General features: G+C 43.9%; 52 protein-coding genes (1 of these 52 running past the window's edge). 36 read left to right on the forward strand and 16 right to left on the reverse strand.

The annotated features are described in order from the left end of the window. Window positions 1–217: 217 nt before the first annotated feature. Window positions 218–1,030, reverse strand: coding sequence for a LuxR C-terminal-related transcriptional regulator (locus tag M1L62_RS21475; protein ID WP_254561686.1), 813 nt, complete (start codon window positions 1,028–1,030; stop codon window positions 218–220). Window positions 1,031–1,152: 122 nt separating this feature from the next. On the opposite strand from M1L62_RS21475, the gene M1L62_RS21480 reads away from it, so the two are divergent. Then, the gene (locus tag M1L62_RS21480) at window positions 1,153–1,794 is read left to right on the forward strand and encodes an SDR family oxidoreductase (RefSeq protein WP_254561687.1); all 642 of its coding nucleotides are present in this window, start codon (window positions 1,153–1,155) and stop codon (window positions 1,792–1,794) included. A 16-nt stretch (window positions 1,795–1,810) separates the two neighbouring features. Here M1L62_RS21480 and M1L62_RS21485 read toward each other — a convergent pair whose 3' ends face one another. The 6 genes from M1L62_RS21485 to M1L62_RS21510 all read right to left on the reverse strand — a co-directional run bounded on the left by M1L62_RS21485 (window position 1,811) and on the right by M1L62_RS21510 (window position 10,556). Next, a complete protein-coding gene (locus M1L62_RS21485) occupies window positions 1,811–2,233 on the reverse strand; it encodes a secondary thiamine-phosphate synthase enzyme YjbQ (RefSeq protein ID WP_254561688.1) in 423 nt (140 codons plus the stop codon). Window positions 2,234–2,283: 50 nt separating this feature from the next. Next, window positions 2,284–3,708: an amidohydrolase family protein gene (locus tag M1L62_RS21490; protein WP_254561689.1), complete on the reverse strand. Its 1,425-nt coding sequence runs from the start codon at window positions 3,706–3,708 to the stop codon at window positions 2,284–2,286. Window positions 3,709–3,738: 30 nt separating this feature from the next. Next, on the reverse strand, window positions 3,739–4,434 hold the full coding sequence (locus M1L62_RS21495) for an ankyrin repeat domain-containing protein (protein WP_254561690.1): 696 nt from the start codon (window positions 4,432–4,434) through the stop codon (window positions 3,739–3,741). A gap of 85 nt (window positions 4,435–4,519) precedes the next feature. Further along, entirely contained in the window at window positions 4,520–5,356 is an 837-nt protein-coding gene (locus tag M1L62_RS21500; RefSeq protein WP_254561691.1) for a helix-turn-helix domain-containing protein, read from the reverse strand. Window positions 5,357–5,455: 99 nt separating this feature from the next. Continuing rightward, window positions 5,456–10,024 carry a carbohydrate-binding protein gene (locus tag M1L62_RS21505; RefSeq protein ID WP_254561692.1) on the reverse strand — a complete coding sequence of 1,523 codons (4,569 nt, stop codon included), beginning with the start codon at window positions 10,022–10,024 and terminating at the stop codon, window positions 5,456–5,458. A 190-nt stretch (window positions 10,025–10,214) separates the two neighbouring features. Further along, window positions 10,215–10,556: a four-helix bundle copper-binding protein gene (locus tag M1L62_RS21510; RefSeq protein ID WP_310589995.1), complete on the reverse strand. Its 342-nt coding sequence runs from the start codon at window positions 10,554–10,556 to the stop codon at window positions 10,215–10,217. A gap of 158 nt (window positions 10,557–10,714) precedes the next feature. Between M1L62_RS21510 and M1L62_RS21515 the strand changes: the two genes are divergently transcribed. From M1L62_RS21515 to M1L62_RS21540, 6 genes are all read left to right on the forward strand, one after another. Further along, the gene (locus M1L62_RS21515) at window positions 10,715–11,296 is read left to right on the forward strand and encodes an ASCH domain-containing protein (protein ID WP_254561693.1); all 582 of its coding nucleotides are present in this window, start codon (window positions 10,715–10,717) and stop codon (window positions 11,294–11,296) included. Window positions 11,297–11,448: 152 nt separating this feature from the next. Continuing rightward, on the forward strand, window positions 11,449–11,868 hold the full coding sequence (locus tag M1L62_RS21520; RefSeq protein ID WP_254561694.1) for a response regulator: 420 nt from the start codon (window positions 11,449–11,451) through the stop codon (window positions 11,866–11,868). Window positions 11,869–11,885: 17 nt separating this feature from the next. Next, window positions 11,886–12,431 carry an O-acetyl-ADP-ribose deacetylase gene (locus M1L62_RS21525; RefSeq protein WP_254561695.1) on the forward strand — a complete coding sequence of 182 codons (546 nt, stop codon included), beginning with the start codon at window positions 11,886–11,888 and terminating at the stop codon, window positions 12,429–12,431. 189 nt (window positions 12,432–12,620) lie between these two features. Continuing rightward, window positions 12,621–13,868, forward strand: a complete 1,248-nt coding sequence (locus M1L62_RS21530) for an MFS transporter (protein WP_254561696.1) — start codon at window positions 12,621–12,623, stop codon at window positions 13,866–13,868. A gap of 134 nt (window positions 13,869–14,002) precedes the next feature. Continuing rightward, a complete protein-coding gene (locus M1L62_RS21535) occupies window positions 14,003–15,115 on the forward strand; it encodes an acyltransferase family protein (RefSeq protein ID WP_254561697.1) in 1,113 nt (370 codons plus the stop codon). Between the two features lie 94 nt (window positions 15,116–15,209). After that, window positions 15,210–16,133 (forward strand): alpha/beta fold hydrolase, encoded by a 924-nt coding sequence (locus M1L62_RS21540; RefSeq protein ID WP_254561698.1) that lies wholly within the window; start codon window positions 15,210–15,212, stop codon window positions 16,131–16,133. A gap of 87 nt (window positions 16,134–16,220) precedes the next feature. Here M1L62_RS21540 and M1L62_RS21545 read toward each other — a convergent pair whose 3' ends face one another. Beyond that, window positions 16,221–17,033: an alpha/beta hydrolase gene (locus M1L62_RS21545; protein WP_254561699.1), complete on the reverse strand. Its 813-nt coding sequence runs from the start codon at window positions 17,031–17,033 to the stop codon at window positions 16,221–16,223. 163 nt (window positions 17,034–17,196) lie between these two features. Between M1L62_RS21545 and M1L62_RS21550 the strand changes: the two genes are divergently transcribed. The 3 genes from M1L62_RS21550 (at window position 17,197) to M1L62_RS21560 (ending at window position 20,088) form a co-directional block, all read left to right on the forward strand. Next, window positions 17,197–18,156 (forward strand): YjgN family protein, encoded by a 960-nt coding sequence (locus M1L62_RS21550; RefSeq protein ID WP_254561700.1) that lies wholly within the window; start codon window positions 17,197–17,199, stop codon window positions 18,154–18,156. Window positions 18,157–18,168: 12 nt separating this feature from the next. Further along, window positions 18,169–19,254 carry a M48 family metallopeptidase gene (locus tag M1L62_RS21555; RefSeq protein ID WP_254561701.1) on the forward strand — a complete coding sequence of 362 codons (1,086 nt, stop codon included), beginning with the start codon at window positions 18,169–18,171 and terminating at the stop codon, window positions 19,252–19,254. A gap of 78 nt (window positions 19,255–19,332) precedes the next feature. Next, on the forward strand, window positions 19,333–20,088 hold the full coding sequence (locus M1L62_RS21560) for an SHOCT domain-containing protein (protein WP_254561702.1): 756 nt from the start codon (window positions 19,333–19,335) through the stop codon (window positions 20,086–20,088). Between the two features lie 94 nt (window positions 20,089–20,182). Here M1L62_RS21560 and M1L62_RS21565 read toward each other — a convergent pair whose 3' ends face one another. The 4 genes from M1L62_RS21565 to M1L62_RS21580 all read right to left on the reverse strand — a co-directional run bounded on the left by M1L62_RS21565 (window position 20,183) and on the right by M1L62_RS21580 (window position 23,594). Further along, the gene (locus M1L62_RS21565; protein ID WP_254561703.1) at window positions 20,183–20,656 is read right to left on the reverse strand and encodes a ferritin-like domain-containing protein; all 474 of its coding nucleotides are present in this window, start codon (window positions 20,654–20,656) and stop codon (window positions 20,183–20,185) included. Window positions 20,657–20,832: 176 nt separating this feature from the next. Continuing rightward, complete coding sequence (locus M1L62_RS21570) at window positions 20,833–21,798, reverse strand: lipid A deacylase LpxR family protein (RefSeq protein ID WP_254561704.1); 966 nt, start codon at window positions 21,796–21,798, stop codon at window positions 20,833–20,835. Window positions 21,799–21,855: 57 nt separating this feature from the next. Next, window positions 21,856–22,956: a DNA topoisomerase IB gene (locus tag M1L62_RS21575; RefSeq protein ID WP_254561705.1), complete on the reverse strand. Its 1,101-nt coding sequence runs from the start codon at window positions 22,954–22,956 to the stop codon at window positions 21,856–21,858. Between the two features lie 191 nt (window positions 22,957–23,147). Next, window positions 23,148–23,594, reverse strand: a complete 447-nt coding sequence (locus M1L62_RS21580; protein WP_254561706.1) for a response regulator — start codon at window positions 23,592–23,594, stop codon at window positions 23,148–23,150. Window positions 23,595–23,917: 323 nt separating this feature from the next. On the opposite strand from M1L62_RS21580, the gene M1L62_RS21585 reads away from it, so the two are divergent. The 23 genes from M1L62_RS21585 (at window position 23,918) to M1L62_RS21695 (ending at window position 47,343) form a co-directional block, all read left to right on the forward strand. Then, window positions 23,918–24,481 carry a DUF4142 domain-containing protein gene (locus M1L62_RS21585; RefSeq protein WP_254561707.1) on the forward strand — a complete coding sequence of 188 codons (564 nt, stop codon included), beginning with the start codon at window positions 23,918–23,920 and terminating at the stop codon, window positions 24,479–24,481. Between the two features lie 189 nt (window positions 24,482–24,670). Next, entirely contained in the window at window positions 24,671–26,110 is a 1,440-nt protein-coding gene (locus M1L62_RS21590; protein WP_254561708.1) for a phytoene desaturase family protein, read from the forward strand. 51 nt (window positions 26,111–26,161) lie between these two features. After that, window positions 26,162–27,241 carry a formylglycine-generating enzyme family protein gene (locus M1L62_RS21595; RefSeq protein WP_374760315.1) on the forward strand — a complete coding sequence of 360 codons (1,080 nt, stop codon included), beginning with the start codon at window positions 26,162–26,164 and terminating at the stop codon, window positions 27,239–27,241. Window positions 27,242–27,460: 219 nt separating this feature from the next. Then, window positions 27,461–28,018: an RBBP9/YdeN family alpha/beta hydrolase gene (locus M1L62_RS21600; RefSeq protein WP_254561709.1), complete on the forward strand. Its 558-nt coding sequence runs from the start codon at window positions 27,461–27,463 to the stop codon at window positions 28,016–28,018. 146 nt (window positions 28,019–28,164) lie between these two features. After that, on the forward strand, window positions 28,165–28,776 hold the full coding sequence (locus M1L62_RS21605) for a YceI family protein (RefSeq protein ID WP_254561710.1): 612 nt from the start codon (window positions 28,165–28,167) through the stop codon (window positions 28,774–28,776). A 223-nt stretch (window positions 28,777–28,999) separates the two neighbouring features. Next, entirely contained in the window at window positions 29,000–30,151 is a 1,152-nt protein-coding gene (locus M1L62_RS21610) for a beta-1,2-mannosidase (protein WP_254561711.1), read from the forward strand. A gap of 143 nt (window positions 30,152–30,294) precedes the next feature. Then, on the forward strand, window positions 30,295–30,855 hold the full coding sequence (locus tag M1L62_RS21615) for a fasciclin domain-containing protein (protein WP_254561712.1): 561 nt from the start codon (window positions 30,295–30,297) through the stop codon (window positions 30,853–30,855). Between the two features lie 747 nt (window positions 30,856–31,602). After that, a complete protein-coding gene (locus M1L62_RS21620) occupies window positions 31,603–32,367 on the forward strand; it encodes a 3-keto-disaccharide hydrolase (protein ID WP_254561713.1) in 765 nt (254 codons plus the stop codon). Between the two features lie 68 nt (window positions 32,368–32,435). Further along, the gene (locus M1L62_RS21625) at window positions 32,436–33,287 is read left to right on the forward strand and encodes a sugar phosphate isomerase/epimerase family protein (protein WP_254562011.1); all 852 of its coding nucleotides are present in this window, start codon (window positions 32,436–32,438) and stop codon (window positions 33,285–33,287) included. Window positions 33,288–33,416: 129 nt separating this feature from the next. Continuing rightward, complete coding sequence (locus M1L62_RS21630; protein ID WP_254561714.1) at window positions 33,417–34,244, forward strand: sugar phosphate isomerase/epimerase family protein; 828 nt, start codon at window positions 33,417–33,419, stop codon at window positions 34,242–34,244. Window positions 34,245–34,404: 160 nt separating this feature from the next. After that, entirely contained in the window at window positions 34,405–35,223 is an 819-nt protein-coding gene (locus M1L62_RS21635; protein WP_254561715.1) for an alpha/beta fold hydrolase, read from the forward strand. A gap of 84 nt (window positions 35,224–35,307) precedes the next feature. Further along, window positions 35,308–36,399: an aldose 1-epimerase family protein gene (locus M1L62_RS21640; protein ID WP_254561716.1), complete on the forward strand. Its 1,092-nt coding sequence runs from the start codon at window positions 35,308–35,310 to the stop codon at window positions 36,397–36,399. A 22-nt stretch (window positions 36,400–36,421) separates the two neighbouring features. After that, window positions 36,422–37,639, forward strand: a complete 1,218-nt coding sequence (locus tag M1L62_RS21645) for a hypothetical protein (RefSeq protein WP_254561717.1) — start codon at window positions 36,422–36,424, stop codon at window positions 37,637–37,639. Window positions 37,640–37,781: 142 nt separating this feature from the next. Beyond that, window positions 37,782–38,816 carry a sugar phosphate isomerase/epimerase family protein gene (locus tag M1L62_RS21650; protein WP_254561718.1) on the forward strand — a complete coding sequence of 345 codons (1,035 nt, stop codon included), beginning with the start codon at window positions 37,782–37,784 and terminating at the stop codon, window positions 38,814–38,816. Window positions 38,817–38,888: 72 nt separating this feature from the next. Beyond that, window positions 38,889–40,052 carry a Gfo/Idh/MocA family protein gene (locus tag M1L62_RS21655; protein ID WP_254561719.1) on the forward strand — a complete coding sequence of 388 codons (1,164 nt, stop codon included), beginning with the start codon at window positions 38,889–38,891 and terminating at the stop codon, window positions 40,050–40,052. A 218-nt stretch (window positions 40,053–40,270) separates the two neighbouring features. Further along, entirely contained in the window at window positions 40,271–40,723 is a 453-nt protein-coding gene (gene tnpA / locus M1L62_RS21660; RefSeq protein WP_254561720.1) for an IS200/IS605 family transposase, read from the forward strand. An 81-nt stretch (window positions 40,724–40,804) separates the two neighbouring features. After that, window positions 40,805–42,331, forward strand: coding sequence for a sugar ABC transporter ATP-binding protein (locus M1L62_RS21665; RefSeq protein ID WP_374760316.1), 1,527 nt, complete (start codon window positions 40,805–40,807; stop codon window positions 42,329–42,331). 38 nt (window positions 42,332–42,369) lie between these two features. Beyond that, the gene (locus M1L62_RS21670) at window positions 42,370–43,323 is read left to right on the forward strand and encodes an ABC transporter permease (RefSeq protein ID WP_254561721.1); all 954 of its coding nucleotides are present in this window, start codon (window positions 42,370–42,372) and stop codon (window positions 43,321–43,323) included. Window positions 43,324–43,383: 60 nt separating this feature from the next. Beyond that, window positions 43,384–44,328 (forward strand): sugar ABC transporter substrate-binding protein, encoded by a 945-nt coding sequence (locus M1L62_RS21675; protein WP_254561722.1) that lies wholly within the window; start codon window positions 43,384–43,386, stop codon window positions 44,326–44,328. Between the two features lie 95 nt (window positions 44,329–44,423). Next, window positions 44,424–44,978, forward strand: coding sequence for a hypothetical protein (locus M1L62_RS21680; RefSeq protein WP_254561723.1), 555 nt, complete (start codon window positions 44,424–44,426; stop codon window positions 44,976–44,978). Between the two features lie 62 nt (window positions 44,979–45,040). Continuing rightward, window positions 45,041–45,685, forward strand: coding sequence for a hypothetical protein (locus M1L62_RS21685; protein ID WP_254561724.1), 645 nt, complete (start codon window positions 45,041–45,043; stop codon window positions 45,683–45,685). 22 nt (window positions 45,686–45,707) lie between these two features. After that, window positions 45,708–46,640: a glycoside hydrolase family 43 protein gene (locus M1L62_RS21690; protein WP_254561725.1), complete on the forward strand. Its 933-nt coding sequence runs from the start codon at window positions 45,708–45,710 to the stop codon at window positions 46,638–46,640. A gap of 130 nt (window positions 46,641–46,770) precedes the next feature. After that, the gene (locus tag M1L62_RS21695; protein ID WP_254561726.1) at window positions 46,771–47,343 is read left to right on the forward strand and encodes a DUF4136 domain-containing protein; all 573 of its coding nucleotides are present in this window, start codon (window positions 46,771–46,773) and stop codon (window positions 47,341–47,343) included. A gap of 72 nt (window positions 47,344–47,415) precedes the next feature. Here M1L62_RS21695 and M1L62_RS21705 read toward each other — a convergent pair whose 3' ends face one another. After that, window positions 47,416–51,807 carry an efflux RND transporter permease subunit gene (locus M1L62_RS21705; protein ID WP_310589996.1) on the reverse strand — a complete coding sequence of 1,464 codons (4,392 nt, stop codon included), beginning with the start codon at window positions 51,805–51,807 and terminating at the stop codon, window positions 47,416–47,418. A gap of 28 nt (window positions 51,808–51,835) precedes the next feature. Next, a complete protein-coding gene (locus M1L62_RS21710; RefSeq protein ID WP_254561727.1) occupies window positions 51,836–53,227 on the reverse strand; it encodes a TolC family protein in 1,392 nt (463 codons plus the stop codon). A 237-nt stretch (window positions 53,228–53,464) separates the two neighbouring features. Between M1L62_RS21710 and M1L62_RS21715 the strand changes: the two genes are divergently transcribed. Together M1L62_RS21715 and M1L62_RS21720 are read left to right on the forward strand one after the other, a co-directional pair. Beyond that, window positions 53,465–54,142 (forward strand): response regulator transcription factor, encoded by a 678-nt coding sequence (locus tag M1L62_RS21715; RefSeq protein WP_254561728.1) that lies wholly within the window; start codon window positions 53,465–53,467, stop codon window positions 54,140–54,142. Further along, window positions 54,139–55,419 carry a sensor histidine kinase gene (locus M1L62_RS21720; protein ID WP_254561729.1) on the forward strand — a complete coding sequence of 427 codons (1,281 nt, stop codon included), beginning with the start codon at window positions 54,139–54,141 and terminating at the stop codon, window positions 55,417–55,419. Before M1L62_RS21715 ends, M1L62_RS21720 begins: the two co-directional genes overlap by 4 nt. 27 nt (window positions 55,420–55,446) lie before the next feature. Here the strand turns inward: M1L62_RS21720 and M1L62_RS21725 are convergent, their stop codons facing one another. Both M1L62_RS21725 and M1L62_RS21730 read right to left on the reverse strand, forming a co-directional pair. Then, window positions 55,447–55,662, reverse strand: coding sequence for a hypothetical protein (locus M1L62_RS21725; RefSeq protein WP_254561730.1), 216 nt, complete (start codon window positions 55,660–55,662; stop codon window positions 55,447–55,449). Window positions 55,663–55,685: 23 nt separating this feature from the next. Next, entirely contained in the window at window positions 55,686–57,146 is a 1,461-nt protein-coding gene (locus M1L62_RS21730) for a TlpA family protein disulfide reductase (RefSeq protein ID WP_254561731.1), read from the reverse strand. A 240-nt stretch (window positions 57,147–57,386) separates the two neighbouring features. Between M1L62_RS21730 and M1L62_RS21735 the strand changes: the two genes are divergently transcribed. After that, on the forward strand, window positions 57,387–57,671 hold the start of the coding sequence (locus tag M1L62_RS21735; RefSeq protein WP_254562014.1) for an FAD-binding and (Fe-S)-binding domain-containing protein. 2,667 nt of this gene lie beyond the right edge of the window; the window shows 285 of its 2,952 coding nt (coding positions 1–285); it begins with the start codon at window positions 57,387–57,389; its stop codon lies beyond the right edge, outside the window.

The raw sequence follows: 57,671 nt of genomic DNA on the forward strand, positions 1-57,671 counted from the left end.
TTAAGCCCGGAACCGCCGATGATACTTGGGTCAAACCTGGTAAAGTAGGTAGCCGCCACAATACTATTATACAATCCCATCTTTAAATAAGATGGGATTTTTTTGTTTGGGGGATGTTCTTTTTACGTCGATTAGGACGATTCATCCACGTTTGCTAAGTCTGACCACACATTTTATTACAAATTTCCATATCATTCTCCGCATAAGGTTTTAAATATCATCCTATTAATCCTTGCCGTCTGGCGCTGTAAATGGCTTCGATGGAGTTATTCACATCCAGTTTTTCCAAAATACGCTGTCTGTGTGTATTCACCGTGTGAACGCTGATTGAGAGTAGCCATGAAATCTCCTTGCTTAACTTACCATCGCTGATCATTTTGAGAATTTCTCTTTCCCTTACGGTGAGTGGCGTTGTTTCCGGTTCGTTTGGATCCACGGGATTAATAAACTCGCCGGTCCGGAAATTATGAATCTGAAATTTTACACCTTCCGACGCATGTTGGTTAGGTGAGATGTCAATAACTCCAAGAGATAGCCAGATATTCCCCTGAGCATCCTGTTCGAGCACCTGATGCTGTTCCATAACCTGTATGTAAACTTCATCCTTTGATAAAATTCTGTATTCATTAACCATTTTGTAAAACATCCGCTGCTCTGGTGGAAGTGACATGAGATATTTCATCGCTGTATATCCATTTTTTGCCAGCGCTTTAAGGTCCTCCGGATGGATCCTTCTGTCAAATACTTCATTTTCGACCTCGGTCTGATTTTCTGATATACCATAACCAAAAAGCTGATAGAAATTTCGGGAGGTGTACACATGTACTTTTTTATGCAAATCGTAAACAGTGACACCGCTGCTGCTGAGCTGTGCCATCGCTTTGATCAATGAAAGCTGTTTTTTCATGCGGCTGGAATCTGTACTGTCGATGTGCAGCGACGATGCTTCGGCTACCGGCAAGGATTGTTCCTGAAGATAAAACTCCTGTTTTGGTACACCGCGTAATGATAAATCAGTATTTCTTCTCATTTGAAAGTCGCCTTAATTTGTAAACGATTTGGCGGTCGATACTGCCGCGTCTACTAAGGACAACTCAGGAGGGGTTTACCTTTACCTGACCGCTAATATTTATTCAAAATCAATCAATAGCCATGAATTTTTCAGTGATCAGAAATGCGGATACAGAGTTTGGAAAGGTCATTGCCATAGCACTGGCCGGTCTTGGAAGGCATTTAATTTTATTGGGTAGAGATTTAGTCATGCTTGAAAGCATCGGAAGAAATCTGAGGACTCATTATCAGGTTAAAGTTTTCTTCTTTTTAGCGGAAGATCATTCAACCCAGGGTATTTTAAATGTCTGTGAAGTGATCAATAATGATTTTGAGGTTGATCTGTTTGTCAATTATACAGACATTGATTTTTACGGAAAGTTTATCGATCGCTCCATTCATAAACTGGATAGGGATCTGCGAACAAATTACCTATCAGGGCCGATTTACACGCATCAGTTGCTCCCAAATCTTATGCTGCATGCCAATGCCTATGTGCTCAATCTTTACCTCAGTTATGTCAGTAAGCCTTCACAGTGGACAACAATCCTGAAAGCTCAGAATATTAACTTTTCGAATTACCTTGGCGAGGATATGGAAGACTCAGGCGTAATTGTAAAGGCTTGTAATATCGAGATCAATGATATGAATAGGAGCACGAATGATTCTGACGAGTATTTAGCCCTTGCAAGGGCGTTACTGAATGACTTATTCCATCATCAGAACATGAATGTTTCAATTTAACATGTGAGATAACGGCTCATTCTCCCCAGACGGTCGCAATGAAGTGCCTGGAACCTCCATAGTCACGGTGTTCGCATAAATAGATGCCCTGCCAGGTTCCGAGGGCCAGTTTTCCATTTCGGATGGGGATCATGACAGAACTGCCAAGAATGGAAGCTTTCAAATGTGCAGGCATGTCGTCGGACCCTTCGTAGTCGTGCTGATAATCCGGGTCATTTTCACGAACCGTTTTATTGAAAAACATTTCAAAGTCCTTCCTGACAGTAGGATCGGCGTTCTCGTTGATGGTTAAAGAAGCGGAAGTATGCTGAATAAAAACCTGGCACATGCCTGTTTTAAACTCAGCAATTTGGGGTAAAGCGTAGAGGACCTCATTGGTGATGATATGAAATCCTCTACGTTTTTCTTTCAGCGCAAAGGCCTGCTGGTATATTTTCATGAATTATTCCTGATGTCTTTCACAAGAATAAGTAAATTTCAGGAAACCCCTTACAAACCTTTCGCCGTTTTTGTTTTTACTTCATCCAAAGCTGTCGCGATATCATTTTTGTCCATCACCTGCCCTTTTACAATCACGGCGTTGATTTTTTCAGTCGCGGCGATATTCAGAAGCGGATTTTCGTCCAGCAAAAGAATATCGGCTTTTTTGCCTGCTGACAAACTTCCATATTCCGTTTTATTCAGGAAAAGGGGAGAATTGATCACCGATGCCTGCAAAGCCTGAAGAGGTGTTAAGCCTCCTTTTACCATAAGCTGTAATTCTTTGTGCAGGCCAATGCCCGGATACACGTACGAGTTAAGATAACCTCCGTCTGTTCCGGCCATAATTTTCACACCGGCTTTTTGAAGTAAAGGCAATAATGCATTCGACTTTTCATTGTACATTTTTCGGTATGCAATGGCGTCTTTATCATCCTTCATCGCACGTTCCACACGCCCAACGTAGGTTTTTTGAAGCCCGGCTCCGATGTATTGCAAATAAGTATCCTTGCTGTGATCATCTTCGTCGATATGCGCGAGAAGATAAGGCAAGGATAGCGTAGGTGTTACAAAAACATGGTTTTTCGCCATTTTCTTATAAGTAGCCAAAGCTGCATTTTCATCAAAATCGGCGAGTATTTTGTTGCTTAGATCGCGCCCTTTCAGTTTACCGGAAGCAGAAAGCTCAGCTATTTCTTTCTCATTTTTTGTAGCGGCTCTTAGAATATACGACATATGTTCAATCGAACTGATTCCTGCGGTCATCACATCCTGCATGGTCAGTACCGATGGGATGTGGCCGGAAACCTGATAACCTCTTTTGCGCGCCTGACGAATACTTTCAAGAAACAAATCAGGTTTCATCGTATTGTCGGTGATTTTTACAAAATCTACTTTCAGGCCATCCAGAGAATCGAGGCCTTTTTTCAACTCTTCTGTGTTTGAAATTTCTATGTCGCCAAGCCATACAGACTTATAACCTTCCAGTTTGGGGCCGGATGTGAAAATGGTAGGACCGGCAAGTTTTCCCTTTTTGATCTCTTCACGCCATTCCAAAACGCTGTTGCTGATGTCGGCGGAGCAGTCGCGGACGGTTGTTACGCCATGGGCAAGGTAAAGCGGGAGCAGGTTTTTGTTTTCATGAACCAATGCTTCGCCACCGCCGAAATGAACGTGCATATCCCACAATCCGGGTATTGCGTATTTCCCTTTGGCAGAAAGTGTTTTGGCGGTTTCAAAACGGCGTGTTTTACTTTCGCTAAAAACACCCAGAATGGTATCGTTTCTTACGACAATAAACTGATTTGGGCTGATTTTTCCGGTTTTGACGTCAATCACATTGACGTCAGCGATGATGAGATCCGCCTTTGTTTTTTGTCCGAACGTTATTGTGGAAAGTAAAAGGAGCAGTAGGAACGGGAGTGATTTTTTCATTTAATTTTGAGTGGTAAGTATGAATTGATATTAACGTGCACCTGCTTTTTCGAGCATGGCAACAATTTCCTTGTATCCGTTCCGCCGGGCATGAACCAGTGAAGTGACACCGTCTTTATCCGGAATGTTGACATCGCAGCCCGCTTCGATCAGTAATTTCGTTATCCGGGTTTGTGTTTCAAGGCCACCCTTGCCGATGACCATAACTTCCAGCAACGCCGTCCAGCCCAGGTTATTGATGTGGTTGATCGGGAAACTTTTATCTTTCAGCAATTCTATAACCGTTTCGGTATGGCCTTTTTCACAGGCGGGGATTAGTGCGCTGCCGCCATATCGGTTGTAAACCTTGTAATCGGCGCCATTTTTAACACAAAGCTTTACGATTTCGGTAAAACCGGAAGCACCGGCGTACAGGAAGGGACTGTTTAGCATTTTATCCTGTGCGTTAACGTTCGCGCCGGCCTCGATCAGCAGTTTGGCAACGGGGATATCGTTACGATAAGTTGCTGCCATTAAAGGCGTCTCATTTTTACTGTTCCTGATTTCGAGATCTTTTTTCTGTTCAACGTATTTCTTTATTTCCCCGATATTGTTTTGCTCAATACACTGGAAAATATCCTGAGAAGTATTATTCATGGGTTTGATTTTTTGCGACTGACAATTTGAGCCTGAAAGCGGCATCAGCAGGGTTAGGGTCGTCAGTAAACGGGTGAGTGAAAGAATCATATGCGGTATATGTTCGGGTTATCTCACAAAATTAAGTGCTTAAAATCGGATAAAATGGCACAGATTATCACATTGACAGTACAGACTATATTCTTTTACGAAACGCGAGCGGGGTCTGACCGGTATATTTTCTGAAAAACCTGGAAAAATAGGAGGTATCATTAAAGCCAAGCTCGTATGCAATTTCTTTGATATCAGCCTGGGTGAGTGTCAGCATGCGTTTTGCTTCAAGCAAAATACGATCTCGGATCTGCTCACCGGCAGTTTGACCCGATTGTTTTTTACATACTGCATTAAGGTAGCTTGCGGTTACATGAAGGGTTTTTGCATAAAACGCCACATCGCTGTGCTGCCGGTACTGTTTTTCCAGCATGGTTAAAAAACTTTGAATCAGCCGGCTGTTTTTTTCGATAACACTGTGCTGGTGATTGGTTTCGTAAAACCGTTTCAGCAGCGATAAAACAATAAGCAGGCGGTTTTGTACGATACTTTTTGAATAGGCCAGATTTTGACTTACCTCTTTTTCGATGCCTGCCAGTTCGTTTTCAAGCTCCTGAAATTCGGGATGGGTGATCTTTAAAAACGGGATTGATTTGGGTTTGAAAAAAGGAGTGTCCGGATTCCCCGATACCAGAAATTCAGGTGCGTACAGGAGCTGATAACCACTGGTATCCGGCGACAGGTCCCATTGGTGTGCCTGGCCAGGTGCCAGAAAAAATACGGAATAATCCGTTACAGCATAATTTTCGAAATCAATGGAATGAATTCCCGAGCCATGTTGTACGATGAGCAACATAAAGAAATCATGTTTATGCGCTTCGGTAATCAGTGGCATATTGATGGGCGCATGATGCATGATTTTAAAGGATTCATCGGACGATGGAACCTTCATGATCTTATCAATTCCCAGAGTAGGTAGCATGGAGGTAAAAATAACCGAACTTTTCGTATAACACAAAACCAGCGCCTGTTGGATATTCGATCCGGGCGCTGGTTTCGATCAGGCTGCGTTGAGAAAAGGTTACATGCCCTTGATCACTTTTCGGAATGCACGTTCATTTCCCTGCTTGATTTCAAGAATATAAATGCCCGTTGGTAACGTTGAAATATCAATTTTTTTCTTTTCCGACGCATGTCCCTTTTCAATCTTCACCTGCCTGTGAAGGTGTCCGGCGCCCGCATCAAACAGATTGATTTCAATCGCTGCGTTGCTTTTGTTTTTCATGTCAATCGTGATATCGCTGACCGAAGGATTGGGGTACACCATCACCTCGTTATGAAGGTTCATACTTTCCAGCGGAGTCGCGAGTGGATTGATCAAAATCGCTGAATCGCTGAACGCCTGCCGGGCATTACTGGCGGTGGACGTAATGATAAAAGTGGGTGTTTCAGTAGCAGTAACGGTCAAATTTCCTGCTACCAGCGCTACTTCTTCCATGTCCATATTATCACTTCCGGCTTTGGGACGATAAATTTTTGCGCCCGTAAAATTGCCTAGATTAAGGGTATGACTGGCAGTTCTGCCTTTTTCATCCGGCACGGTGAGGATATAAAGTGATTTACCGTCCAGCTCGTATCTGTCGACAATCGGATCCTGATTTGTCGTTTCTTTATAGGCATATTCTCCAAAAAGTTTGTTCACCTGATAAAAATAATCAGCTGCCGGTCTGCGCGACATATCGGAATTGACCAGACCGGACGTTCCAAACATCCCACCAGAGTTGTTATCATCGTACATCTGGTAAAAGAATACCTTAGAAATACCATGACGTGCCGAGAATAAGGACGTTCTCAAAATCCAGTCTCCCTGTGTCTCCAAAGCGGTTTTACTGCCGATTGGAATCGCTTTCAACGGACTTTCCTGGTGCACATCATAACCTGCTTCGGTGATCCAGACAGGCATATCCTGCGAAAGATCGTGGGATACATTTACAAAACCATCCAGAATGGTGTTCGCAATAGTAACTTCGGGTGCCGCGCCGCGGGTAGAGGTTCCGCTTTGGGAAGAAGAACCGTTGTCGGTATACAAATGGAAATTGACGATATCCCAGCACAAGTTCACCGAACCGTCGGCCTTATAACCGCGGAATTCTTTACACCAGTCAACCATTCCCTTTACATAATCCGAACCGGTCACCAGTCCGGCAATAACTACTTTCATATTAGGGTCGGCGTTTTTTACACCGATTGCCGGTCCCATGGTGTTTTTATGCCCGTCATAAAAAGCCGACAGGTTGGCGGCATACTCACGGGCTGTCTGATAGCCCTTACGTCCTTTCCACCATTTGTCACGCTCGTTATCGCACTCAATGTACTTGATCAGGTTCAAACCGATTTTTACGGTATTCGGGGTGTCGTTATTCCATCTCGGAATGGTGTAAACACTCAGCAGAGCCGGGTCAACGGCGGTATTGCTTCCATAACGGGCAGCATACTGGAACGCTATCTTCGCTTGCTCGATGTACGACAAAGGGTCTGCGAAATCTTTTCCATAACGTACCGGAACATTTTCTCCGTCCCGCTGATCTTCCGGATAAGTACTTTGCATCCATCCGGGAATGGTTTTTAAATCGGCCAGTACTTCAATATTCGCTGCTTTGCACCGTTCGTAAATGGCATCATAGTTCCAACCGCCGCTCAGTGTCGGGTTAAAAGAATATACTCCTTCGGACGATTCCAGTTTTTCCCAGTCCATATAGTGACGGATTCCGGTAAAACTTTTGGCAACGTTCATGCGATTTTCGTTGATTTCCCAGGGCGTGTTTCCATCTTCAAAATTCCATTCATAGGCATTGACACCGAAGAGATCTCTCAGTTTGATGGTTTTTGCCGGAATTGGTGTTACTGGTTTTGTCCCGCCGCTATGGGTTCCGTACAATTCCATTTCCGTCGGAAGGCCGCTTTTTATGTTCAATACCAGATACCGGATATTGGTTACCGGTGCATCCAGTTTGAATTTGGCATTGCCGGAAAGCTGTCTGTCAGGATAGGGACCCACCCAGCCGTTGTATTCCTGTCCGGTAAATGTGGCTACCGGAATTCGTTCCCACTGATCGGTGATGACGGATAAGGTCATTGGATTGGCAGAAAAATTACCGGTGAAGTCAAAGAATTTAATACTTTCCAAAGACATCTGCTCGCCGTCGAGCAACGGATAATAGGCATCCCAGGAACTCAGAGCAAGTCCCCAGCCCAGTTGCACATCTGTTTGCGTATCGCCGTCGAAAAGACCGCCGAGGCCGTTTGCCGTATTATTCAACTGATACCAGCGTTTCGGGTCCAGTGTAATCTTAACGGCATTGGAAGGTTCTTCGGGAGTAGTTCCCGCTTGTATCACCTGTGTTCTGGTAACATTTTCCGCCGCTAAAAAACCTGCGCTTTCAGCTTGTGAGGCAGTAATGACAGCACTTCCCTCAGCAACGATCGCGGCTTTCCAGATCCCCGAAACATTGGCTACTGAAACAACTGCCGGATTGGAGGACGAGAAAGTAACGGGTACCTCTGTGTTGGTGCTGCTCGCGGACAGATCGAATGTACCGGAACCTGCAATACGTGCCGTAAGTTCGGCAAACGTGATCACTGCCGGTACTTTTTCGGGCACTGTAAGGTCTTTGACGGCCTCAAACCAGTTGAAATTAAAAGCGCCTTTTTTTGCATAAATTCTTAAAATCTGGCTTCCCGCCTGCAATGTGGCCGTTGTATTAATGGTGGTATAGGTTTGCCAGCCTCCTGTTTTGGGAACATCCACCTGCCCTAACACGGTACCGGCTGCATTTTTAATTTCAATGACACCACCGCCATAACTATTGGAAACACGGAAACTAAACGCATATACGCCCGCAGAAGCGACCTTAACGTTGTAGTCTATGAAGTCCTCGTCATCGATGTAGCTGACATTTTTATCACCGTTGACATCACCCGTATCTTCCGTTCTTATATCACTGGAAATATCATAGTTTTCGGCCTCGATTTTACCGGGCAACGACTTGGAGCCGACGGCTTCAAACCAGTTCAAGCTGAACACACCCTTTTTCGCAAAAACTCGTAAAACCTGATCGCCTGCCGGTAATGATGCAACAAGATTGGTTGTTCCCCAGCCCTGCATACCACCTGTACGCGGAAGGTTATTGATTTGTCCGAGGACGGTTCCGTTGGCTGACCTCAGTTCGAGCGAAGCGTCGTCGCTAAATCCATTGGCTACCCTGAAATGAAAAGTGTAAAGACCGGCCGCGTTTACTTTCACCTGATAATCCAGCCAGGCATTATCGCCTATCCATCCAACGTCCAGTCCACCGCCTGTGTCGGCCGTATTTTCGGTGGCAAGACCATTCACGGCAGAAAAATCCTCTGCTTCAATCTTACCGGGAATAATATTGGTTTTGGTTACTTCAAACCAGTTGAAATTGAAGGAACCTCTATTGGCATAAATTCTGATCACCTGACTTCCTGCGGTGAGAGAAGCAACGGCGCTCACCGTTGTGTAGGTTTGCCAGCCACCGGTTTGCGGCACGTTGACATTGCCAAGCACAGCTCCCGCAGCATTTTTTATTTCGATATTGCCGTTGCCATAACTATTGGACACCCGAAAATTGAAAACATAATTGCCCGCCGAGGATACGTTTACATTATAATCCAGATAGTCGCCATCGTCGATATAACTTACATTTTTAACACCATTGACGTCGCCGGTGTCTTCTGTTCTTACATCGCTGGAAAGATCGTAATTTTCAGCCTCGATTTTACCCGGTAATGTTTTTGAGCCCGTCGCTTCAAACCAGTTCAGGCTGAAAACACCTTTTTTTGCAAAAACACGCAAGGTTTGTTTTCCTGCCGGCAGATAGGTGATGAGGCTTGCATTGCCCCAGCCCTGCATGCCGCCGGTGCGTGGAAGATTATTAATTTCTCCCAAAACAGTTCCGTCAGCAGCTTTCAAAGAAAGCGAAGCATCATCACTGAATCCGTTTGCGACCCGAAATTTGAAAGTATATATACCCGCCGTCAGTACGGTCACTTCATAGTCCATCCAGCTGTCGTCACCGATCCATCCAATATCAAGGCCTCCGCCGACATCCTGTGTTGTTTCAGTGCCGGCAGTGTGTATGGCTGAATAAAACTCTGCCTCGATCTTTCCGGGAATCAGATTTTCCTGAACAGCTTCAAACCAGTTCAGGTTAAACAAACCGCTTTTTGCGAAAATTCTTATCGTTTGTGTGCCGGCCGGAATCACCGCCTGAGCGCTGACCGTCGTGTAGTTTTGCCATCCGCCGGTTTGTGGAATATTTACCTGGCCGAGCACAGCATTATCGGAATTGCGAATTTCCAGAATACCATTTCCATAACTATTGGCGACGCGAAAATTAAAAGTGTATGCGCCTGCTGCCGTAGCGTTGACCTGGTAATCCATCCAGTCGTTATCATCAATGTAGCCAACATTTTGTCCGCCGCCGGTATCGCCCGTAGTTTCTATGACTACGCCGTTCATTTGAACAAAATTTTCTGCTTCCAGTTTGCCCGGAAGAGCCGGGATAGTCTGGGAAAAACTCAAAAACACATTGCAAAGTAAGATTATGCAGAGGAGAAGTTTTTTCATATATTGATCTGTTTCATAATGTGTTGCAAAGATACAATTTGTTCGTGTCTTTGTAGATTGTTTTAAATTTTTTGTAGAAACACTTCGTACTGATATAGAAAATGATAGCCTGGTAAAATGCACCGACGCGTCATGTTATAAAAAACACAACGCGTCGGTTCAACAGAGCATTATTAGGCTGATTTTTTCTTTAATGATTTATCATTTCCTCACAAGCCTTCGCGCATTTTCGGCAAGCGTCGGCGCAGATTTCACAATGTTTCATTCCCATCTTCGCGTGTTTCTCGCATTCATCGGCACAGGCGTTGCAGACAGTGGCGCACACGGCACAAAGATCATTGGAAAATTCGCTGTCGAGTACCAGCAGCTGTGCTGTTGCGTAACATAAAGCAGCGCATTGCAAATCGAGATTAATACACTTTGCCTGCATGTTTACATCTTTTTCTTTCAGACAGGCACTCGCACAATAGTTGCAGGCGGCGGCACAGGCGTTACACAGGTCAATGCAATTTTGAAGTATCGGGCTGGTCATAATTCGTGAAGTAAGTGATTGATGAATTTAGTCGGGTGATTTACTAAAATCCTGCCAGCGGGTTATGAACCGGAGATGTTGCGATATCGCCACGGTGCACCACAGGACTTTTTGCCGGAGAAAGGTTATCTTTATGAAAATTTTGAAATTGATTGACTATGCTATTCAAACAAAAACACCTCGAAGGGATCAAGGCGGGAAACATTTCACTGGCTTTTCGTAAATGGAAAAGGCTATCGGTAAATGCGGGCAGCCTGATAAAAACCAGCGTAGGTGTGATAAAAATTATTTCAACAAAGGAAATTTCTCTTGGCGAAATAACTGACCCGGATGCTGCAAAAGCAGGATTTGCCAGTGCCCAGGCGCTGGTGCAGTTGCTGGAAAGCCAGAAAGAGGGGCTTATTTATAAAATTGAGCTAAGTTTTGATTCTGAGGACCCGCGTATTGAATTACGTGAAAAGGTAAGTCTGGAAGAGGAGGAATTTGAAACGCTGAAGGCGGCCCTTGATAATCTCGACAAGTTTAGCAAGGTGGGGAAATGGACGACGAAAACATTGCAGGCGATTCAGGAAAATCCTAAAATGAAAGCGGCTGATCTGGCTGTAAAAGCGAAAAAGGAGAAAGAATGGCTGAAATTAAATGTTCGTAAACTCAAAGGACTTGGGCTTACGATCAGCCATGAACCCGGCTATACTTTGTCGCCGAGAGGGGAAGAATATTTGAGGCTGATCACGAAATAAATGATTGCATGAAACCCGGTTCAGCCGGGTTTTTTTATTGCAAAATTCCTGACTAAGGGATCGTTTCTGTCTGGTAATTTGAGTAAATTGGGAATGGTTCTTTTAATATTTGAATATGTCTGATTGTGGTTACTAAATAAACATGTCTGCATATGAATAATGACGGACCGATAATAGTCATTGAGGATGATCTGGAAGACCAGTTTTTGATAGGGGAGACATTTAAAAATCTTGCTTACAGTAATCCGGTGGTGTTTTTTGAAGATGGTTACAGCGCGTTGGAGTATTTAAGAGAAACGCAGGAAAAGCCGTTGCTGATCCTATCGGATATTAACATGCCGAAAATTAACGGAAAGGAAGTGCGGGATTATATCCTCAACAGTGAGGAAATAAGTATAAAATGTATTCCTTATTTGTTCTTTACGACGGCGACCAGTCAAAAATTTATCACGGATGCGTATTGCACCTCAGTTCAGGGATTTTTTCAGAAACCTGCCTCTTTTCAGGATTTTGAAAAAACGATAAAGACGATCGTGGATTACTGGAAGATCAGTATCAGGCCGGAATCTTAATTGTTAAAATAATCATCATGATCACACTAACTTCCAGAATAGAATTAATCAGGGGTGATATAACAAAACTCCACGTGGATGCCATTGCAAACGCCGCGAATTCTTCCCTGCTTGGCGGTGGAGGAGTGGATGGAGCAATTCACCGGGTTGGCGGTCCCGCGATTTTGGAAGATTGTCGAAAAATTATTGCACGGCAGGGTGGCTGTAAAACAGGAGAGGCCGTGATTACGACGGCGGGCCGGTTGCCGGCTCAGTTTGTAATTCATACCGTCGGGCCGGTTTGGAATGGAGGAGAAAAGGGCGAGCCTGAAAAGCTGGCATCCTGTTATATCAATTCTTTGCAGCTGGCAGCGATTAACGGATGTAAATCTGTTGCTTTCCCTAACATCAGCACCGGTATTTATGGTTATCCCAAGTTTGAAGCTGCGCAAATTGCTGTTAAAACGGTTTCCGGTTTTTTGTTGAAAAATGATAAAATTGAGAAAGTGATCTTTGTTTGTTTCGACGAGGAGAATTATCTTTTTGTGCAGAAGCAATTGAATTTGCTGGGAATAACATTCTGAAAGAGATATTGGTAAATAGTACTATTCTGATGAAGTTTTAAATAATAAAAATATAATTATTTAAATAAGTCGCCTGCGAAAAAACATTATCAAAACGAAGAACTCAGGCCGGTAAATATTGTTCTCTAAACAGGGCTAATCCATTTATGATCAGGGTTGGTTTATTTTCTAACCAATTTGAACAATACGTTGAATTTACCAGAAAAGTACGACGCATACTCCGCACTTCGTTTTCCCGAATTTCGCTATTTCCTTGCCAACAGTTTTTTATACAGATCTGCGCTTCTGATACAGGAAGTGATCATTGGTTATGAGCTTTACCGGTTGACACATGATCCGCTGGCACTCGGTATGATCGGTCTGGCGGAGGTTGTTCCGTTTATTGCCGTGTCGCTTTTTGGAGGCCATGTGGCAGACCGCTACGACCGTCGGATTATCCTTCGGGCAAGCTTATCTGTGATCATCGCGGGGTCTGCCATTTTGTATTTTCTGTTTCAGCCAGAATGGATCGCTGCTTTGAGTAAGGAGCAACACCTGTTTTATGTGTATGCAGTATTTTTTCTGATTGGATTGGCCAAAGGATTTTATTCCCCCGCCTCGTCTTCGCTGAAACCGTTTTTGGTACCGAGAGAATTTTATTCCAATTCCTCCACATGGAGCAGTACGTTTTCGCAGGCCGGCGCAGTACTCGGCCCTGGGGTTGCGGGCTTTTTATACGTTTATCTGGGTCTTACACACACGTTGCTGGGGATTATGATCGCCATGGTCATTTGTTTGGTACTGATCACGCTGATCAGAACAAATCCGATCAATACGAATAAGGTCGCTGTTTCGATCTGGGAAAGCCTGAGAGACGGTTTGCGGTTTGTATTCAGCACCAAGATTATTTTATATGCCCTTTCGCTGGATATGTTTTCTGTTTTGTTTGGAGGGGTCATTGCCATTCTGCCAGTTTTTGCGGAGGATATCCTGCATGTAGGGCCGGAAGGGCTTGGGCTGCTAAGAGCGGCGCCTTCTGTCGGCGCATTGATTACGATGTTCGCCATGGCACATTTTCCGCCGACTCACCAGGCGTGGCGTAACATGCTGATAGCCGTCGCCGGTTTTGGGGTTTTTACGATCATCTTTTCCCTGTCGACCAACTTTTGGCTGTCCTGCGCTGCTTTATTTGCAACCGGTGTTTGTGACAGTATCAGTGTGGTGATCCGTCAAACCATTATGCAAATTTTCCCTCCTGATGAAATGCGTGGACGCGTGGCTTCGGTCAGCGGGATTTTTGTGAGCTCTTCCAACGAACTCGGCGCCTTTGAATCAGGATTGGCGGCGAGGCTGGCAGGTCCTATTCCAACGGTGCTGGCCGGAGGTGCGATCACGTTGTTGGTTGTGACCTACGTTTATACACGTTCGAAGGATCTGTTTGCTATGCGGCTGACGTAACGGCTGAGGAGGATTATTTAAGGCGTATTTTGTGCGGATAATTTTTTTGGAGATTGGTGTAAATGGTTGAATATCTCGTTTAGAATCATATCTTTATGAGTCGTGCAACGTTATTGAAACTCACACTCCCCCTCATGAACAGAATTAAGAGTATTGATGGCCTCAGAGCTATATCAATCGTAATGGTCTTGCTGGCTCACGCAAGACCTACCATGCCCCGGATTTTAACAGATCATTTTTTTTTCGATTTTATTGCCAACGCTGCACTGGGCGTCAGGATTTTCTTTGTTTTAAGTGGTTACCTGATCACCAAAATATTGATAATAGAAGAGGCCAAAACGGGATTTATTAACATCAGACACTTCTTTGTCCGAAGGATACTGCGAATCTTTCCCATTTTTTATCTCTACATCCTGGTAGTGGTGCTTTTGAAAATATCACATATTCCCAACATTATTGATAAAATCAGCGATGTTGTCCCGGCATTGTTTTATCTCTGGAATTATAAATTTCTGTGGGTGGATACCTCCGGCAACGCCAATTGGTTTTTAGGACATTTCTGGTCCTTGTCCATGGAGGAGCAATTTTATCTGTTGTGGCCTTTTGCTTTTGCCATTTTTTATTCAAAAAATTCCGGCTCCCTGTTTTTACGTGTATTGGTTGCTGTCATTGTCTTAATGCCCGTGTTAAGGGTTATGACTTACTTTCTGATGTCCGACAACCGCGGACAGATAGGCTGGATGTTGCATACCGGTGGTGATTCTATTTTGATAGGATGCCTGGGTGCACTGGTTGAAAAAACGGAAAGATTCAGGTCTGTTTTTGTTCATTATTTAAGCAACAAATGGCTGGTTGGTTTTACGCTGATATTTCTCTTCGTTGTTTCACCGATCTTGTCGATATCTTTTGGAGGGTCCTATCATTTACCGTTTGGAATAAGTCTGGACAATATTTTTATATTAATCCTAGTTTTCTGGATTATGTACGTACCCACACTTTTTGCAAAATTTCTGGATCATAAGGTGATGGTACATATCGGGATACTCTCTTATTCTTTGTACGTTTGGCAGCAGATATTTCTGACCGATATTCATAAATACTGGTTTAACCTGTTTCCGCAAAATCTGATTATTGTTTTCCTTGTTGGATTTTTCTCTTATTACGTCATCGAAAAACCGATTTTAGGATTGAAGAAAAAACTGAAACCTGCTGCTGCGAAAAACAGTGTTGACATACCGGTTGTGTAAACATGACCGTTTACAGCGGAAGAATAATGCAGTCGTTTATAATATTGTCAAGTAATTAATTTACCATTTAACCAATTCAAAATTAGCCTGAAAAATGAAGAGAATGTTATTGCTCATTACCCTGTTTTTTACCCTTTTCTCTGCCCACGGACAAACGATATACAGCAAGACTTTTGGTAACAAAAATAATAAACCTATCATCTTCATCCACGGCGGTCCGAGCGGAAATGCTGTACAATTTGAAGCGACAACGGCGCCTAAACTGGCGGAAAGAGGTTTTTATGTGATTGTTTATGACAGAAGAGGCGAAGGCCGCTCGGCAGATGAAAATGCTAAAATTACCTACAATGAAGCTTTTGACGATTTAAATGAGCTTTATAAAAAATACAACCTCACAAAGGCAAACCTCATCGGATTCAGTTTCGGAGGTTTGGTAACAACGCTCTTTTCAGAAAAATATCCGGAGAAGGTCAATTCGATTATCCTGGTCAGTGCGTTGTTTAACCAGCAGGAATCTTATAACCACATATTAAGTTCGGTCAGGAAGATTTATACAGAGAAAGGTGATACTGAAAACCTTAAAAAACTTGCCGAAGTGGAAAGTCTTGATAAAAATTCGGCGAAATATCGGGGAGGATGTTTCGCTTTGGCTTCCGAAAACGGATATTTTAAAGTGGCAAAACCCGATAAAGAAGCTGTGGAAATTTACCAGGGATATGAAACCGGTGAATTGTACAAAAGCAACATCAGAAATAAAAAAGCACCGGGACTTTTCTATAAAAATGAAACGAGGAATAACATCAATGTCAAGCCTGTTTTAGAAAATCTGAAGAAAAAGGGCATCCGTCTGTATGCTTTGTATGGCAAGCAGGACGGTATTTTTTCGCCATCACAAATGACCGGTATGAAGAATTTGGTAGGCGCCCAAAATTTCCATTTCCTCGATAATTGTTCTCACTACCTCTACGCAGACCAGCAAAAGGCGTTTTTGAGTAGTATTGAGGGGTGGTTGAAGTAATGATTTTGAATCAGCTTTGATTACTTTGGCAATAAATGGAACGAGCTCCCGGTAAGAATTTCCCTTCCGAGAGCTCGTTTCTGTTTATCACGATGCTTTAAAAAACTTAGAAAAAAACAACACCTGATAACCGATGGCATTGCCCCAGTATTCCCAGTTGTGCGCACCTTTCCGGCTGATGAAGTCGTGAGGGATGTTGTTGTCGAGCAGCTTGTTGTGCAGCTTCACATTTACCTGGTAGAAGAAATCTTCCGAACCGCAGTCGATGATTAACGGAAGTGATTTCGGTGTCAGCAAATGGGTCAAATTGATTACGCTGTGATCATCCCATCTTTCAGGGAATTCTGCATAAGACCCGAGTTTTTTGGCAATATCCCAGTTTAATGGAAAAGGGCGTATATCCACACCGCCGCTCATGCTGCCGGCTGCACCGAAAATGTCCTGATGTTTGAAGGCCAGATACAATGCACCATGGCCGCCCATGCTCAAACCGGTAATTGCACGGCCAGCGCGGGTATTGATGGTTTTATAATGTGCGTCAATCCAGGCGGGAAGCTCGGTGCTCACATAGGTTTCATATTTCAGACTGTTGTCAACCGGACTGTCAAAATACCAGCTCGAAAAGTTTCCGTCCGGACAAACGATGATCATTTTATATTGATCGGCATAATCTGCAACCGATTTTACTTTACTGATCCAGTCAGCCTGGTTGCCGCTGTAACCGTGAAGAAGATACAAAACCGGCAGTTTTTCGCTGGTTGTTGCGACATCTGGTGTGATGACCACGGCCTTAATGTTCTTACGCATCGATTGACTGTATGTAGAAACCGTGTCAACCTTCGACGCTTTTACTGAAATAAGGGTAATAAAAAGTAACAGGAATGTAAGCAGTTGTTTCATTTTTCGAAATAAATTTTTGAAGAATAAAGGATAAAACGGATTTTGGTTACTTATGTAATGGACTGAATATAAAGTTTAAAGAATGTTGATCTGTATATAATTATAGTTGTTCTTTATTTATTATATATTTGGTTCTTAACCTTTCAATCAGCTAAAAATATTTATGGAAATCAATCACTCGGATTCACGTCAGGTAAGTTTTCATGGCGAAGGTAGCAAACTGTTTGGCATCTACATTGTCAATTTATTACTGATGATCTTCACATTGGGACTATATTATCCCTGGGCCAAAGCAGCGGTGTTGCGTTATGTATATCAGGAAACGGAGTTCGAAGGGAGCAGGTTTGCATTTCATGGCACGGGTAAAGAAATGTTTAAAGGGTTTATCAAAGCAGTCGGAATTTTTGTGGTGATCTACGCCATTCTGATTCTGGCGGTTTGGTCACGGAACAACGTGATCCTATCGTTGGGCATGATTACTTTTTACGCGGCTATTCTGCTGTTAATCCCGGTTGCTATTCATGGTGCGCTGAAATACCGCATGTCGAGAACTTCGTGGCGGGGTATACATTTTGGCTATCGCGGTGATTTGAAAGAATTCGTTCAGGAGTTTGTGATCGGCGGGTTGTTAACGATAGCCACACTGGGTATTTATTCGTTCTGGTTTACCGTCAAGCTGAGGAAATACATTTTTAGTCATCTTCGTTTTGGAAATATTGAGTTTGCTTACAACGGAGATGGTACCGAGTACTTCAAACTGAATGTCAAAGGATATTTTCTGAGTTTGTTCACCCTGGGCGTGTATTTTTTCTGGTACGTGAAAGATCTGTTTGCTTTTTTTATTGATAACCTGGAAATGAACCAGGAAGGCAATGTGTTGAAATTCCGTTCAACAGCAACGGCTGGCGGCTATTTTCAACTGATTGCCGGAAATTTGCTCATTATTATTTTTTCACTCGGACTGGCGGCGCCCTGGGCTACTGTGCGCACCATCAATTTTATTTTTTCCAATATCATCATCGACGGCCCTCTGGATACTGATTCTATCAAACAGACCGAAATGGATTACAGCGATGCCACTGGCGAAGACATATCCGACATGATGGATATCGGCCTGATTTAACGATATTTGTTCATGCAGTCATTTGATATTTTGTATTATGATGGGAAAACCTCAGTTTCCCATCAGGCTTCTTTGTCGCTTGAAAAAGATTACTGGCTTATTCAGTATGATCAGGAATTTGAAAAACAATCTGTTCGCTGGGAAGTAGGACAGGTGGAAAGGGATATGGGATTTAACTCCCTGTTCATTTTTCGTTATGGAGATTTTCCACGGCAAACGCTGGAATGCAAAGACGAAAATCTGCTCATTGAATTAAGACAGCTCTACCCTGACAAGGCTTTTTTCGATAAAAAGCTTAATGTTCTGTTACATAAGAATACCACGGTTCTGGTAGGGTTAACTCTTGGCTTAATTGGTATTTTGCTGGTTTCCTATTTTTATATTCTCCCCTGGTTTTCTGAAAAAGTTGCAGAGCATATACCGGTGAGCACCGAGATAAGCCTCGGTGACACCATGTTTGAAAATACCATTAATCATTACAAAAAAAATGACAGTCTGACGGCGCGGGTCAACGATTTTGTAAAAGAAATTGACTTCAAAACAAATTATCCGATTAAGGTCACCGTTGTGCACGAAGATGATATGAATGCATTTGCATTACCTGGCGGGAACATCATTGTTTTTGATAAAATACTGGGTAAAATGAAGTCTGCTGATGAGCTGGCGGCACTTCTTGCGCATGAAGTTTCGCACGTGCATTACCGGCATTCGCTGAAAAATATTTTTCGGAGTTTGTCGGGATACCTGGTGATATCGTTGCTCTTTAATGATATTAACGGTATTACAGCGATTTTGGCGGATAACTCCAATATGCTGCTAAACCTGAGTTACTCCCGAAATCTTGAAACGGAAGCGGACGAAAAGGCGGTGGAGATATTAAAAGCCAATGGTTTGAATCTGAATGGTTTGGTAGAATTGTTTACTTTGTTGGAATCGGAAACTAATAAGGTTGCGACGATTAAACTGTTAAGTACGCACCCGCTCACAACGGAAAGAATTGCTTTTGCCAGAGAAGTTGCGCGACAGCAAAATGCGCCGGTAAAGAAAGAAAATCTCGAAAAAAAGTGGCAGGCAATTGGCGCTGAAAGGCTCAAATAGAATGCAGTGTGTTTGATGGCACTGTTTTTGTTGTTTCTAACTGGATAATAATGTTTAAGTTAGATAAAAAACAGAGGTATGAAAGCACTGACAAAAGAAGGCGACAGGAAAATAGAAGATATAGCTGCAAGGTATAGTCTGAGTAAGGATAGCGTCTTGTCTTTGCTCGAAGCCGTTGTTAACGGTAATGCCACGATGGCTCAATTTAATGTGCCCGAATTGGGTGGCAGCGGGCAGTGGATGAAGGGAGGGATGACCATGGTGGGTGATATGTTTAACAGGTCACTGAAAATCACGGTCGATCAGCTTTGCACGGAATTGGCCAATCTGGTATCCACAGAAATTCTGTTTGATGTTTCAAATACAGGATCTGAGAAAAACAGAGCGGGTACTGATAAGCCCTGGCCGGCTGTTTTTGGCAAACCTACAACGAGTGGCTCTCAAAATAATTTCCGTTATGCCTATTTCGGCCCCGTTCGCCGTCTGGTAATCGAATCGAATGGGAACCGTGCTATTTACGATACCAAACATCATGAAATTTCCGGTGTTTCGCAGCAACAGGGCTCTCAGCAATCCTTTGAGCTCACCAGCCAGGATGGGCCGATCGATTTGTCCAGTTTGCCACTTATTTCAGAACCGGGAACATTGACACAATCCACGCCGGAGCTGCAATATGATGTGATCTCATCGCCGGGCCTGAAAGAAACTGAGTCTGCAAATTCGGAGGATGCTATTTTTGCTACAATCGAAAAGTTATCCGTCTTATTTGAAAAAGGGCATATCACAGAAGACGAATTCAAAACCAAAAAAGCAGAGCTGATGGCGCGGTTATAAATAAAGACAGAGCAGTTTGTCTGTTTGATTTCTCATTTCAGACAAAAAATAATGGATCAGAGAATAATCCCTGATCCATTATTTTTTATATGCTTTACAAGCTGTTTACTGCTTTGTGAGCATCCCGATATTTTTTAATCAGGTCGTGAGATGATAACAATGACGCTTTCTGGTCGGTAATGATCTGTCTGATCGCCACCGGAATTTCAGCATCAGATGCCAATGCATCTTCGTAAGCTTCCTGAGCAGCATCTTCTCCATACTCGCAACTTTCCAGAACCGATTGTCTGTCATGGCCAGAGAATGTTGCCTTGATATCCATCCATACCCTGTATATTTTTCCAGAACTTGTCGTTCCCGTCGCTATTTCACCACCAAGACTTGCTACTTCAGATGTCAGTTCTGAAACATATTCTCTGCTTTCGTTTGCCATTTTTTGAAACAAACCTTGCAGGTCTACATCAATTGTGTCGGTTTCCTTAATTGCCTTTTCGTATCCGTCAATACGGTCATTGTTGATACGGATTAAGTCATTCAGTACTTCTATAAGATTTTCGTTCGTTGACATGATATTGTAATTTAAATGAATAATAATCAGTCATTTAAAAACTTTGTGCCACCACGAAAATGATCTTTAAAGCTGTTTTTTTACAACGGGTGTTGTCATTTTTCCCGTTGATGCGGCAATTTATGTACGGCTCGTGGAAGCAGTTCCCGTGGAAAAAATACCCTCTTCACAACGTGTTAAAATGCCACACCGATTTTCACACCACCCCATTTATGAGTCCTTCCGGTTTTAAATTCTTTTGTCAGAAAAATCTGATAATATTCGATGTATAAGCTTCGTATGCTGATTACTGCACCGAAAGAATTCTGGAAGGTTATCCGGTTTATTGCAGAGGATTTTAACGTGTATGGACTATTTCTATTGAATACGCCACCTTGAAGGGACGCATCATAACCGACCAGACTAATCAGTGGCTGGCTATACAGATACAGCTGATAGTTATTTTTTATTTTTTCTTCTTTTGGAAGAAACGGAGACATAAATCTCCCCAAAGTCAGTGTTGCGCCTGCTTGCAGTTTGTTGGATAACGTCCCGACTCTGGCCTGCGAATTCGTATTCATGGATATGATATTGGGCACGTTCAGGATCTGTTTTTCATAATTCAGTTCGTAGTTCAATACGACGTCGTTCCGGATCTGATATTGCCAACCCATCGGCTCCTGATCGCCTGTCCAGCTATGAATTGTTTTCTGCATTTTGCCTGCAAAAGCGGCCTGACCGATCATGCCTGTGCTCAACACTGAGGATAATCTTGTTTTATGGATGGTATCAACGGAGCTTGCAAAACTTTTAAACATGATGACGCCAGCGAAGGGCCGGTCATTGTATAAAATCTTGTTGCTCTTAATACTGGTAGGTGTAAAACCATAGTGTTCAAAAGATACGCCATATTTCGTCCGGCTGTTTTTCAATCGAAGCAGCGTTGCAGATAACGGGTTCTTTTTTAAGCACGTGGTGACGAATTCCAAATCATATCCCTGGGTATAATAGTAGTCGGTTTTTCCCCAGAAATCATTGTCATAGTGAATCCTGAAATACTTTTCTGCCGGGATATTTCTGAAAGAGACAAGATTGTCTATTCTCTGACCCGATGATAAAACGGGCAAAAGAATTAAAAGAAAGCCGGAGAATATTTTTCGCATAAACGATATACGATTCTCCCGCTGGAAAGGATTGTTTTGATGTAAAACGCGTCAAGGTTATGCAGGATGTGCCAGCAAAGATTTTACATGCTGCTCGTTCCCTGACAGATATGTAAGATCGCTTACCTCTTTGTTTAATATACGTTTGATCTTTCCATTTTCAAAAGCCAGAAACACGGCAGGATGGACATAATATTTTTTGCAGACCGTCCGCGTGTTGCCCAAATGTGCCGCTACTGTGTCCAGGCAGGTATTCACCGTTCTGGTAAATTCCCTCTTGGTTTTGTATTCCATGTGTTCACTCAGATACTCAAAAGCGGTAACAGTACCCATCCATGTCCTGAAATCTTTGGCAGAAAAACTGGCACCCGTATGAATCCTGATGTATTCATTGACATGGCTGGCTGATAAAGCCGATTTTTCTCCGTGTTCATTAATATATTGAAAAAGTCTGCGACCAGGCATTTCCTTGCATTGTTTCACAAGCCGTGCCAGCTGTACATCTTTGAGGGTAATATCCTGCTTGATCCCTTTCTTTCCCTTAAACATAAAACGGATGGTTTTTCCCTTCACCGTCGCATGGCGGGCGTCCAGGGTTGTAATGCCGGAAGATCCGTGTTTGATTTTGTAACGTTGGTTTCCTACACGAATACAGGTTTTATCCATAAGTTTGATCACCAGCGCAATAGCCTTATCCATATCAAAAGTGCGTCTCCGCAAATCACTTTCTACTTTTTCACGCAGCTGAGGGAGTGCCTCTGAAAACATCAGCAAACGGTAATATTTTGTCTGGTTGCGGACTAGGTTCCAATGCGGGTGATAGCGATATTGTTTACGTCCGGCCTCGTCAATGCCAGTCGCCTGAAGATGCCCGTCCGGATCTTTGCTGATCCATACCTCTTGCCAGGCAGGCGGCAATACCAAAGATTTTATCCGTTTGATGGCCTCTTTATCCTTACATCGGCTGCCGGACTTATCGGTATAATAAAATCGTGGTGATTTTCCTTTTCTGAGATAACCCGGTGCATCGCTGCCCGAAATATAGTTCAGGCCCGCGGCTGCGGCGGTTAAGGCGGGATCTTTTTTTAACTTTTTAAATTGTCTGGTAGAAATGACGGGCATTTCAGTTAAGCTTCCAGTGGCTGCGGCTCCGGACATTTTTTGGTACGGTTAAATGATTTATCAGCAGTATAATAAATCAGTACCAGCCGTTTAATTCAAGCTTGGCAAAAGTGTTATTGTTTGTAACTTGTTATTATACAGTGCTTTATCTCTATTTAAGCGCTACTCCACAAGTTTCGTGATGCGGAAGTATCTACTCACATTTGAGACTGTTAGTTAAAAAATGCTCATTCGTTTGCAATCAGGAATTCGGATAACTCAGGCTGTGGTGTAAGATTATCTTTCCGCAACAGACATTTATTTAAAATACCGATCAGGCTGGAAAAACTCGTGGGCTTCTGAACGTACAGATTTGCTCCCGCATTGTAAGCGGATTCAAGAAGATAACTAGCCACGGAAGTGGATAAAATAACAACGGGTGTCTCTTTGTACATTTCCGATCTGCGCAGCTCCATCAGACATTCCAGCCCATTTTTAACGGGCATGTTCATATCCAGAAAAATCAGATCGGGAATACGTTCGCTCTCCGCTAACTTTCGCATCAGTTCCATCCCGTTTTCAGCAACGGTCAGTTCGGCAGGAAGGGGAATTTGTCCCAATGCTTCCTGAAACAGGAACGTATCATCTTCGTCATCGTCGGCTAAAAAAATAGTGCAGGGGGCGTTTAAGGTCATGTTTAGGGTATTGCGGAGTATTGAACTACGTCAGTTAAAGCACTAAAATTAATATAAGTTTTAGCAAAAAGCATTTGAAAAATATTGTAAGAAGATCAGAAGCGCCGTTTTTGCGTTCTTTTTCTGTAAGTTAAGTTAAAAATACAAAATATAATGCTAACCCCGATGATGATTAATATCAACACTATGGGTCAGGGAATATTCATAAATAAAATAGGGCCAGGATGTTTTATGTTGTCTGAACACGGGAGGGGCAACTTATGCTGTTTGGCACAAATTTTTATTGTTATCTGATTATAATATCACTAAAAATGAAAATAATCATGAAAAAGATAACACTAAGCGCCCTGTTTTTGGCAAGTATATTGACATTTTCGGCATGTAACAGTTCTGAAAATAAGGACAGCAAAGAGGTGGCGGAAGATCAGAACGAGCAGAAATTTGACGATACCAAACTGGAAGATGATACAGAATTCGTGGTAGCAGCTGCTGATGGCGGCATGTTTGAAGTTCAGCTGGGTGAGCTTGCTGAGAAAAACGCCGTTTCCAAGGATGTTAAGGATTTCGGAAGTATGTTGGTTAAAGACCATTCCAAAGCTAACGATGAGCTGAAAACGCTGGCCGCTCAAAAGAACATTACGTTGCCTGCAGCATTAAGTGAAGACAAGCAAAAGAAATACAATGACCTTGCCGAGAAAAAAGGAAAAGATTTTGATAAGGCTTATTTGTCATTAATGGTTGATGATCACAAAATGGATATAAAGGAATTTGAAGAAGCTTCGAAGGACGCAAAAGATGCCGAGGTGAAATCGTGGGCGGCTGGAAAATTGCCGACGCTTAACCACCATTTGGAGACAGTCCAGAATTTGAAAGACAAATTGAAGTAACATCAATGACTTCGTAAAGCAAGAGGAACAATCGAAAGGTTGTTCCTTTTTTGTTGTCAGAACAGATCATAACAAACCTTATTTTTATGAATGTTTGTTTTTTGAAAGTATATAGAGTTATTTTGTCTACTAGTTTTATAGAGTAGTTGGTTTGGGTACCACTGCGCTGAATATCTGAATCATAAAATTGTGCAAAAGACGGAGTACGATGCCATTGTAGTAGGTTCCGGTCCCAATGGGCTGTCGGCCGCCATCACTTTACAGCAACAGGGACTTTCTGTGTTGCTGGTAGAGGGTAAAAAGGAAATCGGCGGTGGTATGCGAACCAAAGCATTAACACTTCCAGATTTTTTGCACGATGTATGTTCGGCGGTGCACCCTATGGCAGTTTTGTCGCCGTTTTTAAAAAGCTTGTCGCTTGAAAAATATGGACTGGAATTGATACAGCCGACTTTTGCTGCCGCTCATCCCTTCGACGACGGCACGGCAGGTGTATTGGACAGGTCCATTGAAAAAACGGCAGAAGGTCTTGGCAAGGACTGTGAGGCGTATCTGCGCTTCATGAGCCCTGTGGTTAGAGATTTGCCAAAGTTGCTGCCGGATTTGCTGGGACCTTTCCCTTTGCCAAAATATCCGATTGCACTCGCAGAATTTGGCTTGAAAGCCTTGCCTTCGGCTACCTGGCTGGCGAAAAGATTTAAAACAAGGGAGGCAAGGGGACTATGGGCAGGTATGGCAGCTCATGCCATCCAGCCTTTGGAAAACCTGGCAACCTCGGCGATCGGAATTATGCTGATGGCCGCGGCTCACGTTGCCGGCTGGCCTATTCCAAAAGGCGGTTCCCAGTCAATCGCTGACGCACTGACCACTTTGTTTTTAAGTTTGGGCGGGGAGGTGCAAACCGATTTTCCGGTGCGTTCATTAAGTCAGCTTCCTCCAGCCAAAGCAGTTTTATTTGATGTTACCCCTAAACAACTGGTTGCTATCGCAGGAGATAAACTGAGTTCTTCCTACATCAGCCGGTTGCAGAAATATCGTTACGGAATGGGCGTTTTCAAAGTGGACTGGGCACTGAGCGAACCGATCCCGTTTAAGGCGGAGGCTTGCAGAGGTGCGGGAACGGTCCATTTGGGCAATACCCTGGAAGATATTGCGGCGGCTGAGAAAATGACGTCATTGGGGAATCAGTCACGAAAACCTTACGTGCTTCTTTCGCAGCCCAGTGTATTTGACAGTACGCGTGCGCCGAAAGGAAAGCACACCGGCTGGGCATACTGCCACGTCCCGAATGGCTCTAAGGAAGATATGACCGAAGCGATCGAAAATCAGGTTGAACGTTTTGCTCCCGGTTTTAAAGATCTGATCATCGGCCGGAGCACCATGAATACGCAGCAGATCGAAGATTATAACCCCAACTACGTAGGCGGAGATATCAATGGAGGTATCCAGGATATTTTCCAGCTGTATACACGCCCGGTTTTGAGTGCGTCCCCATACAGAACATCCGCGGAAGGGATTTATATTTGTTCTTCATCAACACCTCCGGGTGGCGGGGTGCATGGCATGTGTGGTTATCATGCGGCGAAACAGGCACTTAAAGACGTATTTAAAATCAAGATAGCAGAGTAAGTATTTCTTTGAATAATTGGCTTATCAGTAATAAGATAAATAAAGATTGAAATGAAGCGTTTTAAGAATTTGTACCTGATGATACTGGTTGCGGGAATCAGTTTTAATTGCCAGAAAAAACAAACGGCTGCGGAAAAAACAGCGGATAGCCTTGCGCATTGTATCGCGGATGGCATGCCTACGAGAGCATCGGCAATTTTGGCAAGTCATCAGGAAATTACAGAAGGCAGCGGAGATACAACCGGCATGGTGTGGATTGGCGGTGGGAAATTCCTGATGGGTGCGGATGAATTTCCTGATTCAAGACCGATGCATGAGGTTTCCGTTGACGGATTCTGGATGGATACGCATGAGGTTACCAATGCGGAGTATGCCAAATTTGTAGCGGCAACAAATTATAAAACAGTTGCAGAACGTCCGTTAAATCCGGCGGATTATCCGGGTGTTCCCGCAGATAAACTCGTTCCGGGTTCGGCCGTATTTACCCCGACTACACAGAAGGTTTCTCTTGAAAATCCTCTGTTATGGTGGAATTATGTTCCGGGTGCCAGCTGGGCTAATCCCGAAGGAAAAGGAAGTTCGATCAAAGGGCGCGAAAACTTTCCCGTGGTTCATATCTCCTATGAAGATGCGGCAGCTTATGCCAAATGGGCTGGAAAACGTCTCCCAACTGAGGCAGAGTGGGAATTTGCAGCGCAGGGAGGAAAAGGAAATCATACCTATTATTGGGGCGATCAGTTGAAGCCGTCCAATAAATGGGTTGCGAATATCTACCAGGGAAGTTTTCCTGATAAAAATTTAAAGGAGGATGGTTATGCCGGCGCTGCACCTGTAAAAACATTTCCGGCCAATCCGTATGGTTTGTATGACATGGACGGCAATGTTTGGGAATGGTGTGAGGATTTGTATAGACCTGATTATTACCAGAAAAGCCCTGCAAAAAATCCCAAAGGTCCATCAGATAGCTACGATCCGGATGAGCCCGGTGCAGAAAAACATGTGCAAAGAGGCGGGTCCTTCCTTTGCAGTGATGAATACTGCATTCGTTACAAAGCAGGAAGTCGTGGAAAAGGCGAAACAACCAGTGGCAGTAATAACCTTGGATTTCGCTGCGTGAAAGCGGGAAAATAAATTAAACTTTAACTCCTTGTCATGCAGGGATATGCATGTTTGGATGGACTTGAAACGGTCTTTCAATGTTTATCAGAAATAAAATATTTTTAATCTATTAAATAAATAGACTTTATATACTATTGTTTATTTCAATAAATAAGCATTACTTTGTGACATAACAATTTTGATCACAGGGATCGAAAAATAAAGTGCAATAAACAGACCGGCAAAGTATATATGAGTACTCGCTTTCTGACAGTTCCGGGTTTAGCTGGCTCGGGTCCGCAACATTGGCAAACGATCTGGGAAAACCAGTATCCGGATGCTATCAGACGTATTGAACAGGACAACTGGGACTGGCCGGTACGACAGGATTGGGTGGCCAGGTTACAGGAAATCATAAGCCAGCTGACCGAACCGACTGTTTTGATTGCGCATAGTCTGGGCTGTATAACCGTTGCGCACTGGGCTGCTGCTTTTAGCTCGCCATGGATCGTGGGCGCATTGCTGGTAGCCCCGGCAGATGCTGAATTGTCGAAAAGACTAAATTTTGTGGAAGGATTTACGCCAATACCATTTACGCCATTTCCTTTTAAAAGTATTGTGGTGGCGAGTACCAATGACATTTATGCCAGCATCAAACGTTCACAGGCCTTTGCCCAGGCATGGGGCAGTGAATTTGTAAATCTGGGGAAAAAGGGCCATATCAATGCCGTTTCAGGATTGGAGGATTGGCCGGAAGGAAAAGAGATATTAAAACAACTGGTAAGTTCAGAGCTTGCGAGTATCATATGAACAGGTTGTTCAGGATTTTGCATATCAAGTAGTAATTGGGCTAGTACAGTGTATCGGGTGCGATTTACGTGCCCGTTTACCTTTTTTGTAAAATCGTATCCTTATATTTATACATTCTTTTATCCATTTTAATTGTCAAACAAATCATGAAAAAAATCATTCTATTTGCATTGGTTGGACTATTTGTAAATTCTGCTGTAATCGCTGGCGGTCCGGGTAAGTCTAAATCCGCAGATAAGACATTGGCAGTGGACGCAAAAAGCAGCAAACTAACATGGGGTGCAAAAAAAGTTACCGGCACGCATGCAGGAGAAATTCCTTTGAATAGCGGATCGCTTATTGTTGATGGAGCAAAGTTAAAAGGTGGAAGTTTTGTATTTGACGTTAAGAATTTGACTGTAACTGACGTTAAAGATGCAGAAATGAACGGGAAATTGACTGGCCATTTGAAAAGCCCTGATTTCTTCTCAGTAGAAGCGCATCCACAGGCGAAGTTTGTGATCACTTCGGTTACACCAAAAGGTGGTGATGTGTATGATGTGGCTGGTAAATTGACTATCAAAGGAATTACTGATGATGTGAAATTCCCTGCGACAGTGAAGTCTGATGCTAAAAAAGTTACTGCTGACGCGAAAATTGTTATCGACAGAACGAAATATGATATCAAATTCCGTTCGAAAAATTTCTTCGAAAACCTTGGAGACAAAGCAATCGAAAACGATTTTACTTTGGATGTTAATCTTGTAGCGAATAAATAAAAGTTGTCGGCAAGTCGGGGAACGGCTTGGGATATAACTTTTAAAAAGTCCTGTCTGATAAAATTCAGACAGGACTTTTTTGCTTATAGCGCAATCTGAATTTGCAAAGTACAGTAATGTTTAATGCGGGCTGGCTTTGATTTTTAACTTTTGAGGCGGTCTTAGGGTAGGCGGCGTGTCTTAACTTCTTTGATTAGTTAATCATCAATATAAAATATTGTCAATGAAAAATTCAGCAAAGGGGATATTACTTGGACTATTTTTGATATCGGTTCAGGCTGAGGCGCAAACCAAAAATACATTGCCTGACTGGGCTTTTGGCGGTTTTAAAAGGCCTGCCCGTGTTAACCCGGTTATCTCGCCCGATACGAGTTCGCATTTCTTTTGTCCGATGAATAAAAAAATGGTCGACTGGGAATCCAACGATACCTTTAACCCGGCCGCTACGATAAAAGATGGCAAAATTGTGGTGTTATACCGTGCAGAGGATAAGGCAGGAAAAAACATAGGGCATCGCACTTCCCGTCTGGGTTATGCAGAAAGTACGGACGGGACGACTTTTAAACGAAAGAAAACGCCTGTTTTTTATCCTGACGAAGATAGCCAGAAGGCAAACGAATGGCCGGGAGGTTGTGAAGACCCGCGGGTTGCGGTGACCGAGGATGGGACTTATGTGCTGATCTATACCCAGTGGAACCGGGATAAGGCAAGGCTGGGTGTGGCGACTTCCAAAGATCTGGTTAAATGGAAAAAACATGGACCGGCTTTTTTAAAAGCTTACAACGGAAAATTCAATAACATCTGGTCGAAATCGGGTTCTTTGGTGACTAAACTGGTCAATGATAAACAGGTTATTGCCAAAATTAACGGCAAATACTGGCTGTATTTCGGAGAGGCTAATGTCAACGTTGCCACTTCTACCGATCTGATCAACTGGACGCCGTTGGTGGATGAAAAGGAAAATCTGGTTAACCTGATATCGCCCAGAAAGGGATTTTTTGACAGCAATTTAACTGAATGCGGACCTCCTGCCATCGTTACGGACAAAGGCATTGTGCTTTTATACAATGGGAAAAATGATGCAGGTGCTAACGGCGATCTTCGTTATACACCAAACAGTTATTGTGCAGGACAGGTTTTGTTTGACAAAAACGATCCTTCTAAATTAATAAGCAGACTGGATGTTCCGTTTTTCAGACCGATGGAGCCCTTTGAAAAAAGCGGACAGTACGTTGCCGGGACAGTTTTTATTGAAGGGATGGTTTATTTTAAGAAAAAATGGCTGCTGTATTACGGCTGTGCTGATTCAAAAGTTGGCGTTGCCATTTATGATCCTGCGGCCAAAGCTCCGGGGGATCCGATTCCATCCAAATAACCTCGTATGAGTAATTTTTTGATAGCGGCTTTTGGAAGTAACTGATATTTAATTAGTTATTTTATATATTTTCTTTACATAGATCAATCCAAAAGAAATTTCCGGGCGTATATGGAGACAACATCAACAAACTAAATTTCCATATGAAGACGCTTAAAATGAAATTTTCGGGATTGCTTGCAGTGGCGCTGTTAACTGCGTTCAGTGCGTTTGCCCAAAAGGAAAAAACAGTAATGGTGGGTGGTGCAGCGATGTATCCTTCTAAAAACATCATCGAAAACGCAGTAAATTCTAAGGATCACACGACGTTGGTGGCAGCTGTTAAAGCGGCTGGTCTCGTAGAAACCTTATCAGGACCCGGTCCTTTTACTGTTTTTGCACCGGTTAACGATGCTTTTGCAGCGCTGCCCGCTGGTACGGTTGATAATTTGCTGAAACCGGAAAACAAAGCCATGCTTACTTCGATCCTGACTTATCACGTGATTCCGGGAAAGGTGGATGCGAAGTCGGTGATGATGATGATTAAGGATGGTGGTGGAAAAGCAATGGCGAAAACGGTGCAGGGTGAGGAACTTACTTTTTCGATGAAAGGTAAAAATGTAATCGTTACCGATTCAAAAGGTAATATGGCAAAGGTTACAACAGCAGATGTGTATCAGTCAAACGGCGTGATCCATGTGATTGACAAAGTCTTGATGCCCTAGTATCGTTGGTGTAGAGAAAGTGAAGTTGGGTATTAAGTTCAGCCCAATTCCAAGCCGGAACAAAGTTTCTGGTCTGGAATTGGGCTGAATCTTTTTGTAGGTATTCATGAAATCCGGGGGCTTTATATTTTCGTTCATTTCTGCTAAACTTCGAAAAAGATAAAAAATAATCCTGCGTATAGCTATTTAGGTTATCCTGGTTGTAAATACATCGGAACGTATATTTGACCAGAGAAGTATGATCAGCTCTTTGCAAAGCGATGTTTAACAACACGGTCGATGCAGAATCGGTAGATCGCACAATTATTCCGTAAATCAAAAAAATACAATTATGCCAATTTCGCTGTTAAATAGGATAATCGTAAGGGAATTTCGGTTTAATTAATTATTAAGTAACTTGTGGAAACAAATTATCAAGTCACATTTCGGGAATACAGGCTACCCTTGTGATTGGTTTTAACTATTATATTTACGACGATTGGTAGCCATTTACCAGCACTTAAAAGTATATTCACTGCGGGTGGTGGGAAAGTCACTGGCAATAACCTTGAAAAAATCACGAATTGCCGCTTTAAATCGGGATAAGCAGGTTAGTACAGGATAGTCGGCTCGATAATTTTAGGAATTTTTGGATATTATTTTCTTCTTTTTAAAGAGTGTTGGAATATAAATACGCTTTATGGAGCAGGAAAGAGTAAGGGTATTTAATCATTCAGAAGTCTAAAAACGTATAAAATGCTGTCTAAAATGAGTTCCAAATTGAATATTGCCGCAGTAGGGGCAATCCTCGTGATTGCCCTGGTTTCTATCCAGAATTCCTGCCTGGCGCAAAAGAAAGAAAAAGGGTTCGTACAAATTTTTGATGGTAAGAGTTTAAAAGGATGGGAAGGTGATACTAAATACTGGCGTGTTGAGAATGGGAATCTGGTGGGAGAAATCACACCTGAGACCTTATTGAAAACAAATTCATTCATTATCTGGCAAGGCGGACAGCCGGGAGATTTTGAATTAAAAGGCTCATTTAAAATTACTGAAAAGGGTAACTCAGGAATTAACTACCGCAGTGAGCAGCTGACGGACGTTCCGAACGCATTACGCGGATACCAGGCAGATATCGACGGAGCAAACCGTTATACCGGCCAGAATTACGAAGAGAGAAAGAGAACAACACTTGCTTACCGTGGTGAAATTGTCACAGTAAACGATCCTACGGACAAATCACCGGAAGCTTTCAAAGCGAATCTGAAAAATAACGCCTGGTTGGGCAGAACGGTAAGCGGTTCATTGGGTACGTCCGATGAATTGAAAACCAAAATCAAAGGTGAGGACTGGAATGAGTTTCACCTGGTTGTAAAAGGAAACCGTCTCCAGCACTATATCAATGGTGTGTTAATGAGCGACGTTACCGACAACGATACAGTAAATGGAAAATCAAAAGGACTTTTAGGTGTGCAGGTTCATGTGGGCCCGCCAATGAAAGTTGAATATAAAAACATTCGTATCAAACAATAGTTGTATTGATTTCAAACGGTCAGTGGTAGTTTTCTGCCACTGACCGCTCATTGCCAATAACGATCATGATGAATAAAATAGGATTTAATGTGCTTGCCTGGACGGCAGCGGTGTCGGACGATTTGTTTCCAATCATTGACAGATTAAAGAAAATTGGATATGACGGCGTAGAGTTTTATCTGGGTTCGCAGGACCTTGCCGCATATAAAAGAATGGGTGATTATACCCGTGATCTTGGTCTGGAAACGACAACGGTGATGACGATGGGCAAGGATGACAATCCTGTTAGTGAATCATCCGAGGTGCGTGGCAAAGCGCTGGATAAGATTAAGTGGGGGGTGGACCGCGCGCATGATCTGAATGCTAAAATCATTTGCGGGCCATTCCATTCGGCGCACACTGTTTTTGTGAACCGTCCGGCGTTGGATCAGGAGTATGCGCTGGCAGGTGAGGTGCTTCATGCGGCTGCTGAATATGCGGCGCAGGCCAACATTGTTTTTGCGCTGGAAGCCTTGAACCGTTTTGAATGTTATCTGTGCAATACGATGGAGCAATTACTGAAACTTGTAAAAGCGGCAGACCATCCGAATGTCAGAGCGATGTTTGATACGCACCATTCCAACATCGAAGAAAAAAGTTATGCGGCTGCGCTGGATACCATTGCACCGGTTTTAGCACACGTTCACATCAGCGAAAACGACAGAGGAACACCGGGCGAAGGCCAGGTTTTATGGGATAGCGCATTTTCTTCACTTGCGAAAATAAACTACAAAGGCTGGCTCACCATCGAAGCATTCTCCCGGAACGACCCTGATTTTGCAAATGCCATAGGCGTGTGGAGGGAATTCTCCGACCCGTGGGACATTGCGGAAAAGGGTTATAAATTTATCCGGGAAATGGGCCAGAAACACAATTTATAAAATCCGAGATCAGTCCAACGGACTTATTACCTCAGCCCGGGGCAACGCCCCGGGACTCCGGGATTCAGAATTCATGATTTTCCATAGGCCAACAGCGCAACGCTCGAAGCTAATATTCAACCATTCATAATGTCACAAAAGCTCCCATTTCGTTTCGGTTCAGAAGTATACACCTGGTTTATGAGTAACAGCGGACAAACCCATCAGGGGCGTTTGGGACATATGATCGAGGTTATTTCCAAAGCAGGGTTTTCCGGAATTCAACCCATTTTTACCTGGATGGGTGATTTGATCGATCCGGGACTTCTTGAAGCAAAATTAAAAGAGCAGGGCATTGAACTGGCCGCACTGGCTCTTGCCCTTGACTGGAATGAACCCGAAGAAACGGAACGCGAAAGAGAAGTGGCTGACCATGCGATCAGTGTCTTGCAAAGATTTCCCGGTGCGGTTTTAAATACGGTTCAGATACCGACCGGTCGTCATAACCTGGCCGAGCGTCAGCAAAACCTGATCAATATTGTGAACCGGGTTTCTGCCAGGGCGGCCGAAAAAGGCGTTCCGTGCAGTTACCATCCCAACTCTCCCCATTCATCCATTATCCGTACCGAGGAAGATTACCGCGTTGTGCTGGAATCCCTGGACGCAAAGGTAACAGGCTGGACTCCCGATGTTGGACATATCATCAACGGCGGGATGGACCCGTTGGCAAAAATGAAAGAATACCAGTCATTGATCAACCACGTACATTTCAAAGACTGGAACGGGAGCCCGGAATTTGCTTTGATGGGAAAAGGCAAGGTTGATCTTTTGGGCGTGACCCAATGGCTTAAAGATATTAATTACAATGGCTGGATCATTTGTGAAGACGAAGGTGAGGAAGCATTGGAAGACCCGGATTTTGTGACATTACATGACGGAAAGTGGATTCAGGAAGAATTAATTCCTGGACTGCGATAGCGGTTGGCTATTTGCGGTTAGCTTGCAAAATTGCCGGCAAACCCAACAAGAAATACATCTGGATTTTCCAATTAGTGATTTTTAGTTGGAAGTAAAAATAGCGAAATCGAAACGGTAACAAGGCTAAAAGCCACAAACTAATAGCCAGAAGCTTTAACAAATGCCAACAATAAAAACCAACGGAATACACCTGCATTATGAAGAGCGTGGTTCGGGAAGTTCTCCGGATGACACGCCTTTATTGCTGATTATGGGTATAACGGCGCCGGGGTCGGTGTGGAACGTCCACCTGGCAGACTGGCAGTTTCATTTTAGATGTATCGTTGGAGACAACCGTGGCGTGGGGTTATCCGATAAACCTTCGGGCCCTTATTCCACCGAGCAGATGGCAGATGACTACGCCGGTTTACTGGATGTTATTCAGGTTGAAAAAGTGCGTGTAGTAGGCTGCTCCATGGGCAGTACCATTGCGCAGCAGCTTGCAATCCGTCATCCGGATAAGGTACAGTCACTTGTGTTGATGTGTCCGTGGGCGCGCTGCGACAATTATGCCAAAGGGTTATTTCAGCATATTATGAATGCGAAGGCCCGGTTCAGACCGGAAGAATTCAGTTTGTATATTCAGCTGCTGATCTTTTCAAAATCAAGCTGGGATAATGAAGAAAAACATACGGAGCTTGAAACAGGACGTAAGCAGGATGGGGCAAATCCATTTCCCCAGCCACTACACGGGTTGGAAGGACAGGCAGCGGCGTGTATTAATCACAACGCATTGGCAGATCTTGGGAAAATTGATAAGCCGACGCTGGTGATTGGCGGGAGGCAGGATATTTTCACACCGGTATGGATGGCTGAAGAGGTTGCCAACGGCATTCCGGAAGCTGAACTTTTCCTGTATGAAAATCTGGGGCATGCATTTCATTTTGAAAATACGGCTGATTTTAATCCAAGAGTCCGCGACTGGTTACTGAATAATTAGAGTCATTTTAATATAAAACAGGTTAAATGAGATGCATTGCGCTCTTTTTTTTATTAGGATAATATTTTTAATTAATAAAAAGAAATGAAGGACAGTGTTGCGATAAATCAGGACTGGATAGACCCGGGCTGGATAGACAAAGTATCCAATCATGCTCAAATTGGAGGCATCGAAACTTCGGTTCTTGACAACGGAGCGGGACGTGGAACGCGGATTGCATGGATAAACACGGGAGCTGGTCTGCGATTTAAAGTGGTGATCGACCGCGCGATGGATATTGCCGATGCTTTTTATAATGAACACAGTTTGGCCTGGTTGAGTCATGGTGGCATTACGTATCCGCAGCCTTTTTCCGATCATGGGATCAACTGGCTGAAAACCTTCGGAGGTGGATTGCTTACCACCTGCGGATTGTCGCATGTCGGAGGTCCTGAATCCGACGAACATGGTGAGCGCGGTTTACATGGGCAAATCAGTAATATCCCCGCTGAAATTATTTCGATTATTCAGCCGGATCCCAGGAGAGGCAATCTGGAAATGAGTATTACCGGGATTATCCGGGAAACGAAACCTTTCGGGCCAAGTCTGGAATTAAAGCGGACGATTTCTGCAACGCTTGGAAAGGCTGGTATCCGTATTCATGACGAGGTGATTAACAGAGGAAATACGCCTGCGCCGCATATGCTGCTTTATCATTTCAACTTTGGCTGGCCGCTGGCCGACGAAGGTGCGGATATTGTCTGGAAGGGAAACTGGCATCCGAGAAACGGCGGGGAAAATGCAAAGATCTTTAAGGCGGGTAACAATTTTAAAAAATGCGCCGCACCGCTGGATGATCATCTGGGTGGTGGCGAAGAGGTTGTGCTGGTAGATATTGAAGCGGATATTTTCGGAAACAGTGTGTGCGGATTATCAAATCCTAAAATCGGGCTTGCAGCTTTCCTGAAATTTAAAAAAGAACAACTGCCCTGGTTTGCGAACTGGCAGCATTGGGGAAAGGGAGAATACGTGACAGGTCTGGAACCAAGCACACATCCGCTGACCGGTCAGGCCAAAGCCAGGGAAGATGGCTCGTTGATATTTATCGAACCGGAACAAAGCAGGGTTTACGAGCTGGAACTGGACATATTACATGACGAGGAGACAATCAAGGAGTTTTTAATAGATTATAACTAAACCAATTTTTCAATATCAAACAATGGGACTTTCAAGTATAGCAGAAAAGGCATTAGAACAGGGAAAAGGAATATTGCGTTTGGCTCCGACATGGGTGCCGAGGTCATTTTGTGTGCCTGGCCGTAGAATAAAATTACATCCGGATGATTATTACGTTTTGGGAGGCGAACGAGGCGGGATTGATGAACGCTGGCTGTCGTCAACTACTCCGGCAGAGAACGGTCCGCTTACCGGCGAAAATGAAGGTTTGAGCCAGATCGTTTTTGAAGATGAGTCAGGTGTTCAAAAAGTGACATTGAGAGATGCAGTAAGTGAGCTGAAAGGTGAAATTATAGGGGATAGACTTTGGGATGAATATAAAAGCTGGCCGATGTATTCCAAGTTTTTTGATAACATGGGCCCATTGCCTCACCATATCCACCACAGAGATGAACACGCTGCGATGGTCGGTCAGAACGGAAAGCCGGAAGCATATTATTTCCCCCCACAACTCAATAACCACGGCGGGGATTTTCCATACACATTTATTGGAATAGCTCCAGGTACTTCGAAAGAACAGATTAAGGAGTGTCTGATGAACTTCACCAAGGGTGATAATAAGATTACCAACTACTCGCAGGCGTTTCGTCTGGAACCTGGAACAGGCTGGGATGTTCCTCCTGGCATGTTGCACGCGCCTGGCAGTTTGTGTACCTATGAACCTCAAAAAGCATCTGATATTTTTGCGATGTATCAATCGCTTGTCAATGAGGCGGTTATTCCGGAAGAATTACTTTGGAAAGGAACGCCGAAAGACAGAGTCGGAGATTACGACCTGTTGATGGAAGTGATCGACTGGGATTTGAATGTAAATCCTAATTTGATGGAAAAGCACTTCATGCGCCCTAAACCAGTAAAAGATGTTGAAGAGATGGCGGCAGAAGGATATAGTGAAAACTGGATTTGTTATAAAAACGAGGCTTACAGTGCCAAGGAGCTTACTGTTTTTCCAGGACAGACTGTTACCATCAAAGATGCGGCCGCATACGGACTTATCGTGATGCAGGGCCATGGCAAATTGGGTGAGTGGAATATTGAAACGCCTGCGTTGATCCGTTATGGACAATTGACGAACGACGAATTCTTTGTAAGCGAAAAAGCTGCGCAGGAAGGTGTTGTGATCAGCAATCCGTCTGCGAATGACCCGATCGTGATGTTGAAACACTTCGGTCCATTGAATCCGGATTTGATTATTGAATAAGCTTTTGGCTATTAGGAATTAGCTTTGAGGTATCAGACCAACTTGCTTATTGTCAGTCGTAAAGTTTAAAATATTTATTGTGTGTTTTTTGAATCAACTGTGAGCCAGTAGCTTACAGCTAATCGCTAAAATCTACTAAACCATGCCAGAAAATAATTATCCCAAGCTCCACAATGCCACATGGCCCGGTATTGTCGGCAAAGGTTCTGATTCGGAACCTGTCATTTCTTTTGATACGATGCTTGAAAAAACTGCCGCTGCTGAGGTAAACGGCGTGAAATTCGATGGTATCGATATCGGCCTTTTTGACCCTCATATCGATTTGGATATGAGTGACGACGGTATAAAAAAATTGGTTGATAAAGTTGGCGGACTTAATCTTGAAATAGGCAGTCTGGTAGCTCCGATCTGGGGTGGCCCGGCAATGGGTAGTAAAGATGAACGCGACGAGTTTGTAAAGCAGGTTGAAAAATCTGCCATTTTTGGTCAGAAGCTGAGAAAACTGGGTATTCGCCCCAATGGGATCATTCGTATCGATTCTGCAAGTAAGCCGGAAGCATGGGATCTTGATCCGGTAAACAATACCAAACTGATCGCTGAAACTTTCAGGAGGGCTTGTGACGTTGCCGCCGAGTATGGCGAAAAACTGGCTGCCGAAGGTGAGATCTGCTGGGGTGGTATGCACAGTTGGAAAACGATGATCGATACACTGGAAGCCGTGGATCGTCCGAATATTGGTTTTCAGGCTGATATGTCGCATACTTTCCTTTATCTGCTGGGATATAACCGTCCGGAGGACCGTGTATTGCCTGTTGATTTTGAATGGAGCGACCGTGACGCACTGGAAGCAGGGTTGAAAAAAATGACAAGCGCTTTGCGTCCATGGACGATTGACTTTCATGTGGCGCAGAATGATGGTACGGTTCACGGAACGGGTTCACATGATAAAACAGGCCGTCACTGTCTAGCGACAGACCCGAACGGAAAACTGGATATTACGCATGACGCCGGCTACTGGCTGCGCCATGAAAACGGCGAGCTTACAAAGGCTTTCCGTCATATCTGCTGGGATGGATGTATGTTCCCGAATTCGGTGATGACGGACCAGAAAACCTGGAATGATATTCTCGCGGCATTGGTACGCGTGCGTCAGGCACATGGATGGTACGAGGCCTGAAAAATGCCTGATCTGGTTTTGGGGCTGCGAAAGTATCGGAATAACATTTGAACCAATAACGTATTTAACATCATGTCAAATAAGAAGGAAATAAGAATTGGACTGATCGGCACCGGATTAATGGGGCGTACGCATTCCAATGGATATAACAGGATTGATAACTTTTTCCCTGAACTGGAATACAGACCTGTGCTGAAAGCGGTTTGTTCGCGTAATGCACAAAAGGTTCAGGAGTTTGCAGATCAGTGGGGATACGAATCCGTAGAGACAGACTGGAAAGCTCTGATCGCGCGGGATGATATCGATGCTGTGGATATTTGTACGCCAAATGATACGCATGCTGAAATTGCGATTGCTGCGGCTGCGGCTGGTAAAATGATCTTGTGTGAAAAGCCATTGGCAAGAACTTTGGCAGAAGCACAGACGATGGTGGATGCTATTGAAAAGGCTGGGGTGAAAAACACTGTTTGGTATAACTATCGTCGTGTTCCTGCGGTTACGCTTGCCAAGCAAATCGTTGATTCGGGTAAATTGGGTCGGATTTTCCATTACCGCGCGAATTTCCTTCAGGACTGGACGATCAATCCGGATGTGCCGCAGGGCGGTGCAGCTACATGGCGTCTGGACGCCGAGGCTGCCGGCTCTGGTGTAACGGGTGACTTGCTTGCGCATTGTATCGATACGGCTATGTGGATTAATGGCGGAATTAAAGATGTTTCAGCCGTTACCGAGACTTTTATAAAGGAACGTGTGCATCAGGCCAGCGGCCAGGTGCAGAAGGTTGGTATTGATGATGCCTGTATTTTTCATTGCCATTTTGACAATGGTTCGCTGGGACTTTTTGAGTCTACGCGTTATGCGCGTGGGCACAAGGCGCTTTATACGTTTGAGATCAATGGCGAACATGCGTCGATCCGTTGGGATCTGCATGATTTGAACCGTCTAGAATTCTTTGACCATTCGGACGAATCGATCGTTCGGGGATGGAGATCGATTCTGGTGACGGATGGTGATCAGCCTTATATGAAAAGATGGTGGATTCCTGGAACGAGCATTGGTTATGAGCATTCGTTCATACATCAGGTAGCGGATTTCTTTGAAAGTCTGCAAACCGGGAAGGATTGCAGTCCGACGTTCAAGGATGCTTTGGAAACGCAGAAGGTTTGCGAGGCTGTACTGGATTCGGCCGCTTCCAAGAGCTGGAAAGATACTGGCGTTGAATGGGCTGGGTCTTGATTTGAACTATTGAATTGAATAGAATAGGGCGGTGCCCAATTCTGAGGGATTAACCCTTTCAGGGTAACGGTGCAAAACACACCCTGAAAGGGTTAATATTTTAGGATAGGGCAATGCCCTATCAATCAATCAATATCATTATCACACCGGGTATTGTGATATGATTAATACCCACCCAAAAAATTACCACACACTATAAGCCTCCGGGCACCAGAAAAATGCCGCAATCATTATCAAAAATCTGTACACACATCGTGTTCAGCACCAAATATCGTCAGCCTTTGATCGACGAAAAAATCGAAAATGAGCTCTATCGCTATCTGGGCGGAATATGTAAAAAGTTTGAATGCCTGCCGATTAAGGTTGGAGGTTATGTTGATCACGTTCACATTCTTTGTGTTTTATCAAGAAAGATAACGGTGATGAAATTGCTGGAGGAAGTGAAAAAAACTTCTTCCAAATGGATCAAGACGAAAGGGAATGAATATGCCAATTTCTATTGGCAGGACGGTTATGGGATTTTTTCGGTCAATCCATATGAATTGAATGTGGTAATTAAATACATAGAGAACCAGAAAATGCATCACGAAAACCGGACTTTTCAGGATGAATACCGAGGTTTTTTGAGAAAATATAATGTTGAATATGATGAACGGTATGTTTGGGATTGAATTCGTATCGGGCATTGTATTCGCGATCATGGTTGTGATCGCGACGTGGATAGTGAATAGGGCGGTGCCCTATTCTGAGGTATGGCGCCCTTTCAGGGCTTTTTGTGTTTTGTTATGGGTGATGTAATCCTTAATATAATCGGTCTTTCGAAGTCCTATGCCGGGATTAAGGCGTTGGACGATGTGCGGCTAACCTTGAAAAAGGGAGAAGTTCATGCATTGATGGGAGAGAATGGTGCCGGGAAATCCACCTTTATGAAGATATTGGTGGGGTTAGTAAAGCCTGATTCCGGAGAAATTGTTTTAGAAGGAAATCGTTTAGAAAAGAGCGATGTCAATGCAATTCTGAAAAAGGGAATTTCAATGATCCATCAGGAAATTCTGATCGTTCCGGAGCTTACGGTGGCACAAAATATTTTTCTGGGCAGAGAAAAAGAGATCACAGGATCGAGAACAGGCTGGCTTAATGATCAAAATATTGTAGCCAGGGCGACCTCCTTGTTACAAGAAATGGGTGTCGATATCCTCGCTGATGTGAAGATGAAATATCTCAGCGTCGCCCAGATGCAAATGGTAGAAATCGCCAAGGCGATTTCCAATGATGCCAGGGTGATCATTATGGATGAGCCCACATCTGCTATTTCGGACAAGGAAGTTGCCACCCTTTTCAGGATTATCCGGGAACTTAAAAACAAAGGTGTCGCCATCATTTATATCTCACATAAGATGGACGAAATCTTTGAAATCGCTGATACGATTACTGTTTTACGTGATGGAAAGTATATTGCTACAAAAAACGCGTCTGAGCTTGATAACGCCAGTCTGATAGCCATGATGGTTGGCCGTGAAATCGATAAAATGTTTCCCGAACCAGTTGCTGAAAAAGGGAAAGCAGTACTTAGCGTCAAAAATCTAAGCAAGAAAGGCAAATTTTCTGACATCAGTTTCGAAGTACGTGCGGGGGAAATACTTGGTATTTCAGGATTGATGGGAGCCGGACGAACCGAGATCGCCCAGGCTATTTACGGACTGGCACTGGCCGACAGTGGTACGGTAGAAATCAATGGTCAGGAAGTTTTTATAAAATCGGCGAGGGATGCTGTGAATGCAGGCATCGGTTATGTCAGTGAAGATCGTAAAGGTTTGGGTTTTATTCCGGAGTTATCGGTGAAGCACAATGTTACACTGGCCAGTTTGCCCGAACATCGTCGTGGGATTTTTATAAGTGATGAAAGTGAAGACAAAGCGGTGAATAAAATCATTGCTGACCTTAAAATTAAAACGTCTGGCGTTGGTCAGAAAGTAACACATCTAAGCGGCGGTAACCAGCAAAAAGTTGTGATCGCAAAGGTATTGTTATCATCTCCGAAAGTCATCATTCTGGATGAGCCGACAAGGGGTGTTGACGTAGGTGCCAAATTCGAAATATACAAACTGATACATAACCTCACGGCCCAGGGTATTGCAGTGATCATGATATCCTCAGAATTACCTGAAATTTTAGGGATGAGCGACCGGATTATGGTTTTGTCAAAAGGTAGACAGACGGCAATGCTTACCAGAAAGGAAGCAACTCAGGAGCTGGTCATGAAATATTCAGTCCAATAACACGAGAAGAAAACTATACATTTTCAAAAATATAAATAGTGGAAAACAGACTTGCAACAAAATTTCGGAGTGTTGGTCAATATGGCATTTTCCTGGCCTTTGCAATCATTTGCCTGGGTCTTGCTTTAAGTACACCCAAATTTTTTACGCTGTCCAACCTGATGATCATCGGAACGCAGGTGTCGATCAATGCGTTGCTGGCTTTCGGCGTCACTTTTGTGATCATTACCGGAGGTATTGATCTTTCATTGGGATCTATGGTGGCGGTGACCGGTGTTTTGGCTGCTACTTTTGCCCATCCTGATACTTATCCCGTGATCGTTCCGGTTTTTGCAGGTCTGGCAGGAGGACTTATTTTAGGCGCTTTTAACGGAATGGTCATTACAAAAAGCAAGGTTCCTCCCTTCATCGTTACCCTGGGCACAATGACCATCGGGCGGGGACTGGCGCTTATTTTGAGCAAAGGCCGGCCAATATCCAATCTTTCAGATGCTTTCAATTTCATTGGGGGAGGTAATATGTTTGGTATTCCTTTTCCTATCATCATCCTGATACTCGCTTTTGCGGGCTGTTCGGTCATTTTGAACAAAACCATTTTAGGGCGTTACATGTATGCCGTGGGTGGCAATGAGCCTGCTGCACGGGCATCGGGTATCCGGGTTAATCATGTGAAAATGTGGGTTTACACAATCTGTGGGCTGCTTTCTGCGATGGGAGGGATTTTATTGACTTCAAGAATCACCACCGGACAACCTAATGCCGGAGCAGGATTCGAACTGGATGCCATTGCAGCCGCGATTATTGGCGGAACCAGCACGTCGGGCGGAACGGGCACCATGACCGGGACTTTAATAGGCGCATTGCTGATTGGTGTCATTAGTAACAGTCTGGATTTACTGAACGTGACATCCTATTACCAGCAGGTGGTCATGGGCGCGATCATCATTGGAGCCGTGGTTTTGGATAGTATGGGAAAAGAGAAAAGTGTATAGGAGATCCTGTGCCGAATTTACTTTTAAATTTAATGTGATATTGTTGAATATAAATCAATTATGAAACTGAATTCCATTTACGCCTTTGCACTTGTCGCGGCTATTTTGACGGGCTGCAATCAATCGAAAACCAATGAATCGGGGAAGGAAAGTGCGGATAAAAAACTTGTGATTGGTGCGACGATGCTGAGTATGCAAAATGAATTTGTTGTCAACGTCAGCGATCAAATGGAAGCGAAAGCGAAAGAGCTGGGCGTAGAGCTGATCACTGTGGATGCGGAAAGATCTGCGCTGAAACAGGTTGAGCAGGTGGAAAGTTTTATCGCTCAGGGTGTGGATGCTATTGTGATGAATCCTTGTGAAGTAGAGGCTAGTTCGCCGGCTGTAAAGCTTGCGATGGATGCTAAAATTCCGATCATTAATGTCAACTCGGAAACGAGCACGAAACCAACGGCATTTGTTGGATCTGACGATACCGAATCGGCGCGGATTGCGATGAAATATATTGTGGAAAAACTGGGAGGAAAGGGTAATGTGATTATGATGCATGGCTACATGGGTCAGGCGGCGCAGATTAAAAGAGACAAAGGTGCCAAAGAAATTTTAAAAGCAAATCCAGGTCTGACACTTCTGGCCGAACAATCAGGGGAGTGGGATAGGGCAAAAGCGATGTCCTTAACAGAAAACTGGATCCAGTCTTTCGGTCCCAAGATCAACGCCATTTTTGCACAAAATGATGAGATGGGGCTGGGTGTTGTAAAAGCGCTGGAAGCTGCCGGACTTAAAAATAAGATAATCGTTGTCAGTATCGATGCAATACCGGATGCATTGCAGGCAGTTAAAAAAGGGACTTTGGATGCGACAGTATATCAAAATGCAAAACAGCAGGGAGGTATGGCAATCGAAACAGCTATAAAAGCTGCAAAAGGGGCAGCCTTTGAAAAAGAAGTTTTGATTCCTTTTCAACTGGTTACCCAGAAGAATTTGGGTGAGTTTTTGAAATAGAAATATAGAGTAAATAATACTGCACGACTTTTTTTGGTGTCAATTTTTGATTTGCGATTTGCGAATCGTAAATTGCAAATCAAAAATTACATGTTATGAAAGATCATAAAGGGATGCGTCCGCAGGATATTGTTGTTCTCTTGGCTATAATATCTATTCAGAGAAAAGAATGGAATAGTGGAAATAATTTGAAATTCCTAAACTCAACACAGAATAAGGATCTTGCAGAGCTATTAAAAATTAGCACTGCTGAGATTTCTGCCTCTATCTATAGATCATCTTTCTCAGGATTAATTGATGTGAATTTATCTAAACATGTATTTAGGCAATCATTGTTGGAATTTTTAAAATTTGGACTTAAATACGTTTTTCCGGTTCAACCAGGGTCTTTAGTGCGAGGAATTCCTACCGCACATTCCGCAGAACCGTTGAAAAGTAAACTCTCATTCCAGGAAGAAGTGGTTTGGGAACATCCGGAGGGAAAAGTCCGTGGACAGGCGATAGTCCCACTTTATCATACAGTTCCGGTTGTAGCAGAGAAGAATGAATTATTTTATGAGTTGCTGGCTTTAACCGATTCGTTGAGAATAGGAGGTGCCAGAGAAAAAGAATTGGCATGTATTGAATTAGAAAAAAGGTTTTTTCAATGATTTATAACAGGCACGTATACATTAAACGAATAAGAGAGGTTGCAGGGAAACTTGACTACTTATTGAAAGACGTTGTCTTCGTTGGTGGATCAGTGGTAGCTCTGTACGCTGATAAATCTGGTTCTGACGAAGTGAGGCCCACCGACGACATCGATATTGTCGTTGCGATTTCTACCCGAGTTGAATTTGCAGTCTTTGAGGAGAAATTACGTCAATTAGGTTTTAGAAATGTAACAGACGCAAAGTTTATTGGGCGCTATAAAATCGATGATCTGATTGTAGATGTTATGCCGACCAATGAAAGTGTTTTAGGTTTTCACAACAGATGGTATGAACAAGGGATGAAGGAAAGTTTCCTTTATGAACTTGACTACGAAATCTCAATACGACTTATGCCATTTCATTATTTTATTGCCTCTAAAATAGAAGCGCATAACAATCGAAATTCAGGTGATTTTCGAACCAGTAAAGATTTTGAAGATATAGTTTATTCATTCGATAATCGTCAGAATCCGTTAGAGGATCTAAAAAAAGCAAATGGAGAAGTAGAAAAATATTTAAAAACCCAAATGGCTGATTTTTTAGAAAATATTAATTTCTATGAAGGTGTATATAGTCACCTTAGCACTGGTTCTAAGCCTGCACGAACCGATAACATAAGGAATGTATGGCTTGCCTTTATTTATAATGTATTCCCACAATATTGAATAAAACTTAACCCAACACCTTATGAAAACACTATCCGTACTTATCTGTTTTCTGTTTTCCATGACTGTGACGCAGGCACAGAAAGATGTTTATCTTTTTTCTTACTTCGTCGACAATGGTCAGGATGGACTGCATTTTGCGTATAGCCGCGACGGACTGAAATGGGAAGCCTTAAAAAATGAAAAGTCGTTTTTGACGCCGACGGTCGGGAAGGATAAACTGATGCGTGATCCTTGTATCATCAAAGGAGCCGATGGTTTGTTTCATATGGTTTTTACCACGGGCTGGCATGACAGGATCATCGGTTACAGCAGTTCAAAGGATCTTATCCATTGGTCTGAGCAAAAGGCGATTCCGGTGATGGAACATGAACCGGCCGCGAAAAACAGCTGGGCGCCGGAAGTTTTTTACGATGATCAAAAAAAGAATTATATCATCTACTGGGCCACGACAATTCCTGGCCGTCATACCGATGTGGCTGATTCCGAAAGTGAAAAAGGATTAAATCACAGGATTTATGCCGTTACAACACCTGACTTTAAGACGTTCAGTGAGACAAAAATGTTTTATAACCCGAATTTTAGTGTGATTGATGCGACGATTTTAAAGAGAAACGGGCTTTATTACATGTTTGTCAAAAATGAAAATCCGAAACCGGCTGAAAAAAATATCCGGGTAGTGGAATCGAAACAGGCCTTTGGGCCCTATCCATTGAAAACTTCGCCGCCCATTACAGGTAATTACTGGGCGGAAGGCCCCACCGCCGTTTCGATCGGTGACTACACATACGTATATTTTGACAAGTACATCGACCATAAATACGGGGCTGTAAGATCAAAGGATATGAAGCGTTGGGAAGATGTTTCGGATCAGGTGCATTTTCCCAAAGGAATCCGTCATGGGACTGTTTTTAAGGTGTCGGAAGCGGTGTTCAAAGGTTTGGGAAAGATGTAATAAATGAAATTTTTATTACTATATATTAAATCAACATATTTTGTAGTTTAATAGATATCTGAACCTCAGGAATTAAACCTTTCTACTGAGACGTTGTCAGATATATCGTAAACTAAAATTTATCAACAGTATGAAAAGTATAGTGAAAGTGACAAAATCCATCGCAATGATGGTTGTGGCGGGAATAATGATGGTTGCATGTAGCCAGGCACTTCAGACAAGTTACGATTATGATTCTTCTGTAAATCTTAAACAATTTAAAACTTTCAACGTAGAACCGGAACGCAACAACGAACAGGATCCATTGCTTGGAAGCGAGCTTAATAAAAGAAGATTAAAAGATGCAGTCGTGGAAGTGATGCAGGCTAAAGGCTATAAATTGGATAACAATCCTGAAATCGTAGTGCGTTTTATGACGGATGTTAAAGATCGTCAGCAGGTACGTTCCAATAACATGTACTCGCCTTATATGTGGTGGTATGGTGGTGGAAATAACATTTCTACATACAATTATCAGGAAAGTCGTTTTATCCTGAATATCTATCAGCGAAACAGCGACAAGATGATCTGGCAGGGCTGGGCTTCGGGAAAAGTGAAAGCGCCGACCAAAAAAGACGACCGTGAAACGATGGTTAAAAATACAATGGCGGATATTTTGAGAACTTTCCCGCAGGCAACTTTGGATACTTATAGTTCGAAATAAAATCCTTTTCAAACAGAAAGCGGCCCGAAACATATTGTTTCCGGCCGCTTTCTGTTTGAAAAATGCTCAAAATTAATTCACCTTGGCTGTCATTTTGGGAGTGCCTTCAAGTGCCTGACCGTTTCTGAATTCCTCGGACGCTTTTTTCACAATCGGATCTCCTTCATGCAGATCACCAAAAACTTCAACCAGCGTGTCAACGACGGTTCCTCTTTTTACGGTTACCCATTCTGCCTTATTATCTTTCTGGCGGATTACGAAAACCTGCTCACTCGAACTGACAACCGAGGTTGTAGGTACAAATAATGTTTTCGAAGTCCGCTCGGTGTTCAACTGAACCTGCGCATACATCCCGGCTTTCAGATCGCGGGTGCTGTTATCCACATCAAATTCCGTCATCATGGAGCGGTTTGCTTCCGACAAACTTCTTGAACTTCTCGCGTAAGTAGCCTTGTATTGTTTTTCTGGACTTGCCGTCACGGTAAATGTTACCGAACCTTTGTCGGGAATAGCGCCCGTAAGGTTTTCCGGAATCGCCAGCGTGAGACGTAGCTTGGTATTATCTTCCAAAATGAATAACGGCTTCGAGCTGCTTTCTCCTGGTCCAACCAGCGCCCCGGGACTGATATTTCTTTCCGTAATAATGCCGTTAAATGGTGCCGTAATGGTCAGATATCTCGCCAGCTCTGACTTCGATTCCATGTGTGAGCGAGCAGCCTGCACATTTCCTCGGGCAACGGCGGTTGCGGAACTGTCCGTCAAAACCCGTGCATGGGCAATATCCAGTTCGTTGAGGGATACGGCACCTTTGGTTTTATTTGTGCGAAGCAAACGGTTGTAAGTATTGCCGCTGATCTGGTATTTCGTTGTAATTTCGCTCAACGTGGCTTCCGCCGCAATAAGCTGTGCCTTGGCCTGGCTCAGTTCCGATAAAACTTCCGGTGCTTCCAACACGGCCAGTACCTGTCCTTTTTTCACAGCCGAACCACGGTCAACTTGTACCGTCTTTACAAAACCCTTTACTTTCGGATGGATATTCACTTTATTCCAGGGCATCAGTTCGCCGGGTAAAGCCATTTTTTTCGAAGGTTGCAGGCTTTGTACATACGTCAGCTCTGTCGTTTGCGTTTCAACTGGTTTCTCTTCTGATTTTTTTTCAGTTTCGGCAGCCGAATTACAGGAAACAAACGCGGCGGAGGCCACAACAAGTATGATTAATGATTTGATCGTATTCATGGATAAGGACGGTTGAAGGTTTTTACGGAAGAAATTACTTTCAGGATCTTCTGGATCCAGGGAGACGGAATTTACGCTGGCTTTTCTTTGTACCAGGGTAAATACTGCCGGCAGGATAAGTAGTGAAGCAAGCGTAGAGGCGATGAGTCCACCGATAACGGCCTGGCCCAGCGGTGCGATCTGGTCACCGCCTTCTCCAAGTCCTGAGGCCATCGGAACCATCCCGGCGATCATCGCGATACTGGTCATAAGAATAGGGCGGATCCGGCTTCCTGCGGCAAGTGTCACGGCTTTGCCTGCATCGCCCAGTTCAAGCCGGAGATTTTCTGCGTTGGTTACCATTAAAATGGCATTCGCAACGGATACCCCGACAGACATGATCAGACCCATATAGGATTGCAGATTCAAGGTTGCGCCGGTGATCAGGAGCAAGCCGATGGAACCCACCACCACCGCAGGGATTGTAGAAAGTACGACGAGCGAAAGTTTGAAAGACTGGTACGTTGCAGCCAGAAGAAGGAACATGATAACAACCGCGATCATTAACCCGGTTTGTAAACTCGACAGTGTTTCTGTCAGCAAATTCGACTGGCCCTTCAATTCAACCAATACCCCGCGCGGAGGATCTCCTGCGTCCTTGATGGCCTTTGTAACAGCTTTTGTAGCCGTACCCAGATCTATTTTCTGAAGGTTGGCGGTTATCGTTACCAGACGGTTCGGCCCGGCGCGGTCGTATTCTCCCGGTGTTGTTTTCTCAGCAAAAGTGGCGACGTCGGCCAGCAGCGGATTACTCACTCCGGTTTTTAAAGGTATGGTTCCGATATCCTCAACCGAAGTCATCTGGTATTCCGGAATCTGCACCTGCACCTGATAGGCTAGCCCTTTGGCATCGTCGAGCCATAGGTTTTTATCCGTAAAACGGCTGGATGATGTGGCCGCAACCATGGATCTGGCCACCTGCGTAGAGGTTATGCCCAGCTGTCCGGCTCTTTCGCGGTCAATGGTAACGTCCAGGATCGGATATTCCAGCGGCTGCGCAATCTGAATGTCACGCAGGAATGAAATGTGTTTCATTTCAGCCTGAATTTTCTTGGCAAACCGTCCGGCTTCTTCCACATTTTTTGCCGCAACACTTACTTCAATAGGCGTGGAGGATCCCTGGCTCATGATCTTATCGACAAGCTCAATCGGCTCGAATGAAATTTTTAACTTAGGCAGCTCTTTCCCGATTCTTTCCCTTAAGCGTTCTTTGAGTGCGTCCATCCGGACCGGAAAATCCTCATGCAGGGAAACCTGCAACACAGCTTCATGCGGACCGCTATTGAAAACAAAGATATTCGAAGTACCATAACTTGAAGGCACAGTTCCGACATAAGCCGAAGATATTTCGACATGTTCTTTACCAACCTCCGATTTTATCAAATCAAGGACTTTTAGCGTTGCTTCTTCCGTACGTTCCACCCGCGTTCCATCTGCAATTCTCAGACGCATCTGGAATTGATGACTGTTCGCTTTGGGAAGAATATCAGTCCCGATCAGTAAAAAACCTCCGATAATTAACACCACAGCACCAACCAGATACACGGGCACGACCAGCTTTCCTTTTGACATAATACCCGAAAGCAGGCTCAGATATTTCAGTTTGAATTTCTCAAAACCGGTTGGAGGAAGAGATGGATGTTCGCCTTCTTCAATCACGTCGTGAATTTCGCGTGCATCCAAAGCCAGTGTGGGTGCTTCATGTTTCGGGTGATCCTTTAACAGCCAGTTAGCCAAAACCGGAACCAGCGTCTGCGAAAGTAAAAAAGAAGCGATCATGGCAAAACCTACCGCGAGAGAAAGTGGTAAAAACATTCCTCTCGGGATACCACTCATGACAAACGAAGGAGCAAATACTGCCAGAATAGCCAGCAGGATAAGGAATTCCGGGAAGGCAATTTCCTTACAGGCATCCCAAATCGCCTGTTCTTTCGGTTTTCCCATTTCCTGATGCTGGTGAATATTTTCAATGGTAACCGTGGCCTGATCCACCAGAACCCCGATGGCCAGCGCCAGACCACTTAACGTCATAATATTGATTGTCTGTCCGAAAAGGTTCATCAGAATCACCGCGGAAAGAATGGAGATTGGAATTGTCACGACCACAATAATCACGCTCCGCCAGTCTCTCAGGAAGAGCAAAACCATCAAACCCGTCAGCAAAGCACCCAGAATACCTTCCGTTATCAAACTTTTCAAAGAGTTGGTCACGTAAACCGACTGGTCAAATTCGTAGGAAATTTTCACGTCTTCCGGAACGGCATTTCTCAGCTGAGGAAGCGCTGCACGGATATTATTCACAACATCGAGCGTCGATGCATCCGATTTTTTTACTACGGGAATGTACACAGCGCGGCGTCCGTTGATCAACGCATAACTTACGGTCACGTCCGCACCATCTTCGACAGTGCCCACATCACGCACAAAAACGGTCGGACCCGCTCCAACACGGATCGGGATGTTCAGGAAATCTTCCGGTTTTTTGATCAATGAATTAACCGGCGTCATGAGTGTTTTGTCACCCATCCGGATGTTCCCCGCCGGTGAAGGCTGGTTATTGGTTACAATGGATTTGATGATTTCTTCCGGTGTCAAATGATAACTTCTGATTCTTTCCGGATCGACGCGTATGACGATCGTACGCTGGTTTCCACCGAAAGGCGGAGGACTCGACACACCTTCGATTCTTGAAAACATGGGACGTACACGGGAGGATGCAAAATCCTGGATTTCGTTCAGCGATCTAGACTTACTTTCAAAAACCATTTGTCCGATAGGCACCGAACTGGCATCAAAGCGAACGACCTGAGGGGGTACGGTACCCTCAGGCATATACGCTTTGGCCCTGGACACGTTATTGGCGACTTCGGCAGCGGCCTGAGCCATATCGGTTCCGGGGTAAAATGAAAGTTTGATCAGTGAAAGTCCCTGGATCGTTTTGACATCTACATCGCGGATACCGGAAACGTACAGAAAGTGATCCTGATAACGGGTCGCGATGAAACCGTCCATCTGGTCGGGAGCCATACCACCATAGGGCTGGACCACGTAAATCGTAGGCAAATCCAGGTTCGGGAAAATATCCACAGGAATACTCCTGATAGACAGAATGGAAAAAAACAGGATGCCAATCACAACCACCACGATGGAAATGGGTTGTCTTAAGGCTGTTCGAATGAGTTGAGACATAAGCTTTAATCTTGATGAAAAGGGGCGGTTAGTTTAACTGGTTCAGGAATAATGTGAGATCTCCGGCAGCGGCGGCTTTCATCAGCAGCGCTCTCCATACATTCCCATTGGTTATAAATTTGTCGACTTCGGCGCGGTTCAGCGTGGTCACACTTTGAGCCAGCGTGAACAGGTCGGTTAAGCCGCTCTCATATCTTGCTTCCGCCTGATCAAAGGCTGTTTGCGCAGCACCTAATTGCACGGGCGTAAGTTTGGCCTGTTCCAGCGAAAGGTCAAACTGCATTTCAGCTTCTCTCGTCTGGCGGTCCAGTTGAAGTTTCTGGGTGTTGAATATTTCTTTAAAACGCTCTACCTGAAATTGCTCCGCCTTGTAATCATTTCGTACCCGGAGAATATTGGTTAAATTCCAGCGCGTTGAAATGCCAAATAAGTAATTGTAAACCTGATAATTGACTCCGCTCCCGAAATCGGTGCGGTAAGCATCCGTTTTATTGGAAACGCCGGAACCTCTTCCCCAGCCGGCTGCCGTTAAAGAAACAGAAGGCAGAAACGATTTGCGAACAGCCTGACTTCTGGCGTAGGACGCATCGATCTGGGCCTGAGAAAAAACCAGTGACGGGTTTTTCAGGAAACTGTGTTCCGCATTCATAGAGGATGGAAGTTGGGAATAAAACCGCATCGTATCCACCTGAATGCTGTCTTGCAGGTGCCCGCTTAATTCAGAAAGACGCAGACGCTGTACTTTTTCGGCTCTTCTGCTTTCCAGTAATAACAATCTTGCTTTTGCATATTCAGCACTGGCAAGCGAGCTGTCAACGCCCGGACGCATGCCTGATCCAACGGCTGCATCCGTAACCTGTTTAAAAATCAGTGCTCTGTCCAGATTTTGCAGCTGGGCTTCAACCAGTTTCTGATTGATTAAAAGGACGAGATAAGCGTCTACGATTTTAACCTGATGCTGAAAAAGCTCGTTTTCATAATCTGCCTTGCTTCGGTCTATATCGGCTTGGGCAGCTTTTACATTGGCATTTATTTTGCCAAAATTGAAAACCCGCCAGTCAACCAGGGCGGTGGTAAAACTTCCAAAAACACCTTTGTAAATGTTTTCCTGACGGATCCCGCCCGACGGAGACAGTGCACTTCCCTCATTTGGCAGAAAAGCGCCTGTCACACTATTGTTTGTGGCAAAGGTGTACTGATCCTGAATAATCAGAGAAGGCAGGTAGTCGGTTTTAGCAGACTTAACCCGGCTTTCTGCACCGTGAATTTCAGCTTGTTTTGCTTTCAAAAAAGGGTAGTTTTGTTTGCCTTCTTCAAGTATTTGCTGTAAAGTGACCCTTTGTGCGGAGGCCTGATGCGTCAACGCAAAGGCTGACAGGCCTACAAACAGACACAGGTAATGACGTTTTAAAGAAAACATTTTTTTGCATTTGACATGAAAATGAATTTTTAGAAAAGGGAATTGGTGTGAACGTTGATAGTACATGGGGATAGGAGATGATTACTAACAAAGAAATTTTAAACGAAACTAAAGGGCAATTCTGGAAACATTTGGGAATGCCAGAGAATCAGCGATCTATATTTTTAGAATTGCCGGATTTCCTAAATATTTCCAATATCTCCGGCTAGTTTTGCCAATCAAATACCAATGCTGTAAATGAAAATACTTGTTGTTGAAGATGAAAAGGGACTGGCGGAAAGTATAGTGGATTACCTGAGCAAGGAAGGGTTTACCTGTGAGGTGGCGAATACTTTTTGGCAAGCGGATGAAAAAGTGAGTTTATATCAATACGACTGTACCATTGTGGACCTCACGCTGCCCGATGGCGAGGGATTCGGTATTATTGAAACGTTGAAAAAAATTGCCGCCACGACTGGAATCATTATTATTTCTGCCCGCAATACGCTGGAAGACAAAATCAAGGGGCTTGAAATCGGTTCTGATGATTATATGACAAAACCGTTTCATTTGTCAGAGCTGAATGCACGAGTGAAATCGCTGATACGCCGGCGGAATTTCGGTGGGAATAATGATATGATCTGGCGTGAAATCAGGGTGCAGTTGCAGGGAAGGAAAGTTTTCGTGAATGAAAAAGAGACGTTTTTATCGCGGAAGGAATATGATCTTTTGCTGTATTTTCTTTCCAATATTGATGTCGCACTGACGAAAGAGTCCATTGCCGAGCACCTCTGGGGCGACCATATGGATTCGGCTGATTCGCTGGATATGGTTTATTCGCACATTAAAAACCTGCGCCGGAAAATTCTTGAAAGGGGCGGGAAAGACTACATTCAGTCTATTTATGGTATCGGTTATAAATTTGCTGCTTCTTGAAATTACTTGAAAAAACCAGCCGCATTTACTTGCTGGCATCTCTGGTCATTTATCTCGCCGTGGGGGTGGCATTTTACTGGATCATCAAATACATGATCTACGATGAGGTGGAAACCCGGTTAAAAGTGGAAATGCGGGATTTTGAGACTTTTATTCATACCCACGATACCTGGAACAACAACTCCTATTTTGTTGAAAACAAGATCGAGGTAATTCCGGTTTACGGAGAATACGATCCCTCGGTGATCTTTAAAGACACCCTGATCCAGAATCGTTATGACGAAGGTGTCGGGCCGTTCCGTCAGGTAACTTTTTATACCGTTATTGGCGGGGTACCTCACCGCGTTGCGATCCGGAAATCCATGATGGAGTCTTATAAGCTCATTGAAGCTATTTCTGCGGCGATGATTACTTTTTTGGGGTTGCTGATGATCAGTATGTTTTTGTTTCAGAGACGCCTGTCGGGAAAACTTTGGAAGCCTTTTTATGACACGCTCGCCAGGATTAAGGAGTTTGATCTGACCCAGAAGGAGAAATTACAGCTTCCGCAGAGTGAGGTAACCGAATTTAGTGAGCTGGATGACGTGCTTAAAAAAATGGCTGATAAGATGCAGCATGATTATACCAGTCTAAAAGAATTTACTGAAAATGCGTCTCACGAAATCCAGACACCGCTCGCGCTGATCAACGCGAGGGTAGAGCAATTTATCCAGTCGAAAGACCTGAGTGAAAATCATACGTACTGGATCGAGGAAATTTATCATGCTTCGCGCAGAATGTCCCGTTTGAATCAGGGATTGTTATTGCTGGCTAAAATCGAAAATCAGCAATTTACAGAGGCAGAAGATATGGATCTTACGGACCTGTTAAAGAATAAGCTGGCGGATTTTGAAGACATCATCCGGCATAAGGAAATTGACGTGGAAATGAATCTGGGTGGAAGTTTTGATGTGCATATGTCCCACGCGCTGGCCGATATCTTTTTGAACAATATTTTAAGCAACGCCATCCGTCACAATCTTCCCAAGGGCAAAATTTATCTCGAATCCGAGACCAATTTAATTCGGATCAGTAATACCGGCCATGATCTTAAGGCAGATCCAGAAAGATTGTTTGAAAGGTTTAAAAAGGAATCTGCCGGTTCTGAATCGGTGGGGTTAGGGCTTGCGATTGTCAAACAAATCTGCGACAATTATGGACTTGCCATCGAATATACCTATAATGAAACTATCCATTCGATCCTCATTCGCCCGGAGGGGCAGGAGGGGAATGGATAGTTTTTGGGATTGTTTAAAGCTGATTTATCATCCAGGCAGCGTTTCCTCTTGTCGAATTTTTCGATACTCCGCCGGGTCGGGCTCTTCAACGGGAAAGTGTTCTGACTCGTATTGGTTGACCATCGGGACAAGCATGTTAAGCTCTTCGGCATCCTCGCTGCCAGATACGGCATTAAAGATTTGGTCAATGCGGTCAATCGCTTTGTTGTATTCTTCTGCGGAATTAATTTGTTTGATTTCCATTTTATAGTGTGTTTCAAAAGTATTTACTTCCCAATCGCCTTTATAATATCCTTCTCCAAAGTCTTATTATTCGGGAATTCCTGTGGTATCCAGCGGTCCACGATTTTTCCTGATGCGTCCAGTACGGTAAACGGGTAACGGATATCCACTGCGTATTTTTGTTTTAACAATTCAGCACTTTCTTCCGAGGCCCACAAATGTTTGACGCCATTTCTGGCTTGTGTATAAGGTTTCCAGCTTTGAAATGGCATCCCGGATATCAGGGTGATGTAGGCAAAATTAACCTTGTCTGCATACTTGGCCTCCATGGCTTTCATGGTTGGCTCATGTGCCCCGATATTGAAAGCGAAAACGATAACCGTCGGTTTGCCTGCGAATTGTTTTAAAGAGACGGTCGTGCTGTCGCGATCCAGCAAATTGAAATCCGCTGCCGCAGAACCCGCAGTCAGTTTCGATTTGGTTTCAAGCAGTTTAGTAAAATAATCCGTATACTCCGATTTTGGATATTTTGTTTTGTAATCTGCCAATAAAGTCTGACTGGTTTCCAGTGTCGGAATTGCCGTGGCGGCATAGTTTAGCCAGTAAGTCAACAAATACTCCTGCTGTTTTGGATGACTTTGCAGCTTTTCTTTGCTGAAATTGTATACATCTGTAATCGCCTTTGGGCTCAGCTCATAACGGGTAGCCGAGTCGAGCGGAAATTTCCTGGTGGTTGGAATAAGCACCCAGTTACGCAGCTCATCGCGGTACGACTGGCTTAACAACGCTTCGTCAGGTAACAATTTGAAGTTGCTCAAAGTTAAATCTTCCAGCTCTTTCTGCTGGGCAGGTTCCAGTTTTTTTGCACGGTTTCGGCGCATGATTTTTTCCTGCAATAACCGGTGGATCACGAAAGGCTCCGTCGTTGTGGTAGCATTCACATAGGCATCAAATGCGGGAACAGTCGCATTCGACGTTTTGAAAGCAGCGTAAGCCGTTTGTCTTATTTTTTGCAGACTATCGCTTTGCTGTGCAACACTTTTGTTGTCGATCTGAGACGGCTTGTATCCAAAAACGGGTAGGTACTGATATTGATTTTCCAGGAAATAGGTTTTCAGGAAATCCTGATAAGCGGCATTTTTGCCTGAAAAAGTAACATTCGCATTGCTCGAAAAAGTGGCGGTAAGATCATCTCCCGGCTGAATAAAAAGCATCCAGGTTTTATTCACACCGCCGCCGCTGTATTGCAGGCGAACAATTTTAGGCTCCGTAATGGCTGCGCTGACACGCTCGTTGGTTTTTTCTTTGAGATCGATCGTAGTCAGAGGTTCCAGTTTGGTATCAGCAAGACCTATGCCCAGGTTGGGGTGAAAATGGACATCTTCCAACACCAGCGACACAATCGCCTGTTCCGGTTTTGCAGTCGTTATCGTGATGGTAGCATTTTTTTGCCCAAACGATAACAGGCTGGAAAGAAGGAAAATAAGTGTGGTAATTTTTTTCATATAAGGCTGGGATTGTTTTTTGTTTGTGAATTGAATAAGGAATTAATATTCAAAGGATTATCGCTTGATTTGTCAGAGCCGGTATTCAAATAATTGTGCCAATATCGGATTTCTTTTTGTGAATATGCGTGATCCCGGTATGATCGTTCCTTTTTTCATACTGTAAGGTTATCTTTGAGGGCGAAAACGCGTTTCCTGAACGATAAGAAAATACTTGCCTCTGCAAGTGCCGAATAAATGATGAACCGCCTTACCTTATTAGATTTTAATTCCCTTAAAAACGGATTCGACGGAGAGCTATATTACGACGACTCTACTGTCCATACCGCGCAAAGACATATTTATGCAACCGATGCGTCGGTGTATCAGGAGATGCCTGTGGCCGTTGCTTTGCCGCGAAAGGTGGAGGATATCCAGAAACTGATCAAGTTTGCCAACGAACAGAAACTGACCCTGATTCCAAGGGCAGCCGGAACGTCGCTGGCCGGGCAGGTGGTAGGGAAGGGCATCGTGGTGGATATCTCC

Origin of the sequence: Dyadobacter diqingensis (assembly GCF_024220585.1) — a bacterium.
GTDB lineage: Bacteria > Bacteroidota > Bacteroidia > Cytophagales > Spirosomataceae > Dyadobacter > Dyadobacter diqingensis.

Bases quoted from the DNA above. Each gene is read 5' to 3' on its own strand.
- M1L62_RS21690 (WP_254561725.1), top strand. From the start codon at position 45,708: ATGAAAACACTATCCGTACTTATCTGTTTTCTGTTTTCCATGACTGTG.
- tnpA (WP_254561720.1), top strand. From the start codon at position 40,271: ATGCCGCAATCATTATCAAAAATCTGTACACACATCGTGTTCAGCACC.
- M1L62_RS21515 (WP_254561693.1), top strand. From the start codon at position 10,715: ATGCTATTCAAACAAAAACACCTCGAAGGGATCAAGGCGGGAAACATT.
- M1L62_RS21675 (WP_254561722.1), top strand. From the start codon at position 43,384: ATGAAACTGAATTCCATTTACGCCTTTGCACTTGTCGCGGCTATTTTG.
- M1L62_RS21600 (WP_254561709.1), top strand. From the start codon at position 27,461: ATGAGTACTCGCTTTCTGACAGTTCCGGGTTTAGCTGGCTCGGGTCCG.
- M1L62_RS21535 (WP_254561697.1), top strand. From the start codon at position 14,003: ATGAACAGAATTAAGAGTATTGATGGCCTCAGAGCTATATCAATCGTA.
- M1L62_RS21725 (WP_254561730.1), bottom strand. From the start codon at position 55,662: ATGGAAATCAAACAAATTAATTCCGCAGAAGAATACAACAAAGCGATT.
- M1L62_RS21630 (WP_254561714.1), top strand. From the start codon at position 33,417: ATGTCACAAAAGCTCCCATTTCGTTTCGGTTCAGAAGTATACACCTGG.
- M1L62_RS21510 (WP_310589995.1), bottom strand. From the start codon at position 10,556: ATGACCAGCCCGATACTTCAAAATTGCATTGACCTGTGTAACGCCTGT.
- M1L62_RS21710 (WP_254561727.1), bottom strand. From the start codon at position 53,227: ATGTTTTCTTTAAAACGTCATTACCTGTGTCTGTTTGTAGGCCTGTCA.
- M1L62_RS21655 (WP_254561719.1), top strand. From the start codon at position 38,889: ATGTCAAATAAGAAGGAAATAAGAATTGGACTGATCGGCACCGGATTA.
- M1L62_RS21580 (WP_254561706.1), bottom strand. From the start codon at position 23,594: ATGACCTTAAACGCCCCCTGCACTATTTTTTTAGCCGACGATGACGAA.
- M1L62_RS21565 (WP_254561703.1), bottom strand. From the start codon at position 20,656: ATGTCAACGAACGAAAATCTTATAGAAGTACTGAATGACTTAATCCGT.
- M1L62_RS21650 (WP_254561718.1), top strand. From the start codon at position 37,782: ATGCCAGAAAATAATTATCCCAAGCTCCACAATGCCACATGGCCCGGT.
- M1L62_RS21595 (WP_374760315.1), top strand. From the start codon at position 26,162: ATGAAGCGTTTTAAGAATTTGTACCTGATGATACTGGTTGCGGGAATC.
- M1L62_RS21620 (WP_254561713.1), top strand. From the start codon at position 31,603: ATGAGTTCCAAATTGAATATTGCCGCAGTAGGGGCAATCCTCGTGATT.
- M1L62_RS21635 (WP_254561715.1), top strand. From the start codon at position 34,405: ATGCCAACAATAAAAACCAACGGAATACACCTGCATTATGAAGAGCGT.
- M1L62_RS21525 (WP_254561695.1), top strand. From the start codon at position 11,886: ATGATCACACTAACTTCCAGAATAGAATTAATCAGGGGTGATATAACA.
- M1L62_RS21705 (WP_310589996.1), bottom strand. From the start codon at position 51,807: ATGTCTCAACTCATTCGAACAGCCTTAAGACAACCCATTTCCATCGTG.
- M1L62_RS21715 (WP_254561728.1), top strand. From the start codon at position 53,465: ATGAAAATACTTGTTGTTGAAGATGAAAAGGGACTGGCGGAAAGTATA.
- M1L62_RS21570 (WP_254561704.1), bottom strand. From the start codon at position 21,798: ATGCGAAAAATATTCTCCGGCTTTCTTTTAATTCTTTTGCCCGTTTTA.
- M1L62_RS21475 (WP_254561686.1), bottom strand. From the start codon at position 1,030: ATGAGAAGAAATACTGATTTATCATTACGCGGTGTACCAAAACAGGAG.
- M1L62_RS21540 (WP_254561698.1), top strand. From the start codon at position 15,210: ATGAAGAGAATGTTATTGCTCATTACCCTGTTTTTTACCCTTTTCTCT.
- M1L62_RS21615 (WP_254561712.1), top strand. From the start codon at position 30,295: ATGAAGACGCTTAAAATGAAATTTTCGGGATTGCTTGCAGTGGCGCTG.
- M1L62_RS21680 (WP_254561723.1), top strand. From the start codon at position 44,424: ATGAAAGATCATAAAGGGATGCGTCCGCAGGATATTGTTGTTCTCTTG.
- M1L62_RS21495 (WP_254561690.1), bottom strand. From the start codon at position 4,434: ATGATTCTTTCACTCACCCGTTTACTGACGACCCTAACCCTGCTGATG.
- M1L62_RS21605 (WP_254561710.1), top strand. From the start codon at position 28,165: ATGAAAAAAATCATTCTATTTGCATTGGTTGGACTATTTGTAAATTCT.
- M1L62_RS21585 (WP_254561707.1), top strand. From the start codon at position 23,918: ATGAAAAAGATAACACTAAGCGCCCTGTTTTTGGCAAGTATATTGACA.
- M1L62_RS21545 (WP_254561699.1), bottom strand. From the start codon at position 17,033: ATGAAACAACTGCTTACATTCCTGTTACTTTTTATTACCCTTATTTCA.
- M1L62_RS21610 (WP_254561711.1), top strand. From the start codon at position 29,000: ATGAAAAATTCAGCAAAGGGGATATTACTTGGACTATTTTTGATATCG.
- M1L62_RS21695 (WP_254561726.1), top strand. From the start codon at position 46,771: ATGAAAAGTATAGTGAAAGTGACAAAATCCATCGCAATGATGGTTGTG.
- M1L62_RS21505 (WP_254561692.1), bottom strand. From the start codon at position 10,024: ATGAAAAAACTTCTCCTCTGCATAATCTTACTTTGCAATGTGTTTTTG.
- M1L62_RS21575 (WP_254561705.1), bottom strand. From the start codon at position 22,956: ATGTCCGGAGCCGCAGCCACTGGAAGCTTAACTGAAATGCCCGTCATT.
- M1L62_RS21490 (WP_254561689.1), bottom strand. From the start codon at position 3,708: ATGAAAAAATCACTCCCGTTCCTACTGCTCCTTTTACTTTCCACAATA.
- M1L62_RS21520 (WP_254561694.1), top strand. From the start codon at position 11,449: ATGAATAATGACGGACCGATAATAGTCATTGAGGATGATCTGGAAGAC.
- M1L62_RS21480 (WP_254561687.1), top strand. From the start codon at position 1,153: ATGAATTTTTCAGTGATCAGAAATGCGGATACAGAGTTTGGAAAGGTC.
- M1L62_RS21645 (WP_254561717.1), top strand. From the start codon at position 36,422: ATGGGACTTTCAAGTATAGCAGAAAAGGCATTAGAACAGGGAAAAGGA.
- M1L62_RS21550 (WP_254561700.1), top strand. From the start codon at position 17,197: ATGGAAATCAATCACTCGGATTCACGTCAGGTAAGTTTTCATGGCGAA.
- M1L62_RS21555 (WP_254561701.1), top strand. From the start codon at position 18,169: ATGCAGTCATTTGATATTTTGTATTATGATGGGAAAACCTCAGTTTCC.
- M1L62_RS21665 (WP_374760316.1), top strand. From the start codon at position 40,805: ATGGCGCCCTTTCAGGGCTTTTTGTGTTTTGTTATGGGTGATGTAATC.
- M1L62_RS21625 (WP_254562011.1), top strand. From the start codon at position 32,436: ATGAATAAAATAGGATTTAATGTGCTTGCCTGGACGGCAGCGGTGTCG.
- M1L62_RS21640 (WP_254561716.1), top strand. From the start codon at position 35,308: ATGAAGGACAGTGTTGCGATAAATCAGGACTGGATAGACCCGGGCTGG.
- M1L62_RS21730 (WP_254561731.1), bottom strand. From the start codon at position 57,146: ATGAAAAAAATTACCACACTTATTTTCCTTCTTTCCAGCCTGTTATCG.
- M1L62_RS21500 (WP_254561691.1), bottom strand. From the start codon at position 5,356: ATGCTACCTACTCTGGGAATTGATAAGATCATGAAGGTTCCATCGTCC.
- M1L62_RS21485 (WP_254561688.1), bottom strand. From the start codon at position 2,233: ATGAAAATATACCAGCAGGCCTTTGCGCTGAAAGAAAAACGTAGAGGA.
- M1L62_RS21560 (WP_254561702.1), top strand. From the start codon at position 19,333: ATGAAAGCACTGACAAAAGAAGGCGACAGGAAAATAGAAGATATAGCT.